This window comes from Paenibacillus elgii NBRC 100335, from assembly GCF_004000865.1.
In the GTDB taxonomy this organism is placed as follows: Bacteria; Bacillota; Bacilli; order Paenibacillales; family NBRC-103111; genus Paenibacillus_G; species Paenibacillus_G elgii.
In genome coordinates this window covers 1-57,671 of sequence record NZ_BIMB01000004.1, presented here as the reverse complement: position 1 = coordinate 57,671, position 57,671 = coordinate 1, and the positions used below count along the sequence as shown (strand labels likewise).

The 57,671-nt window shown below is 51.3% G+C and carries 53 protein-coding genes and 2 pseudogenes (1 of these 55 running past the window's edge); 33 read left to right on the top strand and 22 right to left on the bottom strand.

The window, feature by feature from the left end; translation table 11 throughout:
* The 3 genes from PEL01S_RS04170 to nfi form a co-directional block, all read left to right on the top strand.
* Positions 1–341 carry the final stretch of an OmpL47-type beta-barrel domain-containing protein gene (locus PEL01S_RS04170; protein ID WP_255320071.1) on the top strand. 5,305 nt of this gene lie to the left of the window's left edge, so the window shows 341 of its 5,646 coding nt (coding positions 5,306–5,646); the start codon falls outside the window, past its left edge; it ends in the stop codon at positions 339–341.
* Positions 342–1,051: 710 nt separating this feature from the next.
* Complete coding sequence (locus PEL01S_RS04165) at positions 1,052–1,402, top strand: DoxX family protein (protein WP_063188151.1); 351 nt, start codon at positions 1,052–1,054, stop codon at positions 1,400–1,402.
* Between the two features lie 373 nt (positions 1,403–1,775).
* Entirely contained in the window at positions 1,776–2,459 is a 684-nt protein-coding gene (nfi, locus tag PEL01S_RS04160) for a deoxyribonuclease V (RefSeq protein ID WP_127459389.1), read from the top strand.
* Between the two features lie 66 nt (positions 2,460–2,525).
* On the opposite strand, the gene PEL01S_RS04155 is transcribed toward nfi, so the two are convergent.
* From PEL01S_RS04155 to PEL01S_RS04145, 3 genes are read right to left on the bottom strand one after another with little or no spacing between them, the layout of a single operon-like run.
* A complete protein-coding gene (locus tag PEL01S_RS04155) occupies positions 2,526–2,798 on the bottom strand; it encodes a hypothetical protein (RefSeq protein WP_174806901.1) in 273 nt (90 codons plus the stop codon).
* A gap of 26 nt (positions 2,799–2,824) precedes the next feature.
* Positions 2,825–3,286: a DUF2269 family protein gene (locus PEL01S_RS04150; protein WP_127459388.1), complete on the bottom strand. Its 462-nt coding sequence runs from the start codon at positions 3,284–3,286 to the stop codon at positions 2,825–2,827.
* Between the two features lie 2 nt (positions 3,287–3,288).
* Positions 3,289–3,825: a PadR family transcriptional regulator gene (locus PEL01S_RS04145; RefSeq protein ID WP_163768265.1), complete on the bottom strand. Its 537-nt coding sequence runs from the start codon at positions 3,823–3,825 to the stop codon at positions 3,289–3,291.
* 215 nt (positions 3,826–4,040) lie between these two features.
* On the opposite strand from PEL01S_RS04145, the gene PEL01S_RS04140 reads away from it, so the two are divergent.
* Positions 4,041–4,598, top strand: a complete 558-nt coding sequence (locus tag PEL01S_RS04140) for an NADPH-dependent FMN reductase (protein WP_127459386.1) — start codon at positions 4,041–4,043, stop codon at positions 4,596–4,598.
* 31 nt (positions 4,599–4,629) lie between these two features.
* On the opposite strand, the gene PEL01S_RS04135 is transcribed toward PEL01S_RS04140, so the two are convergent.
* Both PEL01S_RS04135 and PEL01S_RS04130 read right to left on the bottom strand, forming a co-directional pair.
* Positions 4,630–5,193, bottom strand: a complete 564-nt coding sequence (locus tag PEL01S_RS04135; RefSeq protein ID WP_127459385.1) for a GNAT family N-acetyltransferase — start codon at positions 5,191–5,193, stop codon at positions 4,630–4,632.
* An 8-nt stretch (positions 5,194–5,201) separates the two neighbouring features.
* Positions 5,202–5,930: an alpha/beta fold hydrolase gene (locus tag PEL01S_RS04130; protein ID WP_204343660.1), complete on the bottom strand. Its 729-nt coding sequence runs from the start codon at positions 5,928–5,930 to the stop codon at positions 5,202–5,204.
* Between the two features lie 117 nt (positions 5,931–6,047).
* Between PEL01S_RS04130 and PEL01S_RS04125 the strand changes: the two genes are divergently transcribed.
* Positions 6,048–6,989: a helix-turn-helix transcriptional regulator gene (locus tag PEL01S_RS04125; protein WP_127459384.1), complete on the top strand. Its 942-nt coding sequence runs from the start codon at positions 6,048–6,050 to the stop codon at positions 6,987–6,989.
* Between the two features lie 203 nt (positions 6,990–7,192).
* Here PEL01S_RS04125 and PEL01S_RS04120 read toward each other — a convergent pair whose 3' ends face one another.
* A complete protein-coding gene (locus tag PEL01S_RS04120) occupies positions 7,193–8,203 on the bottom strand; it encodes a LacI family DNA-binding transcriptional regulator (RefSeq protein WP_127459383.1) in 1,011 nt (336 codons plus the stop codon).
* 274 nt (positions 8,204–8,477) lie between these two features.
* On the opposite strand from PEL01S_RS04120, the gene PEL01S_RS04115 reads away from it, so the two are divergent.
* The 4 genes from PEL01S_RS04115 to PEL01S_RS04100 all read left to right on the top strand — a co-directional run bounded on the left by PEL01S_RS04115 (position 8,478) and on the right by PEL01S_RS04100 (position 13,533).
* Complete coding sequence (locus tag PEL01S_RS04115; protein ID WP_127459382.1) at positions 8,478–9,392, top strand: ABC transporter permease; 915 nt, start codon at positions 8,478–8,480, stop codon at positions 9,390–9,392.
* 21 nt (positions 9,393–9,413) lie between these two features.
* Positions 9,414–10,301, top strand: a complete 888-nt coding sequence (locus PEL01S_RS04110) for a carbohydrate ABC transporter permease (protein ID WP_127459381.1) — start codon at positions 9,414–9,416, stop codon at positions 10,299–10,301.
* A 44-nt stretch (positions 10,302–10,345) separates the two neighbouring features.
* Positions 10,346–11,923 (top strand): extracellular solute-binding protein, encoded by a 1,578-nt coding sequence (locus tag PEL01S_RS04105; RefSeq protein WP_127459380.1) that lies wholly within the window; start codon positions 10,346–10,348, stop codon positions 11,921–11,923.
* A 74-nt stretch (positions 11,924–11,997) separates the two neighbouring features.
* Positions 11,998–13,533: a glycoside hydrolase family 30 protein gene (locus PEL01S_RS04100; RefSeq protein WP_127459379.1), complete on the top strand. Its 1,536-nt coding sequence runs from the start codon at positions 11,998–12,000 to the stop codon at positions 13,531–13,533.
* 107 nt (positions 13,534–13,640) lie between these two features.
* Here the strand turns inward: PEL01S_RS04100 and PEL01S_RS04095 are convergent, their stop codons facing one another.
* The 6 genes and pseudogenes from PEL01S_RS04095 to PEL01S_RS35110 form a co-directional block, all read right to left on the bottom strand.
* Positions 13,641–14,024, bottom strand: coding sequence for a MerR family transcriptional regulator (locus PEL01S_RS04095; protein ID WP_239551453.1), 384 nt, complete (start codon positions 14,022–14,024; stop codon positions 13,641–13,643).
* A gap of 45 nt (positions 14,025–14,069) precedes the next feature.
* Positions 14,070–14,810, bottom strand: a complete 741-nt coding sequence (locus tag PEL01S_RS04090; protein ID WP_127459378.1) for an SDR family oxidoreductase — start codon at positions 14,808–14,810, stop codon at positions 14,070–14,072.
* A 192-nt stretch (positions 14,811–15,002) separates the two neighbouring features.
* Positions 15,003–16,439, bottom strand: a pseudogene (locus PEL01S_RS04085) (MFS transporter).
* Between the two features lie 8 nt (positions 16,440–16,447).
* The gene (locus PEL01S_RS04080; RefSeq protein ID WP_127459377.1) at positions 16,448–17,512 is read right to left on the bottom strand and encodes a bifunctional transcriptional activator/DNA repair enzyme AdaA; all 1,065 of its coding nucleotides are present in this window, start codon (positions 17,510–17,512) and stop codon (positions 16,448–16,450) included.
* A gap of 247 nt (positions 17,513–17,759) precedes the next feature.
* Positions 17,760–18,005: a hypothetical protein gene (locus tag PEL01S_RS04075; protein WP_204343659.1), complete on the bottom strand. Its 246-nt coding sequence runs from the start codon at positions 18,003–18,005 to the stop codon at positions 17,760–17,762.
* Between the two features lie 28 nt (positions 18,006–18,033).
* A complete protein-coding gene (locus PEL01S_RS35110) occupies positions 18,034–18,168 on the bottom strand; it encodes a hypothetical protein (RefSeq protein ID WP_010500956.1) in 135 nt (44 codons plus the stop codon).
* Positions 18,169–18,325: 157 nt separating this feature from the next.
* Between PEL01S_RS35110 and PEL01S_RS04070 the strand changes: the two genes are divergently transcribed.
* The 4 genes from PEL01S_RS04070 (at position 18,326) to PEL01S_RS04055 (ending at position 23,070) form a co-directional block, all read left to right on the top strand.
* Positions 18,326–20,314, top strand: a complete 1,989-nt coding sequence (locus PEL01S_RS04070) for a 5'-nucleotidase C-terminal domain-containing protein (protein ID WP_127459376.1) — start codon at positions 18,326–18,328, stop codon at positions 20,312–20,314.
* A gap of 184 nt (positions 20,315–20,498) precedes the next feature.
* On the top strand, positions 20,499–21,251 hold the full coding sequence (locus PEL01S_RS04065) for a hypothetical protein (protein ID WP_127459375.1): 753 nt from the start codon (positions 20,499–20,501) through the stop codon (positions 21,249–21,251).
* A gap of 199 nt (positions 21,252–21,450) precedes the next feature.
* The gene (locus PEL01S_RS04060; RefSeq protein ID WP_127459374.1) at positions 21,451–21,921 is read left to right on the top strand and encodes a hypothetical protein; all 471 of its coding nucleotides are present in this window, start codon (positions 21,451–21,453) and stop codon (positions 21,919–21,921) included.
* A 135-nt stretch (positions 21,922–22,056) separates the two neighbouring features.
* Positions 22,057–23,070, top strand: coding sequence for a S66 family peptidase (locus PEL01S_RS04055; RefSeq protein ID WP_127459373.1), 1,014 nt, complete (start codon positions 22,057–22,059; stop codon positions 23,068–23,070).
* A gap of 285 nt (positions 23,071–23,355) precedes the next feature.
* On the opposite strand, the gene PEL01S_RS04050 is transcribed toward PEL01S_RS04055, so the two are convergent.
* Genes PEL01S_RS04050 through PEL01S_RS04030 form a run of 5 tightly spaced genes read right to left on the bottom strand, consistent with a single transcriptional unit; the run spans position 23,356 to position 27,528 of the window.
* On the bottom strand, positions 23,356–24,570 hold the full coding sequence (locus PEL01S_RS04050) for a M24 family metallopeptidase (protein ID WP_063188198.1): 1,215 nt from the start codon (positions 24,568–24,570) through the stop codon (positions 23,356–23,358).
* A gap of 27 nt (positions 24,571–24,597) precedes the next feature.
* Positions 24,598–25,356, bottom strand: a complete 759-nt coding sequence (locus PEL01S_RS04045) for an amino acid ABC transporter ATP-binding protein (RefSeq protein WP_127459372.1) — start codon at positions 25,354–25,356, stop codon at positions 24,598–24,600.
* Positions 25,357–25,371: 15 nt separating this feature from the next.
* Positions 25,372–26,016 carry an amino acid ABC transporter permease gene (locus PEL01S_RS04040; RefSeq protein WP_010500973.1) on the bottom strand — a complete coding sequence of 215 codons (645 nt, stop codon included), beginning with the start codon at positions 26,014–26,016 and terminating at the stop codon, positions 25,372–25,374.
* A 27-nt stretch (positions 26,017–26,043) separates the two neighbouring features.
* Positions 26,044–26,904 carry a transporter substrate-binding domain-containing protein gene (locus PEL01S_RS04035; protein ID WP_010500974.1) on the bottom strand — a complete coding sequence of 287 codons (861 nt, stop codon included), beginning with the start codon at positions 26,902–26,904 and terminating at the stop codon, positions 26,044–26,046.
* Between the two features lie 42 nt (positions 26,905–26,946).
* Entirely contained in the window at positions 26,947–27,528 is a 582-nt protein-coding gene (locus PEL01S_RS04030) for a TetR/AcrR family transcriptional regulator (RefSeq protein ID WP_063188204.1), read from the bottom strand.
* Between the two features lie 450 nt (positions 27,529–27,978).
* Here PEL01S_RS04030 and PEL01S_RS04025 point away from each other — a divergent pair, with 450 nt between their 5' ends.
* The 5 genes from PEL01S_RS04025 (at position 27,979) to PEL01S_RS04005 (ending at position 32,269) form a co-directional block, all read left to right on the top strand.
* A complete protein-coding gene (locus PEL01S_RS04025; RefSeq protein WP_127459371.1) occupies positions 27,979–28,194 on the top strand; it encodes a hypothetical protein in 216 nt (71 codons plus the stop codon).
* 237 nt (positions 28,195–28,431) lie between these two features.
* The gene (locus PEL01S_RS04020) at positions 28,432–28,695 is read left to right on the top strand and encodes a hypothetical protein (protein ID WP_063188208.1); all 264 of its coding nucleotides are present in this window, start codon (positions 28,432–28,434) and stop codon (positions 28,693–28,695) included.
* Between the two features lie 351 nt (positions 28,696–29,046).
* A complete protein-coding gene (locus PEL01S_RS35645) occupies positions 29,047–29,247 on the top strand; it encodes an Imm8 family immunity protein (protein ID WP_127459370.1) in 201 nt (66 codons plus the stop codon).
* 179 nt (positions 29,248–29,426) lie between these two features.
* Positions 29,427–31,202, top strand: a complete 1,776-nt coding sequence (locus PEL01S_RS04010; RefSeq protein WP_127459369.1) for a glycoside hydrolase family 35 protein — start codon at positions 29,427–29,429, stop codon at positions 31,200–31,202.
* A 164-nt stretch (positions 31,203–31,366) separates the two neighbouring features.
* The gene (locus PEL01S_RS04005) at positions 31,367–32,269 is read left to right on the top strand and encodes an AraC family transcriptional regulator (protein WP_127459368.1); all 903 of its coding nucleotides are present in this window, start codon (positions 31,367–31,369) and stop codon (positions 32,267–32,269) included.
* Between the two features lie 17 nt (positions 32,270–32,286).
* Here the strand turns inward: PEL01S_RS04005 and PEL01S_RS04000 are convergent, their stop codons facing one another.
* Positions 32,287–33,285 carry an NAD-dependent epimerase/dehydratase family protein gene (locus PEL01S_RS04000; protein WP_127459367.1) on the bottom strand — a complete coding sequence of 333 codons (999 nt, stop codon included), beginning with the start codon at positions 33,283–33,285 and terminating at the stop codon, positions 32,287–32,289.
* Positions 33,286–33,555: 270 nt separating this feature from the next.
* Here PEL01S_RS04000 and PEL01S_RS35105 point away from each other — a divergent pair.
* A pseudogene (locus tag PEL01S_RS35105) lies at positions 33,556–33,753 on the top strand (IS110 family transposase); the annotation flags it as partial.
* A gap of 34 nt (positions 33,754–33,787) precedes the next feature.
* Here PEL01S_RS35105 and PEL01S_RS03990 read toward each other — a convergent pair.
* Entirely contained in the window at positions 33,788–34,345 is a 558-nt protein-coding gene (locus tag PEL01S_RS03990) for a dihydrofolate reductase family protein (RefSeq protein WP_127459366.1), read from the bottom strand.
* 275 nt (positions 34,346–34,620) lie between these two features.
* On the opposite strand from PEL01S_RS03990, the gene PEL01S_RS03985 reads away from it, so the two are divergent.
* From PEL01S_RS03985 to PEL01S_RS03970, 4 genes are all read left to right on the top strand, one after another.
* On the top strand, positions 34,621–35,040 hold the full coding sequence (locus tag PEL01S_RS03985) for a BlaI/MecI/CopY family transcriptional regulator (RefSeq protein ID WP_063187166.1): 420 nt from the start codon (positions 34,621–34,623) through the stop codon (positions 35,038–35,040).
* A gap of 6 nt (positions 35,041–35,046) precedes the next feature.
* Positions 35,047–37,014: a M56 family metallopeptidase gene (locus PEL01S_RS03980; RefSeq protein ID WP_127459365.1), complete on the top strand. Its 1,968-nt coding sequence runs from the start codon at positions 35,047–35,049 to the stop codon at positions 37,012–37,014.
* A gap of 50 nt (positions 37,015–37,064) precedes the next feature.
* Positions 37,065–38,345, top strand: coding sequence for a DUF4179 domain-containing protein (locus PEL01S_RS03975; protein WP_163767835.1), 1,281 nt, complete (start codon positions 37,065–37,067; stop codon positions 38,343–38,345).
* A 278-nt stretch (positions 38,346–38,623) separates the two neighbouring features.
* Complete coding sequence (locus tag PEL01S_RS03970; protein WP_127459363.1) at positions 38,624–39,493, top strand: hypothetical protein; 870 nt, start codon at positions 38,624–38,626, stop codon at positions 39,491–39,493.
* Between the two features lie 62 nt (positions 39,494–39,555).
* Here PEL01S_RS03970 and PEL01S_RS03965 read toward each other — a convergent pair whose 3' ends face one another.
* Complete coding sequence (locus PEL01S_RS03965; RefSeq protein WP_063187173.1) at positions 39,556–39,957, bottom strand: hypothetical protein; 402 nt, start codon at positions 39,955–39,957, stop codon at positions 39,556–39,558.
* Positions 39,958–40,122: 165 nt separating this feature from the next.
* On the opposite strand from PEL01S_RS03965, the gene PEL01S_RS03960 reads away from it, so the two are divergent.
* From PEL01S_RS03960 to PEL01S_RS03915, 9 genes are all read left to right on the top strand, one after another.
* A complete protein-coding gene (locus PEL01S_RS03960) occupies positions 40,123–41,112 on the top strand; it encodes a Gfo/Idh/MocA family protein (RefSeq protein ID WP_127459362.1) in 990 nt (329 codons plus the stop codon).
* A 23-nt stretch (positions 41,113–41,135) separates the two neighbouring features.
* Positions 41,136–41,864: an NAD-dependent protein deacylase gene (locus PEL01S_RS03955; RefSeq protein ID WP_127459361.1), complete on the top strand. Its 729-nt coding sequence runs from the start codon at positions 41,136–41,138 to the stop codon at positions 41,862–41,864.
* A gap of 933 nt (positions 41,865–42,797) precedes the next feature.
* A complete protein-coding gene (locus tag PEL01S_RS03945) occupies positions 42,798–44,303 on the top strand; it encodes a class I adenylate-forming enzyme family protein (protein ID WP_127459360.1) in 1,506 nt (501 codons plus the stop codon).
* A gap of 40 nt (positions 44,304–44,343) precedes the next feature.
* Positions 44,344–47,556, top strand: a complete 3,213-nt coding sequence (locus PEL01S_RS03940; protein ID WP_127459359.1) for a BTAD domain-containing putative transcriptional regulator — start codon at positions 44,344–44,346, stop codon at positions 47,554–47,556.
* Positions 47,556–48,590, top strand: a complete 1,035-nt coding sequence (locus PEL01S_RS03935; RefSeq protein ID WP_127459577.1) for a 3-oxoacyl-ACP synthase — start codon at positions 47,556–47,558, stop codon at positions 48,588–48,590. Before PEL01S_RS03940 ends, PEL01S_RS03935 begins: the two co-directional genes overlap by 1 nt.
* Positions 48,577–49,503 (top strand): intracellular short-chain-length polyhydroxyalkanoate depolymerase, encoded by a 927-nt coding sequence (phaZ, locus tag PEL01S_RS03930; RefSeq protein WP_127459358.1) that lies wholly within the window; start codon positions 48,577–48,579, stop codon positions 49,501–49,503. The genes PEL01S_RS03935 and phaZ overlap by 14 nt, the downstream gene beginning before the upstream one ends.
* Positions 49,500–50,240 carry a 3-oxoacyl-ACP reductase FabG gene (fabG, locus tag PEL01S_RS03925; protein ID WP_127459357.1) on the top strand — a complete coding sequence of 247 codons (741 nt, stop codon included), beginning with the start codon at positions 49,500–49,502 and terminating at the stop codon, positions 50,238–50,240. Before phaZ ends, fabG begins: the two co-directional genes overlap by 4 nt.
* A 151-nt stretch (positions 50,241–50,391) precedes the next feature.
* Entirely contained in the window at positions 50,392–51,711 is a 1,320-nt protein-coding gene (locus PEL01S_RS03920) for an esterase/lipase family protein (protein ID WP_127459356.1), read from the top strand.
* Positions 51,712–51,732: 21 nt separating this feature from the next.
* Complete coding sequence (locus PEL01S_RS03915; protein WP_127459355.1) at positions 51,733–52,791, top strand: alpha/beta fold hydrolase; 1,059 nt, start codon at positions 51,733–51,735, stop codon at positions 52,789–52,791.
* A gap of 93 nt (positions 52,792–52,884) precedes the next feature.
* On the opposite strand, the gene PEL01S_RS03910 is transcribed toward PEL01S_RS03915, so the two are convergent.
* Both PEL01S_RS03910 and PEL01S_RS03905 read right to left on the bottom strand, forming a co-directional pair.
* Positions 52,885–54,879, bottom strand: coding sequence for a serine hydrolase domain-containing protein (locus PEL01S_RS03910; protein WP_127459354.1), 1,995 nt, complete (start codon positions 54,877–54,879; stop codon positions 52,885–52,887).
* 272 nt (positions 54,880–55,151) lie between these two features.
* A complete protein-coding gene (locus PEL01S_RS03905) occupies positions 55,152–56,951 on the bottom strand; it encodes a helix-turn-helix transcriptional regulator (RefSeq protein ID WP_164824240.1) in 1,800 nt (599 codons plus the stop codon).
* A 362-nt stretch (positions 56,952–57,313) separates the two neighbouring features.
* On the opposite strand from PEL01S_RS03905, the gene PEL01S_RS03900 reads away from it, so the two are divergent.
* The coding region (locus PEL01S_RS03900) for an RHS repeat domain-containing protein (RefSeq protein ID WP_164824239.1) at positions 57,314–57,671 on the top strand (358 nt) is incomplete at its 3' end.

The following is a 57,671-nucleotide window of genomic DNA, read 5'->3' as shown; positions in this document are numbered from 1 at the left end:
TTCCATCTTGGGCCGCCGAAGCTGTATCGATGGCCGCACAGCGCGGGATCGTGAACGGGTATGAGGACGGAAGCTTCCGTCCGGATGCGCACGTGACGCGGGCCGAGATGACCGCAATGACGGCTCGCGCCTCTAACTTGCAAGCGGGGCCCGAAGCGGAGCTCTCGATGTTTGTGGATGCGGCGGATATTCCCGACTGGGCCAAGGGCTATGTTGCTGCCGCCCGGCAGCACAGGTTCGTTCAAGGGCGGGAAAATGGGCGCTTTGCGCCGCAGGAGCATACGACGCGGGCGGAAGCGGCCGTGCTGTTGCTGCGGTGGGCCCGTTCGGCGGATCAATAAGCAGAAAGTAAAGAACGCAAACCTGGCAAGGTTGGAGTTGCCGGGTTTGCGTTTCTTTTTGTGGGTTGAGAGGTTCGTCGTTCAAATAGCTGGCATCTCGTAAAGAGGTCGTCTGCCACTGCTTCAATTGCCGTTGGCGCGGTGTTATTTCGTTGCCAGGCGTGTCCTGCTCGAAAGTCGCATTTTGGTCAGCCCATATTTTCGCAAATACGATGCGTCTCGCTTCATAAAACGGGCATTTGCCGTTGATCTGAATACCGTGTTCGGTCGGATACAATTTGTCCGGTATCGAAGCGTAGTCCACGGCGATTTCGTAAAGACCGGCCTGCGGCGCGTTAACCGTCACATGGTGCAACCTTGTCCCACGAAACGCCTGCCCGCCGTAACTGACTGCTTCGGTCAACAAATCCGGCCTTCCGGCCGCTGGAACGATCTGTTCGATGTTTTGCGTATCTTGGCGCCTTCCGCTTTCTATGTTTTCAACACTTCGGAATAGTTGCTTCCACTACTTTATTAATCGGCGAATCCGAAAATATTACTTGAAAGTAACGTTATTTTTGAGTAATATTTATAATTGATATTGGTTGTGCGTATTTTCTGTGTTTCACGAAACGAAAGTGAGCACGATTGTTACACGAGCTGGGTTGACTCAACCCGCCTTACACCTAATGTAGAAGCATGCACAACATTTTCATAAGGAGTGAAGTCAAATCATAGCTAAAGTCTTGCAAGTGATTCTGGCCGTTTTTATTTTTACAGGGGGCATTATAAAACTGTTACGTGTTCCGTTTCAGGTTGAGCATTGGCAGCACTACCAATACCCATTGTGGTTCATGTCAGTAACCGGATTTCTTGAACTGATTGGAGGTATAATGCTGATTGCCGGTATCCGGAACCGACGGTTGGCTATTGGGGTAGGCGCATTATTGGTAATTCTCTTGTTAGGAGCGATTCATGCCCATATTTTTCGGGCAAATCAACCGGTTGCAACCACCATTCCCGCATTGGTCTGTTTGATTTTGTCGATCATAGTCATTATCCGGAACCTGAAGAAAGTATAATTGGCACGATACAAGGACAGCTGCGAAAGCCTTGTGTCTTAACGATTCTTTTTCATAAACTTTCCGTCCGAATCACAGCCAATATGAACCCGAACAAAAAAGAGAACTTCGAGATGGCATCAATTTATCACGCAAAAGTTTTGCCTCTTCTGTAAAAGTTGAAAACTTCCAGTTCACCCGGGCGAACAGATTTGAGAAATCCTTCTCTAGAGCTTTTTCACTTATACCAAAGTGAATATCTACAGGCCTATTATCAACGTGAAGTACTAAAGCATTATCAGAGTTACCCGCCCCCCTGACGTCTAATCGGTTATAATAAAAGGAATATCTTGCTACAAACCGATTGAATTTTAATCTTCTTGGGGGCTCAATCATGGAACCAGTACTCAAGCATTCATGGAATTTATCTGAAATGGATGCAGTTAAACTGCAACAAGAGTTGTCTTTAAAAATCGTAAAGGAAGATCAACTTACAAAAATTAATCATGTTGCCGGAGTAGACGTGGCATATAGTGAACATAGCGACAAATTAATTGCAGCGATCGTTATTTTAGATGCAAGTTCGTTACATATCATAGAATCGGTTGTGGTGGAAGATACGGTTCATTTTCCTTATATCCCAGGGTTGTTTTCATTCAGGGAGATTCCGCCTCTGCTTAAGGCGTTCAAGCAAATAAAGACCCTTCCTCAGCTCATCGTCTGCGACGGTCAGGGAATGGCTCATCCCAGACGATTTGGATTAGCGAGTCACTTGGGAGTACTATTCGACATTCCTACCATTGGATGCGGAAAGACGAAGTTATTAGGGGAGTTCAGAGACCCCGAATTAAAAAGAGGCTCTTCTTCTCCATTAGTTGATCATGGCGAGGTGATCGGGGCCGTATTAAGAACTCAGGATAATGTTAAACCTATTTTCGTATCCATCGGTCATCGCATTTCCTTAGCCACGGCTTGTGAAAGGATCTTAAAGCTCTCCCCGAAATATCGTTTGCCAGAAACAACGCGACAAGCCGATCAACTTGTGAATAAAGTTTTAGCCGATCTTCAAAGAGAATAGGAATAAACGAAAGGGCGGATTTCCGTGTTTATTGCGTTTGGCGGGTCTTTGTACCGTTCAAAAGTTTCATAGTAAGTGAATTTTTGAACCTTTCTTTATCCTCTCAATGTCTACCCTTTCTCTAATATTTAACCCAATAAGAGGAAAATTGGCAATGGAGAAAGACACACTAACATCCTTAACCTCAAGTTCAAAGCTTGCTCCGTCCACATTGCTCACTGCTATCTTTGAACCGATCAAGTTTCTTAATTTTGTAATTTTATAAGGATCTGTTTCATCTACACTAATCTTTAGCACCAAACCGCGGTTTGGCACATCAATAACATCTTCTACCCTCATGGTCTCCAAAAGATCTACTTCCTCTCTCAGAACGGCTTAACCAGCATCAAATACAGTACGATCAGCGGGATGAGGATGACCAGCGTGCCGAACACATCCCAAGTGAGGGAAGCTTTCCGATACGCTGCGGTAAGCGCGCCTTCCGTTTCGGCAACGACGCTTTCCTTCATCATTTTCCGTTGGGCGGGAATGAGGAGAATGCCCCAGATCAAACCGCTGAGCACAAACAACGCTTCCGACGCCGTCATCCAGTTCAGCTCCGCGAGCGAATACCCGTTCAAGGCGGCCATGATGTGACCTGTCGCAAGCAGCAGGATGACGCCGGGCAGCGTAAACCAGTAATCGGCGTGCATAACATTGCGCGCCACCCGCCGGATATGGGCCAGATCCCGACCGCGTTCCGCCGATAGCTTCCAGAACGCCGCCGTAATGATGTTGCCGAGGAACAGCACAGCCCCAAGCACATGCAAAAAAATCAAAGCTCCCATGTTCACTTCTCCTCCTTATGATTGTCCAGCATCGCCGCGCATTCCAGCAGAGCATCGATTTTGGCCTGATGATACCGAATGCCGATGGTAAGGGAAAGCAGCTGATGCTTGGGCATCTGCTGATGGTACTGGTCATACATCCCTTGGAGGATGCTCAGCTTCGCTTCGTGCTGCTTGCGGCTTTGCCCGATCCAATCCAGCATTTCGCCCTCGTCCATTTTCCCGCCAAAAAACAGCCTCATGCACACATCGGAGCGCACGTTATCTTCCTCGACCGGCTGCTCGTAATATTGAGCCAGAACCACTCGGCCACTCTCCGTGATGGAATATTCGTTTTTGTTCGGACGGTCCTCCTGGATAATCGTGTGTTTCTCGATACAGCCTTCCTTCTCCAAGTTTTTGAGCGTCGGATAGACGCTGCCGTAGCTTCCTTCGAAGAAAAAGGAGATCGGCCCTTCAAAATTTTTTTTGATTTCGTACCCGGTCATCGGCCGCTTGCTTAATAGGGCAAGGGCCACATACTTGGCCTGCAGCTGCATCGGCGCAGCCTCCTTTGATAATATAATCATTATTGATATTCATAATGTTAATATAAATACGAGACAACGATTTGTCCAGTTTTTTCTTGCTGCATGAAAAAAGCTCCCGAGATCTTGATGATCGGGGAGCTAATGTTCGTTAATGGTCCTATTGACTATGACATTAATGGTAGGGTTTATAATGTTGATACCGAATGGAAAAGAGGGTGAACCGAATGAAACAACGAAGTCTAGTAGTGCTAGGGATATCCGGAAGTCTGCGCGAGCAATCGTCTAATACACGGCTGCTCTCGTTTATCGGAGGAATGATGCCCGCCGGTATAGAGTTTCGTATGTATCAAGGGCTCGCGAGTTTACCGCATTTCAGTCCGGACTTAGACGGGGACGAAGATCCATGGCACGAGGCGGTGCGCGAATGGCGGGAGGAGCTGCGAGCGGCGAATGCGGTCGTGATCTGTACGCCGGAATATGCGCGAGGCGTGCCGGGCACGCTCAAGAACGCGCTGGACTGGATCGTATCCTCGGGCGAGTTCGTGAACAAGCCGACGGCGGTCGTAAGCGCGTCTCCGCATCCGGATGGTGGCGCTACGGCACTGCAATCGCTGACACTAACTCTCAAGATGATGACCGCGGCGATCCCGGACGAAGCGTCGCTTGCCGTTCCGTTCGTGAGTAAAATAATCGGGCCGGATGGTAGCGTGACGGACACGAACACCTTGTCATCGCTGCTCAACCTGGTTCGGGTGCTGTCGCAGGCCATTCCGGAGAAATAATTTGTTATGGACTGACGTGGCAGTCGGTGTACTAATCCAGCATGAAACGCATCACATGACGCCGACTTCCCGCAGTACCCACCTCGACAAAGCCGAACTCTTTAAATTGCGGAACAAATCCCATAAAACGATAACTTGGGGAATCGGGGGCAACAGGGTAAGCTTCAACAACGGCTGCACCTCTTTGACGCGCATGTTCAACAGCCGCTTGAAGCAGTTGTTTCATGACCCCGTGTCCGCGAAACTCACGAGCAACATAGAAACAAACCAAAGACCAGACATGATCGGGATTCTCATTTGTTTCGTATATTCCCCCGAGGTCGCGATAAGTGGAACGCGGAGCGATGGAGCACCATGCTACAGGCTCGTCACCCGCATATCCCAAGATACCTATGGGAACATGTTCTTGAACCATGCTTCGGATCGCAGATTTTTTGGTTACCTTCGTTTTCCGATCTTCAGGTTTCCCGCGCCAAACCATACACCAGCAATTTTTTGGTCCGCCCCGACTTTCAAAAAGCTTCTCAAAATCCAGCCAACGACCTTGATCGACTTCAAAGAAATCTAGCTTTACAAAAGGATTGGAAGTTTCCATTACTATGATCACCTCGCATTTATCATGAATTCCTCCAAGATTGCTCTTAACCCATCCGGATCGCTAAGCATGGGCAGGTGCCCTGTGTTCAGACTTCGTACCCATTGGGGGGAAAGGTTCGAAATCATTTTATTTTGCAAAGAGGGGCTGAACTCTTTATCTTTGGTTAGCTTCACATATAACGTTGGAACCGCCGGTGGGGATACCTTGATTCGATCCGTATACACGCGTACGGCCTCCGGTGTGAACCCATTAATGATCTCCGCAGTTTGTTCTGCCGAAAGATCGCTGCACAATCCCGCACGAATTGCCGCTTCCGGCGGCTTTGTACCGATGATTCGCAAGATGGTTGAGATTAGAATTCTTTTGGGGAGTGGCAGAACGGACAAAAAGGAACCGCCATTTTTCGGAACCGCCGCCCCTACGGAGATATAGCCTGCTAATCGATCGTTCCGTTCGGATGCAAGCCGAAGGCCGATCACTCCCCCAAGCGAATGCGCCACGATAACGTACCTCCGAGGTCCCCATTCGTCTATTTGTCTTTTTACATGAGTAACATAATCGTCCAAAGAAAGCTTTTTCCGCGATTCCATCGAATCTTTTCTTCGAGGATAAGTGGCCATCAGATGAGGATACTCAAGCCCATCCACAACTTTGCTCCAGATATGGCTATCCAGTCCTGCTCCGCTAAGGAAAACCAAACCTATCTTTTCTTGTGTGCCTTCTTGAATGGGCATCTTCTTTTCCTCCATTGCCGGTTAAGATTGATTACAAGTTAAATGTAGCATTTAAATACGACAAATTATGGCTTATTTATGTGCTAAGATAAAAATAATACATGGAGGAGGGAAGGTATGCAGAAGTCACAGCGGCTAATCCAAATGATGATGAGAATCAACGCCAGCAAGTCATTTACCGTCCGGGAGTTGGCCGATGAATTCGGACTGTCCAGCCGCACGATTACTCGGGATTTGCAGGAGCTAAGCGAGCTCGGTGTTCCCATCTACTCCGTCCAAGGAAGAGGGGGAGGCTATAGACTGCTCCAAGAAAGGATCCTCCCGCCGATCAGTTTCTCCGAAGGCGAGGCCATTGCGATGTTTTTTGCATGCCAATCGATGGATTACTTCAGTTCACTGCCATTTGGCGAGGGAGCAGATTCAGCGCTTCGCAAGTTTCACCACTATTTACCTGCGGATGTAAAGGAGAAGATTGATCGTTTAAAGAACAGGATCATGTTCTGGAGTCCCTATCGATGGATGTCTCCGGAAATTCTCCAAACCTTGCTTCAAGCTATTATGATTCGCAGCGTAGTCACGATCGAGTACAAATCCAGCAGCGGTGTGTCGGAGCGGAATATTCAGCCCATCGGGCTCTATGCGAGTTCCGGCTTTTGGTATTGTCCCGCATTTTGTTTTCTTCGGGGAGAAATCCGGCAATTTCGAGCGGATCGGATTTTGTCTGCGTCGATCAATGAATCGATTCCTTGCCGGGAGGATATCACTCAGAAGACGCTAATGGATAAGCCCCGAAAAGACCAACAGGAACAAACGGTGCTCCGGTTGGAGCTGACGAAAAAAGGCGTATGGTTGCTGGAATCGAATTCACGGATTGCTCCCTATATCGTGCGCAACGAGGACGGAAGCGGGTATGCCGACATTCGGATCGCTGCAGAGGACTTGAGATTTTACGTGGACTTTATCTGGCAATTCGGGACTGATGTGAAAATAACGGGACCTAATGAAGCCATGACGTGCATGAAACAAAAAATCGAATCCATGCGGTTGCTGTATTGTTGAACAATGATGTACCACCCAATCGTTTACGATCTGCTGCAATATGCGCCATCAGGACTAAAAAGCATTCCATTATTCCAAAACGGAGCTGTTGCATTTGAGACTGGAAAAAAGCGTGATGACAAGCAAGCTGCACGCTGTACAGCTGTAGACAAAGGCAAAAACAAGGGGCCAGATATGTCATTCCAGTCCCCTTGCCTATTCCTTTACTCCCGCCGGAAATTCGACGATCCACGGACGATTAACTCCGAATCTACCTTAAACGTGCGCTTGTCGTGGAACTGATTTTCGTTCATCTGGTCGATCAGCTTCTCGACGAGCAGGGCGCCCATCGTGTACTTCGGCTGATTTACGGTGCTCAAGGTTGGCGTGATGTACTTGCTGATCCGATTGTTGTCGACGCCCACGACGGCGAGCTGGGACGGGATCGCGATGCCGCGCTCGGCACAGGCTTTGTACACGCCCAGGGCCATCTCGTCGTTAGCGGCAAAAACAGCCGTGAAATGCAGATTCTTGTCGAACAGCCGCTTCATCGCCTCGTAGCCGCCTCCTTCGTTGAAGTTGCCGTTCTCGATCAGCTCGGGACGAAACGGGATGTGATAGTCCCGAAGCGCCTTCAAGTAGCCCTCCAGTCTTTCGTAGCTGTCTATCGCTTCCGCGTAGCCGCTAAGGAACACGATATCCCGGTGTCCGTTTTCGACGAGATGCTGCACGACTTCTTTGGAAAACTTTACGTTGTCCGTATAAATACAAGGGATGCGATCGTGCTCGATATACCGCCCGACGACCGCGAGGGTGTACCCCTTCTCGGAAATCTGGCAAATTTCTTCGTCCGACATCAGCGGCGCGATCAGGATGGCGGCATCTACGGTCCGGTTCATCAGCAGCGTCAAATATTCCGCTTCCTTCTCCTTCTGATTCTCCGCGTCGCAGATGATGACTTTATATTTGCGGGCGTAAGCCACATTCTCGATCCCTTTAATAATCTCGGCGAAATACGAGGCGTTGATATCGGGTACGATGACTCCGATTGTCATCGATTTTTGCGAGCGCAAATTTTTGGCGACGGCGTTGGGGTGGTAGCCAAGCTCCTCGATCGCTTTCATGACTTTTGCTTTCGTCTTCGACGTGACGCTGCTGCTTTCGTTCAGCACCCGGGAGACGGTGGCCGGCGAGACGCCCGCCTTGGCGGCGACGTCGACGATTTTGATATCCATATGCATCAACCTTACTGGAAATTTATATTTGACAATGAAGGAATGGCTTTATTATAATTTATCCTGAAATCGATTTCAAATTATTTTTGTCGAATGGGCTGGAAATCCTTAAAAAGACCATTTATTTTACATGAAGGGGAGTTCGAATATAAAAATGATATCGATTTCATTAATTATGAGTTGAATAATGTCCGAATTTGCGGAAAAAGGCATTTTATTTTTACATCAAAAAGAAATCGATTTCATTTTTATAAGGAGGTGACGTGAGGCTATTATGATCACACTTTTGAAGGATTTCCGGGTCAATCGGGTGCTGTGGCTGATGATTCTGCCGGCGCTGCTCTTTTTCGCAGTGTTCAGCTATTTGCCGATGGTCGGGGTGTATTACGCGTTTACGAATTACCGGTTTGACGGAGGGCTGTTCGGAAGTCCGTTTGTGGGCATGCAGAACTTCAAGTTTTTGTTCGAGTCCGGCGTGTTGTACAACCTGACGAAAAATACGATTTTGTACAATCTGGCGTTCATCCTGTTCGGAAACGCGCTGCAGCTTCTGTGCGCCGTGTTCCTGAGCGAGCTTCCCGGCAAGCTGTTCAAGAAGACGACGCAGTCCGTCATGTTCCTGCCTTTTTTCATCTCGTTCGTGCTCGTCGGGGCGTTCGTCTTCAACCTGTTCAACTCCGACACGGGCGTGGTGAATACGGTGCTGAAGCAGCTCGACTTGCCGCCTTACGATTTTTACCTGAACACCGAGCCGTGGAAATATATTATCGTGTTTTTCCATGTGTGGAAGGGGCTCGGCTACGGCACGGTCATTTATTTGGCCGCGATTATGAGCATCAGCGACGAATACCATGAAGCGGCGAAAATCGACGGGGCGAATATTTTTCAGCGCATCCGCCATATTACGCTGCCGCTGCTTGTGCCGACGTTCATTTTGCTCATTCTGCTCAGTCTTGGGGGCATCCTGAAAGGGCAGTTCGACTTGTTCTACCAGATCATCGGGAATAACGGCATGCTTTTCGACTCGACGGATATTATCGATACATACGTTTATCGGTCTTTGACGGTTAATTTCGATATGGGCATGGGAACCGCGGCGGGGCTGTACCAGTCGTTCTTCGGATTTCTGCTGATCATGGTCGTCAATTATGGAATTAAAAAAGCCCGCAGCGATTATGCGCTGTTTTAAAAAAGGAGGGGAGGAACGGAAGTGAAGATCCGTACAGAAGCATCGACGGTCGTGTTCAACGGGATCGGGTATACAGTCATTACCGTGCTGGCGGCGGTGTGCCTGCTGCCGTTTTTGCTCATTATTTCCGGGTCGCTGTCCTCGGAGATGGACATTATTGCTGATGGCTTCAAGCTGATCCCGACCACGCTGTCTTGGGAGGCGTACCAAGCGGTGTTCAGCAATCCGATGCAGATGGTCAAGGCGTATCAGGTGACCGCCGGTTTGACGATCGTCGGCGCCGCGCTAGGGCTGTTTCTGACCTCCATGGCCGGTTACGTGCTGTCCCGCAAAGAATTTGCATACCGCAATTCGGTGTCGTTCCTCATCTACTTTACGACGCTGTTCAGCGGAGGGCTGATTCCGTGGTATATCGTCGTGGTCAATGTGCTGGGACTGAAGGACAGCTATTTGGCGATGCTGCTTCCGCCGATGCTCAGCGCGTGGAACATTATTTTAATGAAAAATTTCATGAAATCGATTCCAGACTCGATCACCGAATCGGCCAAAATCGACGGGGCCGGAGATTTCACGATTTACTGGAAGCTGATTCTGCCACTGTCGACGCCGGGATTGGCCACGATCGGACTGTTCCTCGCGCTGGCATACTGGAACGACTGGTTTCTGGCCAATATTTTCATCACGTCGGAGGATAAATACCCGCTGCAGTTTCTGCTATATAAAATACTGGCCAGCGCTGCGGTGCTCAAGACGAGCGTTGCCGGGAATTTGTCCGCGGATTTCAAGCCGCCCGCGGAGACGCTCAAGATGGCCGCAGCCGTCGTGGTGACGGGGCCGATCGTATTTCTGTATCCGTTCGTGCAGCGCTATTTTGTCAAAGGGCTGACGATTGGTGCGGTGAAGGGCTGAGGCCCGGCCATCTATTTTATTTTGAAACCATAGGGGGAAAGCGGATGAACCGAAAGGTGAAATCGGTAGGATCGGCGCTCATGGCGCTGACGTTAGCGGCAGGACTGCTGGGCGCGTGCTCGGAGAAGCAGGGGACGGCGGAGCCTGGCGCGAATCCGGCCAAGACGGAGTCCGGTAAGCCGGACACGTCGAAGAAGGTGCAGCTCGTCTGGTATCTGCTCGGCGACGCGCATAAGGATTCCCAGAAGGTCATCGACGAATGGAACAAAATGCTAGAGAAGGATTTGAACACGACGGTCAAGGTGAATTTTACGACGTGGAACGAATGGCAGACGAAGTACAATCTGCTGCTGGCCTCGGGCGAGAAGGTGGATATGATTTTCGCTTCCAGTTGGGCCGGCTTCTATAAATATACCAAGCAGGGAGCCTTTCTCGACTTGTCGAAGCTGCTGCCGGTCTACGCGCCGGAAACGTGGAAGACGGTGCCGAAGCAGGATTGGAACGATGTCTCCACCGGAGACAAAATTTATGCCGTGCCGAGCACGTTCTCAGAGTATACCCCCAATGGTATCGTGTACCGGGAGGATTGGCGCAAGGAGCTGAACCTGCCTGAGATCAAGGATCTGGCTGCGCTGGAAGCGTATTTGGACGGCGTGAAAAAGGCGAAGCCGAAGGTTACCCCGATTGGCGGCAAGGCGTGGAACGAGATCAACACGTTGTTCTTCGCCGTTCACGACTTTCAGGGGATCGGCGGCGACAGCGGCGTCATCGCGGCCCGGTCGTACGATAAGCCGAGGGAGATCGTGGCGTATCCGTTCACGCAAGAATTTGCGGACTGGGCGAAGAAGATGAAGAGCTGGGCGGACAAAGGCTACTGGTCTTCGAATACGCTTTCCTCCCAGACGGAGGCGGGCGACCTGATCAAGGCGGGCACGGGCGCGGTCTATTGGCGGAATCCGGCTGCGGCGGGCGGCTTCATCACCGATGTGAAAAAATCCAACCCGGACATCGAGCTGGCTTACTTCCCGTTCACCCGGTTTCACAAGTATGCGGTGCCGAATCTGTCGATCAACAACGGCATGGCGATTCCGAAAAACGCGCCTAACCCCGAACGGTCGCTGATGGTGCTGGATAAGCTGCGGAACGACCCGAAGTATTTTGACCTGATGACCTACGGGGTCGAGGGGCTTCATTACGATAAAAGCGCGGACGGCAAGCACATCGTCGTTCCGGCGAAAGGGCAGGACCCCAAGGCGGTCAAGAAGTATGACATTGCGAGCTGGGGCTGGCGCTACGAGCCGAACATGCGGAGCGAGGAAGGCGGCTGGGGATTCGATAAGCTGAACGAGGAATTCAAGTCCCAGAGCAAGCCGAATTTGTTCGCCCCGATCCTGATGGATTACGAACCGGTAAAATCGCAATTGGCGGCGGTCAACCAAGTGTTCCAGCAATACGGGCAGCCGCTGATGCTGGGGCTCGTCCCGGACGTGGATAAGGCGCTCGACACTTACCGAAGCAAGCTGAAAGCGGCCGGTGTGGACGCTGTGCTGGACTACGTGCAGAAGCAGGCGAACGCTTATTGGGCATCAAGTAGCGGGAGGCAGATGTTTGAAAGGAGGTGATCCGCCCGCCCGTACGGCTCGAAATGGGGAATTCCCCGAAAACAATCGGTAAATTCAAAGGAGGAAGAAATGGAATGAAAAGTAGCAAACGGTGGCTCTCTGTCGGTTTGGCGCTGACGCTCTTGGGCGTCTCGGCTCCGTCCGCGTATGCGGGTCCGGGCGGATCGGTCGACGCCTGGCTGACGACGGCGGATCAAACGAGTCTGCTCACGAAGCAAGCGCCGCTGCAATTCTCGAACGACAGCGGTTCGAATCCGACGACGATCGATATCAATCCCGGTCTTACTTACCAGACGATGGACGGCTTCGGCGCCGCCATCACCGGCTCCTCCGCTTACTTGATCAACAAGAAAATGTCACCGGGCCAGCGGGAGGCGCTTTTGAACGATCTGTTCACCGAGAGGGGAATCAACATCGGCTTTGTCCGCCACACGATCGGAGCGTCGGACTATTCGGTCGACGCCAACGGCAATGCCGGCAGCTACACGTATGACGATGTCGCCTCCGGGACCGATTACCCGCTGAATCATTTCTCTATTGCCAAAGACGCCGATGTGACGAGTGTGCTCCGGGCGATTTTGGATAAAAATCGCGGCCTCAAGGTACTGGGCTCCCCATGGACCGCACCGCCTTGGATGAAATCCGGCACGCCGACATACAATGGCGGATCGCTGAACGGCATCCCGAACGTGTACACCTCCTACGCCGATTATTTTGTGAAATACGTCAACGCTTACAAATATGCCGGCATCCCGATCTGGGGAATCACGGTGCAGAACGAACCGGAGCATTCGACGGGGAGCTACCCGAGCATGAGCATGGGAGCGGCGGAGCAGGCTTCTTTCATTAAAAATTACCTTGGTCCGGCATTCAAACGCAGCGGCTTATCGACGAAAATCATCGCGTTCGACCACAACTGGGATATCGGCGTGAACTATGCTTCTACCGTGCTCGGGGATAGCGGGGCAAGCGCTTATACGGACGGAACGGCGTTTCATTGCTACGGCGGGTCGCCAAGTGCCATGACGACGGTTCACAACGCTTTTCCGTCGAAAAACATTTACTTTACGGAATGCAGCGGCGGGGAATGGAGCACGGATTTCGGCAATAATTTGAGCTGGAACATGTCCAATCTGCTGATCGGCTCTCCCCGGAACTGGGCAAAAACGGTGCTGCTGTGGAACATGGCGCTCGACCCGAAGGGCGGTCCGACCAATGGCGGATGCACGAATTGCCGCGGCGTAGTAACCATCGATCCGAATAACGGAAAAGTGACGAAAAACGTGGAATATTACGTAATCGGGCATGCGAGCAAATTCGTTGCGCCGGGAGCGTCGCGGATCGATTCCACCAACTTCGGCGGCAGCGTCGAGAACGTCGCTTACCGGAATCCGGACGGTTCGCTCGTCTTGATTGCGGCTAATGTCGGCGCAGACTCCAAAACATTCAAGGTGCGTATGAATTCGCAGTCGTTCACTTATACGCTTCCGGCCAAGTCGGCGGTGACCTTCAAATGGAAGCCTTCCCCTGGCAGAGACGGGCGGAGCGGGCCCGGTCTCGATAGCGGTACGCCGACGGGCGCGGCTGAGAGCGGCGAAATAATCGAATAGAGGAGGAGCTATCCTCCGCTTGAACCGGCAGCATCCGTTTGACCTTCGGGTCAGGCGGATGTCCGGGAAGACGTAGGATTTGTACAGATAGTCAGTATTCGGCAGGGCTACGATGGCTGCCTCATCGCTTTATACAAATCGATCTTACGATGAATCATGGCTTGATACGACATCAGTCGATCGATTTGCGATTTTACGTTTTCTCCTTGCTTTTCAAGCAGGCAGATACGTTGGTCGATGGTCTTGTTCCCCTGTACAAATTCCTTGATATCCGAAATGGACATTCCCGTCGCCCGAAGACAACAAATAAATTCAAGCATTTCAATGTCTTTTCTTTCATACAGGCGTATGCCGCTTTCGTTGCGGTTCACGATTGGCATAATGCCTTCCTTCTCGTAATATCGCAAAGTATGAATGGATAAGCCGGTTTGCTCCGACACTTGACCGATCGTGTAGCTCATCATGAATCCCTCCTGTTGAAGCCTGTTCAAAATAAAGGCCCACCTGCAACAAGGTGAGCAATCGTAGTCATATCATTATAATTCCTGGTTCGTCGGCCTTACAATGATTTCGTTGACAGCCGTATGTTCCGGTTGGGAAATCGCATATAGAATCGAATGGGCGATGGCTTCGGCCGGCAATGAAATTTGCAAAGCATCGCTTATACTTTTTTTAATTTCTTCGTTCGAAATGGTATGTACCAACTCCGTTGATACGGCACCGGGACAAATAATCGTTGTGCGAATGTTATTTTCGGCTTCTTCTTGCCGCAAAGCATCGGTAATCGCCCGGACGGCAAATTTTGTTCCCGAATAGACGGCCCATGTTTTTCTTACGATATGTCCCGTCACGGACGAAACATTAATAATGTGCCCTTGTTTTCGTTGCCGCATATACGGAAGAACCGCAGCAATACCGTAAAGCACGCCTTTCATGTTTACATCAATCATGCGATCCCATTCGTCTACCTTCTTTTCGTGTAAAAAAGAAAGCGGCATGATCCCTGCGTTGTTAATCAGAACGTCAATTTGTCCAAAGGTATCGAAGGTAAACTGGGCAAGCTCTTCCATTTCCTGATGCGAAGCAACGTCAGTCGTTTTAAAGACGGCTGTGCCGCCTTGTTTTTCAAGGCTTGCTTTAAGATGCTGCAAGCGCTCCTCACGTCTGGCGGCAAGTACAACCTTGGCTCCGTTAGCGGCAAGCACTTTGGCCGTGGCTTCGCCGATGCCGCTCGAGGCTCCGGTTAAAATAACGACTTTTCCTTCCACGTTCAACATATCAGACCATCCCTCCAGGTTTCGAGATTTTTAAAGTATAGAACCTAGAGTGCTCTCGAGGTCAAGGCTTTAGCTTAAAATTTAAAACGACGATAATGCCGTACATTGGAAGCGGGCAATGGGGATGTGGCTGACCACCGCGTTTCGAAAACAGATTTTTGCAGCTACTTTCAATGAAACCCATTTCGCTCCTTATGCTCGTGACTCACTTGCGGTCTTCTTCTGCGGCCGCAGAAGAAATACTCCGAGCACGACCGCGAGTGCGAGAAAGACCGCGAAGAACCGGAAACCGATGTTCGAAGCATGGATCAGAGAGTCCTTTGATTGATGACCCAATTCTTCAACTCCCGCCCCGGATAACAGTCTCGAAGCGACATCGGACTGGGCGACCAACTGCACAACGGCCAGTGCAAGCGCCTGGCTGATTGCTCGGCACATGTTGTATACGGTCCAGAACATCCCGGATGCGGAACCTGCTTGCTCTTGTGGAGCGGCCGATAGTACGGCTTTCGCAAGCGATGGCCAGGAAAGTCCCGTAGCGGCGGAAATGATCATAAGCGGGATGATGACAGCCATGTTCGACAGTTGGGGACCGAGCTGCCCAAGCATCAGGAGCGCGAGGCCGATCAGTAACGACCCGAGTAGAATCATTCTTGCGGGGCCGAAACGGTCGGCCAGCCTGCCTCCGAATGGAGCTGTGAAAAGTTGGGGAACGGACAGCGGGATTAGCATGAGTCCTGATTCCAATGGACTGAGATTTTGAGCACCTTGCAAATACAGCGTCAGAAGAATGGTGACGGCGAAATAACCGATACAGTAGCTCATCGTGATCCCGAGCCCTATCGAATAGTTCCGGTAAGCAAGGAGGCTCAGATGAAACAACGGATACCGCGCCTTCATCTCAATGAATACGAACGAAATCCACAGGAACATCGCTGTTGCGAACAGCCCGAGTGTCTTTCCCGATGCCCATCCCCATGTCTGACCCTCAGACAAGGCGATAAGCAGGGCGGTCAGCCCAGGCCCGAACGTCAATAGGCCGGGCCAGTCAGTCTTGACCTTCTCACCCGTAAAAGTATCTCTAAGAAAGAGGATGCCGGCGGCTAGACCGATGACACCGATCGGAACGACCGAGTAGAACATGGAGCGCCATCCGAACTAGCCGATTAGTGCGCCCCCGAGAACTGGACCAATGAGCGAGCCGGTCACCCATGCGATGTTGTTGATGCCGAGAGCGACCCCGAGCTCATTGGGCGGAAATGTCCGTATCAAGATCGGAGTGGATGCCGCCATCGCCATAGCGGCGCCGGTACCTTGCAGCAGACGAGCAGCAATCAGCGCTTCGCCGGAGCTTGACATACCGCAAAGCGCGGTAGCAAGTGTAAACAAAGCGAACCCCCATAGAAAAATATGTTTCGTTCCGAGCATATCCGACCATCGGCCGGAAGGAAGCAGGAATACGGTGCTTGTGATGTAAAACGAAGTAATCGTCCACATCCCTGTTCCGATCGAAAGGTGCAAATTCTCCATTAGCGGCGGCAGACCCGTGATCACGATCGTCGCGTCGAGATTGGTAATAAATGATACAAGCGTGACCACAAATAAAACGGACCATTTGCCCGACTGCATGATTTTCATCATCTTGTTTGCTCCTCCGTGGACCATTTCTTCTCATGGCCTAGCAGCCATCGTTTTCGCAATATCCCTCCTCCATAACCGCCTAAGTCGCCATTCAAGTTGATAACGCGGTGACATGGAATCACAATCGCCAGTTGGTTAGCGCCATTCGCTTGGGCTACGGCGCGATAAGCGCCTGGCTTTCCAATCGCCACAGCAATGTCCGCATAGGAAGTCGTCTGACCCGGTGGAATCTCCCGCAGTTGTTCCCATACCCTCTTCTGAAAAGGCGATCCCAGTAGTCTCAACGGCGTGTTGAATTCCGTTAACTTGCCTTCGAAATAATCCTCCAGCTCACTCTCAATCGAACGAATTGGCGGTGCGCTGCCTGGAATAACCGCGGATTTTGTCCTTCTTCTCAGACGTTCAACCTCGCGTTCCAAGCCCCGGCGGTCTACGAATTCGAGCAAATAAAGTGCTTCATCGTCAGCGATTGCGATCATTGGGCCAAGCTGAGTATCCAACCACGATGCCTTCAAAATCGGTTGATTGCCCAACTGTCCAGGCGCTGCACCCATAATGCGCGAGAACGCGTCCCTGAAGCCGCTGCCGGATTCGTAACCGGCGGACAACTGGGCCTCGATGATCGCGCTGCCCGCCCGGATATGCTTCAGGGCGATTCCCATTCGACGGGCTCTCGCATATTCGACAAATGTCATGCCGAACCGCTTCTTGAACTGGCGGCGGGCCGTTGAAGCATCCACGGATAATTTCCGGAAGTCTTCTTCCGTCCAGCGTCGTTCCGGATTTTCTTCCACTGCGTTGACTAGCTTTTGAATAAGCTCCGAGACATGGCTGGGATGAGACAACGGACGGCAGCGCTGGCAGGGTCGGAATGATGCCAGAAGGGCTTCCTTTGCCGTCTCGTAAAATTCGCAGTTCTCAAATTTGGGTTTTCTTGCCGGACATGTTGGTCGGCAGAACACGCCGGTTGTCTTGACGCCGACATAGAAGATGCCTTCATATTCGGACTTTTTATCGATAAGCGCCCGGTAATACACGAGTTTTAGATCGGCCGGTATCATTCTGCTCCTCCTTTAAATCATGCAGTTTCGGATTCAATGGATGCCTTACGGAACCAATTATGATTATATCGCTTTCGAAAAAAAATACCGCCGAAAATCGGGCATTGATTTTTTTGCATATCAATTCATTGAGGGGGCTTATTTAGGGTCTTCTACTAAGTTATACTGAAAAACAACAACCAAAAAGCTTCATCTAACGATGCCGTGTTGGGCATGCCAGATGAAGCTTTTTGGTTTGCTTCGTCGCTTATTCCTCTTCCTCCGTCACCTCGTCCATCCCGACCGCCGCGTCGAAGACGGATTCTCCAGGGACGTTGGTGATGTCCTCCTTCGCCCGAACCTGCTGCTTGATGTTCTCATAAAAGCTCTGAAACGACTGGTCGAGCAGCGCTTCGCGGTTCGGATCGTTATTGACGTCGGAATCGACTTCCAGGCTTCGGATATCCGCTGCGTTTTCGTCTGCTGTTTTGTTGTTATCCGGGGTCACTGGCATTTCCCTTTCATTTCCTTTCGTCATGCGGTCACTTGTTGTTCAAGTTTCTCAGCACTTGGGCCGGCATTTCTTTGCGGTCTTCCTCGGCTTTCTTTTCTTTGGTCTTATCGTCCGGGTTCGCCGAATTGTACCGGGCTGCGTCCATCCCGTCCATAATATTCATGGGAAATCCCTCCTTTACCGATATCATGGCTTTTGACGGCCGATTTTATTCCGCGGGCTCGCGGGCCTTCATATAAACTTAACCTTGTCCCGGGCAGTTTTATACTATAATGGTTCAACGAGAGGCAGGCATAATCTTCTAAACAACGAGGTGGATCATGAACAAGACGGCACGTTCTTTCGGCATCGCACTGCTGGCGGTTGGTTTGGCATTTCCGGCATGGATTGGCAGTATCTCCAGCGTCCGGGCGGAAGCTTCCGGCAGTCCATCCGTATCCTTGCTGTATTTCAACGACGGGCACGAAATCAGTCCGGTGACCGACAAGCTCGGCACCCGCGGCGGCGTAGCCCGGGTGAAGACGCTGGTGGACAGCGTACCGGGTGAGAAAATCGTCGCTTTCGGCGGTGATCTGGGAGGCGGAACGTTATTCGGCGGCGTTTTCAAAGGGCATCCGATGGTAGAGGCCTTCAACCGGCTTCCGGTCGATGTCGCGAATTTCGGGCAGCACGACTTCGACGCAGGTGTTCCCAATACGCTGGAGCTGATCAAAAATTCGCGCTTTCAGTGGATTTCCTCCAACTTAATCGGAAGCGACGGGAAGCCGTTCGGTCAAGTGCCGGAGTATGTTGTCATGGAGAAGCAAGGCATCCGCATCGGCATCCTCGGCCTGACCAGCGCCATGGAAACGACGATGCGGGACGAGCGGGTCAAGAGCCTGAATGTCATCGAATCCGCGCAAAAAGCGATGGACAAGCTGAAACAGTCAAAAGTGGATCTGATCGTGGCGTTGACGCAGGAGCCGGTAGCGGACGATAAAGCACTGCTGGCGGCCGTCCCCGACATCCGGGCGGTCTTTACCGAAGAAGAAGCGGAAGAGAAATCGTTCGTCTACGAGGTCGACGGCGGTAGCCGGCTGATCTTCTCGCCCCAAGGCAATATGGGGTCGATTATTCGGCTCATCGTGAACAAAGAAACAGACGGGACGGTTCGCTTATCGCATGAGATTTTGAAAGTCGACGAAGCTGTTCAAGAGGACAAGCCGCTGGCCGAGCTGGCTGCCGGGTACCAGACCAAGCTGGATGCAGAGTTAGGCAAAAAGGTGGCCTCGTTGGCCGCAGATTTGCCTTACGGGGATAACCACGAATCCCGTTTCCGGGAAATGGCCATCGGCAACTGGATTGCTGACGCGTACCGCGATTATTACGGGACCGACATCGCTTTCGCGAACGGCGGCGGTATTCGGGCAAGCGCCAAAAAAGGCGATTTCACCTTAAAGGACGCCAAATCGATCTTGCCCTTCGGCAACAAGATCGTGAAGGTGGAAGCGACCGGAGAGATGGTGCTGGCCGCGCTCGAAAACGGAGTGTCGGGCGTGGAGAAGCTGGCAGGTGGCTTTTTGCAGGTTTCTGGCATTGCCTACGAATACGACGCGGACAAGCCTTCCGGTCAGCGGGTGCGGAACGTTCGAATCGGCGGACAGCCGATCGACAAAGACGCCGTCTATACGCTGGCTTTGTCCAACTATATGTTCACCGGTGGCGATAATTATACGATGTTTGCCAAAGCAAAGCCCCTTGTAGGCGCGGGGGAGGCGCTGACGGATTTCGAATTGCTGGCGGCATATGCTTCCAAGCAGAAGCAGATTCTTGTCCAACCGGAGGGACGGATCGTCGTCCAAGGCTTCGCGGATGTGCCGTCCGGTCATTGGGCGCATGCTGCGGTCAAAGGGTTGACCGGTACAGGCGTCATGAGCGGCGCGGGCGAAGGGCGATTCGCCCCCAACGCAGGCTTGTCCCGCCAAGAAGCAGGCGAAATGGTGTCCAAGGCGTTGTCCGGGGAAGCGAATGCCTCGGTATGGAACAAGCTGGGACTGGGCGGTGCGGATATGGCAGCCCCGGTTGTGCGGCAGGAACTGGCGCTCCTCGCCAAATGGCTGTACGAGAACAAAACAGGCAAAACGCTGCCCGTCGCAGCGAAGTCACCGTTTGCGGATGACGCGGCGATGCCGGACGGAATGAAAGCGGCGGCAGCCGGGCTGGCCCAGCTCGGGCTTGTCGAGGGGCGGCAGCCGAACCAGTTCGCCCCGAAGGAACCAGCGACGCGGGCGGAAGTGGCGCACTTGCTCTGGAACATCCTCCATAAATAAATTCAAAAACAAGCCGGTGCTTACCTACTGCGAGGTAACATCCGGCTTGTTTTCCATATTCAGCATTTATTCAGCTTACGCTCAACCAACGCTCAGCCCAAACTAAGGTTCCATTAATGTACAGCGCCTATACTTCAAAGTGTAAGTGAAACACACATTCGAAAACAAAAGGAGACAGGAAACCATGAAAACAATCGGAAAAAAATTGATGGCAGGAACTATTGCAGCAGGCTTTCTTCTCGGAGGAGCCGGATTATATTACACTCAAGCATATGCAGCAACAACGACTACGGAAAGCGGCACAACCGCAGATAGCGCGCAGCAGGGACATGGGCACGGGAAGTTCGGCAAGGGCGGCTTCGGCCGGGAAGAGCACGGCTTCCGCGGCGTGAACATTCTGAAAGAAACGGCCACGCTGCTTAACCTGGATGAGAAAACGTTAAAGGACGAGCTGAAGCAGAACAAAACGTTGGCGCAAATCGCGCAGGAAAAAGGGGGCTTGACGGAAGACGCCTTCATCCAAAAGCTGACCGACACCGAAACGAAGGCGATTGACGATGCGGTGAGCGCGGGCAAGATTACGCAGGATCAAGCGGACAAGCGTAAAGCCAATCTGGCAGATCACTTGAAGAAAGCCGTGACCGCGACGAAGCTGGAAGGTCATCACGGCGAAAAAGGCGAAAGAGGAGCTTTCGGGATGATGGGCAATCCCGAGAATCTGACGAAGATTTTGGGTATTACCCAGCAGGAGCTCACCGACGCGATGAAAGCGGGCAAATCGCTGGCCGAAATCGCGCAGGACAAAGGCATTAGCCGTGACCAGCTCATCAGCCAAATCAAATCGAACCTGGACGATACGATCGGCAAATTCGTAGACCGCAAGCCGGGACAGCACAAGGATGCGGCTTCCGCAGACGCGACTAACAGCCAAGGATAAGAAGAATAAAGTCTGTTTGAGCTTATGACGGCTCAAGCAGGCTTTTTCTAGTTCATTCATTGCGGTTGTTCTATATCACAACATACTTCGACATTTTTTTTGCAAGATAATGCTTGTTTTCAGTGAGATAATCGAAATCTTACGAAAAGAAGGAAGAATAATATATTTTATAATTATCAAATAGAAAGGAGCATCATTAATGAAGAAAATAGCTATTACACTGGCAGCAATCGTAGCAATTGTAGGAGCAATTCCCGTTGGAGCATCGGCGCAAATCACAACTGTCGATCGAAACGCTATATCACAAGATGGAATTGAAGCTCTTGCGCCTGGGGATTATTTACTCGAAGTCGAAGACGAATGGTTATCTTCAAGTGGTACCGACACTTGGAATTATGACTATGCGGCAAGCGACGGTAAAAGCGTTCGGGTAGGTTACACATCTTCAACGAAAAAACCTGTGACAGTCGTCATTTATTACTATCCGGATAAGAATGACTCGGATAACTATGAGGAAGTTTTTCGAGCTGATGCAAACTCGTCCAATAATTATCGATTTACAAAGTATATAGATTCTAAAAACTTGCGCCATGGTTATCATGAAGTAATCGTCACAAACGACGGTTCAAAAGAAGATATTAAATATACGCTTCGAGTAAAAGGAATTTAATATATTCAGTTATTTAATAAATCAGACACTCCAGTTTGGGGTGTCTAGTTTGTTTTTTATACAGCTGTCCGATTATGGTTGCTCCAAAAAGCTAGTTTTGGTAATATCGTGTAAATTGGGAGAGGGGGACTTACGATGAACTACCCGGTATTCAAAGAAGGAGCAACGATTGGCGTAACCGCCCCGTCCTCCGGGGTACCCTCGGAATTACATGATTTGGTCAAGCTCTCGTGCAGCCGCATGCAGAGCAGAGGCTTTGGCGTCGTTTGCGGAGAAACGGTGTGGACGCAAGAGAAGGCCAAGTCCTCGCCGGCTCAAGTCCGCGCGAACGAATTTAACACCATGATGAACAATGACGCGATCGATATGATCATTCCGCCTTGGGGCGGGGAGCTACTGATCGAGATTCTCGAGTACATCGAGTTTGAACAGTTGCCGAGCAAGTGGATTTTGGGCTATTCGGATGTCAGCGCATTGCTGTTGGCAGTCACTTTAAAAACCGGGCTGGCGACGGCTCACGGAACGAATCTGGTCGATTTGCGAGGCGAATATTCCGACGAGACCACCGCCATGTGGCAAGCGGTCTTATCGACGAAAACAGGCGAGTCCGTCCTCCAGCATTCCTCGCCGAAGTATCAGAAGGAATGGACACACGCCGACCCTTCGCCGTGTATCTACCATTTAACGGAGCCTACGTATTGGAAAACGGTGTCCGGGGCAAAGACAAACATCCAAGGCCGTTTGCTTGGCGGCTGTATTGATATCATCCGGCATTTAGTCGGTACTCCGTTCGGCGATGTGCGGCATTTCCAGAAGCATTTTATTCATGAGGACCCTATCGTCTGGTATTTGGAAAACTGCGAGCTGCCCACAACCGATTTGCGCAGGTCGTTAGTGCAAATGAAGCTGGCCGGCTGGTTTGAGCATTGTTCCGGCATCCTGTTTGGCCGCAGCAGCGCCAATCGTCCGGTGGAAGGCTACACGGCCGAAGACGTTTATCAAGAGCTGGCCGAAGAGCTGCAGATCTCGATTGTTTACGATATCGATTGCGGCCATGTCCCGCCGCAGATAACGCTCATCAACGGAGCGTACGCCGAAATCGAGGTCGACGACGGTAAAGGGACCGTTAAGCAAGTTTTTAAGCCATAGCCCATAGCCCAAGCAAAAAAGGTCAAAAAGACAGTGTGTACGTATCTGAGGCTTGTTGAGAAAGGGTTTTTAACTGAAATAGAGAACATACGGAGGTGGGGTATCTGCTGTAGGAGCGATAGCGTTCGCCTTTGTCTGCGGGAAATGTCCGCTGAAAAGCGGCTTCCAATCAAATTTCCTGCAGACAAGAGCGACCGGAAGTAGATACCCCACCCCCTCGTACAGTTGATCTCTTTCCCTACAAGCTCAGAACAACGTAAACGCGTCTTTTTGACCTTTTTTCATCTACAACGAAATCAAATCCCGCGACAGCTTATTCAGCCGCTCGCAGCCGTTATCCGTTACCAGCACCATATCCTCGATCATGATCGAGCCGACGCCGTAGCCGTAGTACGGCGTTTCGAGGCAGATAACCATGCCCGGGCGGAAGACGGTTTCCTCCGACGGGCTAAGGAATGGGGCTTCCTCGGCGGCCAAGCTCAGTCCTGCGCTGTGCCCCAGATGGCCCCGGTTGTAATTCGGGAGGCCCGAGCGGCGGATCAGCGGCATCACATCGTCAAAAGCGCGCTTCATCGGCATCCCCGGCTCGATCAGCTCCAGCAGCCGATCGTGTCCGGCGCGCAGCGCGCCGTAGATGCGCTTCACCGTATCGGATGGGGCGCCGAGCACGAATGTGCGCGCAATGTCCGAGCCGTAGCCGGCCACGTCAACGCCGACGTCGAATTTGATCAGATCGCCCGGCTGTCCCGGACGCGTATCGAAAATATGCGCAGGCGCAAAATGCGCCCCGACCGAAATCATATGGAAGCGGGAGGACGAGCCGTCGGCATGGGTTAGCAGTGCGAGCCGGAAAGCGTCGGCAATCTCGGCGGCCGAGCTGCCGGCCCGGATTCCCTTGATCGTCTCGGCGATGCCGATTTCGGCGTATTCGCAGCTTTTGCGCAGCTGTGCGATTTCCCAAGGCGTCTTGAGCGCACGCAGCTCGGTCAGGATCGCTCCGGCTTCCGTGAATTCCAAGCCCGGCACGGCTTCGCGCAGCGCATTCACGGCAGGGTATCGCATGGAGTTCAGCTCCACGGCCACCCTGCCGCCGTGTATTCCGTGTTCGGCCAGCACCTGCCCGAGCAGCCCGAACATTTCCTGCACTTGATGGTTTACGGGCCGCCGACCTTCGTAATTGCCGCCGCGCAGCCCGAGCGGATCGTCGACGTCGACCCAGGTCGGGTACGTGCGTAGCTCGCACTGGGGCAAATCCTCCGGAACGCCTGCGGCTTCAAATTCATTCATGATGATGACCGTACGGCGGCTCGGGTCGCGGAACATCACGGCCAGCGCGACTTCGTTCATACGCAGTGTATACATGAACGTGCTGGGGTGGCCGGACAGGTAGTAGAAGTTTTCACAGCTTGACGCCACGAGTGCTTCCACATTTTCCTTCTCCATAATCGCCCGCGCCCGCTCCGCGACGTTCTTCAAATGCTCTGCTTTGCTCGGAACCACAATGTCCACTCCTTCGAATCTTACTTGTTACTCCGTCTCCGGCGCGCCTTCGATTTGCCGCAAAAACTTGCGGGCCCGCTCCGTCTGCGGCTGGACGAAAAACTGCTCCGGCGCGCCCTCTTCCTGAATTTTGCCGTCGCTCATAAAAATAACCCGGTTCGCCGCTTCCCGCGCAAACTTCATCTCGTGGGTGACGACGATCATCGTCATGCCTTCCGCGGCAAGCTGCTTCATGACGGCCAGCACCTCACCCGTCAATTCGGGGTCCAGCGCCGACGTCGGCTCGTCGAACAGCATCATCTGCGGCTGCATGGCAAGGGCCCGGGCAATCGCGACCCGCTGCTGCTGACCGCCGGACAACCGGGAAGGATATTCGTTCTTTTTATTGAGCAATCCCACCTTGGCGAGCAGCGATTCTCCGATTTCGACAGCCTGCTTCTGGTTCATCTTTTTAACAATCGTGGGAGCCATAATGACGTTCTCCAAGGCGGTCATATGGGGAAACAAATTGAACGACTGGAACACCATACCGGTTAATGTACGGATGTGCCGGATCGCCTGCTTCTTGCTTGCCGCGTCCATGGAGGCGTCCCATGCCGCATCGCCCACCCGGATCGAGCCCGCGTCAGGCTCCTCCAGCCCGTTCAGGCAGCGCAGCAGCGTGCTTTTGCCGGAGCCGCTCGGGCCGACCAGGACCACGATTTCGCGGGAGCGGATATGTAGATTGATGTCGCGGAAAACGACCAGATCGCCGAAGCTTTTGCCGAGTTGGTTTACCTCGATCATGCAGATCACACGCCCTTAATAAGCTTTTGACAAACGAGATTCGATGCGGTCTAAAATGTACGAAAAGAACATGCTCATTACCCAATACATAATAGCAATGGCGATATAAAAAGGCATCGCGACATAATACTGCGCAATCAGCAGTTGGGCGGAGCGCAGCAGCTCGGTCACGGTAACGACGGACACGAGCGACGTCTCCTTCAGCATCCCGATGAACGTGTTGCCCATCGGCGGGATCGCCACGCGGGCCGCCTGCGGCAGCACCACCCGCCGCATCGTCTGCCAAGGCGTCAAGCCCAGTGACAGAGCGGCTTCCGTCTGCCCTTTGGGCACGGACAGAATCGCGCCGCGGAACGTCTCGGACAAGTAGGCGCCGATATTGATACTAAGTGAAATAAAGGCCGCTGTGAGCGGCCCGAGCGTAATCCCGTAGTCGGGTAGTCCGTAATAGATAATGAAGATCTGTACCAGAATCGGGGTTCCGCGAATGATGGACACGTAACCTTTGGCCAGATTACTTATGAGCCAATTTCCTTTGAGTCGGGCGATGGCGACGACCATCCCGATGATGAGTCCGAAGAACATCGAGACGATCGTGATCAGCAGCGTATAATACGCGCCCGTCAATAGAAATTGGAAGTTCTGTAAAACCAGTTCCATGCCGTGCATCCTCCCGGTTCGCGCTGATTAGAAGTTCGGGTCTACGCCAAACCATTTTTGGAAAATCTCTTTGAACGTGCCGTCCGTTTTCATCTCGGCCAGCGCTTTATTGATCGCGTCCAGCAGCTCCGGGTTGTTCTTGCGGATGGCGATGCCGGCAAAATCCTCTTTAATCGGATCGCCGACCGCTTTGACCTTGAACTGGTTTTTCTCGATCAGCGGCTTGATGGCGAATACGTTATTGATCGTTGCGTCGATGCGGCCGACATTCAAGTCCTTCAGCGACGTAATGACATCGTTATACGTGGCGATTTCAAATGTACCGACCTTCGGCATCGCGACGTCGCGCAAATATTTCTCGTCGTTCGTGCCGAGCCCGACGCCGATCTTTTTGCCTTTGAAGTCTTCGAGCTTCTGGATCGTCGTGTTGTCACTTTTGACGATGACGTTCACGGCGTTTTTCACATAAGGCGTCGAGAAGTCCATCGTTTTCTTGCGGTCTTCGGTGATCGTGACTTGGCTTACGAGCGCGTCGTATTTGTCCTTTTGCAGCCCTTCGATCAGTCCGGAAAATTCGCCGGTGATGAATTCGACTTGAACGCCCAGACGTTTGGCTACCGCCTTGGCAACGTCCGCATCGAAGCCGTCGATCTCGTGTTTGTCGTTCAGGAAGTTGTAAGGAGCATAGGTGCCCATGAGCCCGACACGGATTTTGCCGGCTTTCTTGATTTGCTCAAGCGAGTTAGCCGCGGTTGTCGTCTCGGCCGGTTTCTTACCGGCGTTCGCATCCGGTGCCGGGGCAGGCTTGCTTCCGCAGCCCGCGAGCGCGATCGCAAGAACGCTTAGCAGCGAAACGGATTTTACAAATTTGCTTAGTTTGATAGACATAACAGTTGCCTCCTTGTGGGTCTTCGTAGATGGGTTTATAGGTTATCCGAGCAAGCCCCGGAATTCGAACTTGGCGGTTTCTTCGGCGATTTGCGCCGGTGAATACGTGGATTGGAAATCGACGTCGTGCATCGGTCCGAACAGCCATTTGGACAGCACGCCGGTAATTAAACAGACGAGAATGTTGGCCCGCAGCGACAAATCGCTTGTCCGCGGCAGCATCCCGAGTTCGATGGCGCGCTCAATGTTGCTTTTGAACGCTTCCTCGAACGCGATCCAGGTCTGCGAGACGGCTTCCCGCACCGGCGGATCGGCGCCTTGGCCTTTCATAAGCAGCAGAGCCATCAGATCGCGGTTCCGATCGGCGAATGCGTACAGATCCGTAAGCAGCCGCGCGGACGAATTCACCATGTCGTCTACCGTACCCGCGTGCTTGCGGTAGCCTTGCTCGATGACTTGGATCAGCTTTTCTTTGCCACCTTCGATTAACTCCAGCGCGAGCTGTTCTTTGCTTTGAAAATGCCAGTAGAACGTGCCTTGCGACACCCCCGAGGCTTTGACCACGTCGGAAATTTTGGTGCCGTGATATCCCTTGCGGGCAAATAAGTCGAGAGCCGCGGCCATCAGCTGCTGACGGCGGTCCTGATCTTGTTCTTGTTCCGGTAAAGCAGGCAGCTTCCATCGCCCCTCTCCACTTAACTGACGAGTCAGTTAAGGTTAATTCCGATGGGTTTACTATATTTTAAACACGCCCCCATGTCAAGCCCTAATACGCGAATCTTGTCGAAATTTGGAGGTGATCGTTTATAGAATATCCTAAGGAAATAAAAGTTATCCAGATATTGGGGATAGATTGTGGACATTTTTTTACAATAGGGAAGGTAAAAAGGTGATAAAGTTTACATTCGCCATGGAAAAAATAGGCGATTCGTAGCATTTGGAATTTCGACATGGATGTTAATATAATACTGGCCGCCTACGGTGAGACTTAGAGTAATTACTTATAAGAGTATAAGTTCTTTAAGCGAAAATGCGGGGTTGGTTATACATGTTATCGTTAAGGGAGCGGGGCATGTGGCAAGAAGATCACGGGAAGAAATATTAAAAGAGGTCGAACGAATACAAGAGATTAGGGAGAAAGTTGTGGCCGGTGAAGAAGTCAAATGCCCGAACTGTGGCCAAACATTAATGTTTTTCGAAAAAGATAGTGGCAGACATTCTGGTATTTATTGTCCTAACGATGATTTCGAAGTGCTTATCGAATATGACCGTTTATCGAAAGAAGACTAGTTTCTTTTAGAGCGCAAAGGTAAGCAGTCTGTATCCTATTGAGAAAGTAAACAGTAGATCCATCATGGTAAAGACGTTAGTACTTTACGGTTTTGATGTATTGAGCCTTCAGGATTGTCTTTGTGGAGGTTTCTCCGACCATTTGATGAGGTCTTTGCTGCTAAGGGTGTAATATGGATATGGGATTAGAGCGATCCCTGTTGCGAGCGTTGGAAAAATAAAATAGGATGCGCAGAAATGTCATCTTTCATGAAATTTATTCAAACAGGTCTGCTCGGAGAGGTTTCGTTAGGTCTGAAAAGAGATATTGTGGAACGCGTACTAGGTGAGCCCCAAGATATTTCTGTCGCCTCAACACCGTACATTTTAAAATATGGCAGTTTTCCTTTTCCAGCAATGATCCTCACGCCACTCTTTAATCCATTCATCTGTATTTTGATGAAATCATCGAATTTCCACACGGATTGCAGCTTGAAGGCTGGTTACCCAATAAATCAATAAGCGCAGAGGAGTTTCTTATCTGCCAAGCATTTCAATGCAGGAGGAGGATGAACAGCTATACCTTTAAAAATCTGCAGTCAGGGTTTAAGTCTAAAGCGGACGTTATTGTGGTATTTATGATCGAAGAAGAGAGCGCCAAGCTTTATTGCATACATTTGGGCAAGCGGTCACGCTAACAAATAAAAAATGAACTATGCTAATCCATAAAAAGGAGGATTATATTTTGATTATACCTTCTTTAAAATTTCTCGGGGTAGTATTTCCTCCTGATTCAGATGATGATTTCTGGGTAGTACTTAGTGCAGAGATAGGAGAGGAGGGGAGCAAAGGCGTAGATGTGTTTACTTTAACTTGACCACTCCTAAAAGATTAATGTACGTTCTACAGAACCAAAAGGCAGTTTTTAAGAGAGGTTTAATCATAGTTGATAAATATGACTACGAAACAGCGAAAAAAATAATACAAGATATAATACTGGAATGCAAGGGCGAGACTTGGCATGAAGTACGAAGTAATATAATGAAATATTGCATGTCTGAGTATGGTGATTAATTTTAAAATCCTATTGCCGAATGAACCGGAAGGATATGTGTTTTACCCCATAATCATCTGTTACTACATACCCAACCAACGGAAAAAAAGGTCAAATAATCGGACGCTTTGGCTATTCGGTATTGTCCGCGGACGTTCTAAGATAAAGGGAGAATACCGAATGCAGAAAGGGTGCTCTTATGGCAACGTTCGATGTGCAAAACGGGCAATTTTGTCTGGACGGGGAACCGATCCGTCTTGTTTCCGGTGCGATTCATTATTTCCGGGTGGTGCCCGAGTATTGGCGGGATCGCCTGCTTAAGCTGAAAGCCTGCGGCTTCAATACCGTAGAAACGTATATTCCTTGGAATCTTCACGAGCCGAAGCCGGGCCAGTTCCGTTTTGACGGGCTGGCGGACGTGGTTCGCTTTGTTGAGATCGCTGGCGAGGTCGGTCTGCATGTAATCGTGCGGCCGAGCCCGTACATTTGTGCGGAGTGGGAGTTTGGCGGGCTGCCGGCTTGGCTGCTTGCGGATCCGGGTATGCGGGTGCGCTGCATGCACCGGCCGTATCTTGACCGCGTCGATGCGTACTATGACGTGCTGCTTCCGCTGCTGAAGCCGCTGCTGTGCACGAACGGCGGGCCGATTATCGCGATGCAGATCGAGAACGAGTACGGCAGCTACGGGAACGACCGAGCGTACCTAGTTTATTTGAAGGATGCGATGCTGCAGCGTGGCATGGACGTGCTGCTGTTTACCTCCGACGGACCGGAGCATTTCATGCTGCAGGGCGGCATGATTCCCGGCGTGCTGGAAACGGTGAACTTCGGGTCCCGGGCGGAGGAAGCGTTCGAGATGCTGCGGAAATACCAGCCGGACGGACCGATCATGTGCATGGAATATTGGAACGGCTGGTTCGACCATTGGGGCGAGGATCATCATACACGGGACGCAAAGGATGTAGCGAACGTATTCGACGATATGCTCCGTCTCGGCGCTTCGGTCAACTTTTACATGTTCCACGGCGGAACGAACTTCGGCTATATGAGCGGGGCGAACTGTCCGCAGCGCGATCATTACGAACCGACGATTACGAGCTACGATTACGACGTTCCGCTGAACGAATCCGGCGAGCCGACGGATAAGTTTTACGTGGTGCGGGAAACGCTATCCCGCTACATGGAGCTGCCGCCGCTGGAACTGCCGCAGCCGATTCCGAAGGCTGCCTATGGAAGTGTGCCAGTTCGTGAAGCGGCCTCGCTGTTCGGGCAGCTGGACAGCCTGTCGGAGCCGGTTCGACACACGTGCCCGGAGCCGATGGAAGCGGTCGGACAAAACGACGGATTTATCCTGTACGAAACGTTCATTTCCGGGCCACGAGAGGAACGGGAGCTTGTGCTGCAGGATTGCCGCGACCGGGCGTTGGTTTATGTAAACGACGAGTTTCTGGGTGTGATCGAGCGCTGGGACCCGAGCCAGAAGGTATCGTTCGCCGTGCCGGAGGGCGGAGCGACGCTGCGCATTTTGGTGGAAAATATGGGCCGTATCAACTACGGACCGTTCATGCTCGACCGCAAAGGCATCACGGAAGGCATACGCCATGGCAACCAGTTCCTGTTCGGCTGGAACATCTATCCGCTGCCGCTGGAGGATGTAACCCCGGTCAGCTTTGACGGGAAGGAAGCGGAGCCGGGATACCCGGGCTTTTACCGCGCGGTGCTGCCGATTGAGGGACAGCCGGCGGATACGTTCCTGCGCCTCGACGGCTGGAACAAGGGCATCGTGTACGTCAACGGCTTCCATCTGGGCCGCTACTGGAAGCGCGGGCCGCAGCAGACGCTGTATATCCCTGCGCCGCTGCTGCGGCAGGGCGACAACGAGATCGTCGTGTTCGAGCTTCATGGAACGGAGAAGCGGGAGTTGACGTTTACGGACCGGCCGGAGCTCGGACCGGTATCGCAAGTAACGGTATAATAAGGTAACGATGAATGAGGCCGGTGCCGACCTATCAAGGGTTGGCGCCGGTTTTTTGCGCTTTGTGGGAATCTTTGCAAAACCGCTTCGAGATGACATCAGCCTGCGAAACATGTTACATTGAGGGAAAGCGTGGATTTGGCCAGAAGGGAGCCGTCACCGGCATGGACCGTTTATTCCATTTTCCTAATATGACACAGACGCTGCAGGTGACCGGTTGTCACTTCGGCATCAAGCCGCCGAGTTGGCGGTACCCGCGGCATCATCATCATTTGTATGAATTGATCTGCTGCCTGGAGGGCGAATCGGTGCATGACATTAACCGGACCTCTTTGACGCTTCGTCCAGGGGACTGGCTGCTGATCAAATCGGGCATCCGTCACGAATCCGCGGCAGCCGAAAGCTCGCATTACCGGTTTTTCAACGTGCATTTCGACTTGGACGACGCGGAGGTACGGAGCGAGCTCGGGATTGCGCCTTACTCCCATATTCCGTCGGGATCTGCAAGCCGCGGGAAGCTTCCGTTCTACGTTCAGGAATTGGAAGAAATGATGCGGCGATACGCCGCTCCCGATACGCATGGAGACGTGTCTTGGCGCGAGGAGCTGAACCCCCGGTTCGAGGACCGGCTGCTGCTGCAATCGTATACGTTACTCATCGTTCGGGATGTGCTTGCGTTAATCCGGGAGCGGGATACTTACGCCGGACAAGCCTCGTCCAAGGAGGCCACTTTATTGGCCATCGATGTGGCTCATGCGATCGAAGAGCGGCTGGCCGGCAGCTTTCATGAAGAGGCGACGATTTCCGCCGTGGCGGAGGAGCTTCACCTGAGCCGCAGCCAATGCTCGAAGCTGTTCTCCAAGGTGTACGGCTTGTCGCCCAAGCAATACGTCAGCCGAAGAAGACTGAGTCTGGCGAAGGAGCTGCTGGTGACGACGAACCTGCCCATGACGGAGATCGCCGAGCGGCTCGGGTTCCAATCCGCGAGCCATTTCTCCCGGCAATTCCGCCGATGGACCGGCCAAGCCCCAAGCGATTACAAGCCGAAGCACGACGGCTGCTCGTAGCCCCGCGGCCGCGGAAGTCAAGGATGAGGAGTGGCGGCATCCCAGCTATGCCACAGGTAGAGCAGCTCCGCCTCACGGGCCGGGTCCAGTCCGGCTTTGCGCTTCTCCTCCGGCGGGCGGCTTCGATCCCATGCGAGGGTGTCGCGAACCGTGTCGATTAACGGCCTGGTCATCAGCCCGGAAGCAAAAGCCTTCGTATTGTCGATGGCGAACAAGCCGATCAAGCTGTCGCTTTGCAGCCAGAGAGGGAGCTCGATCCATTCCCCGACCTGCTGCTCTCTCAAAAACGGCTCGGTGACCCAGGTGAACTTGGTGGGACGGCTGCTCAACAGGGCGCAAACATCGACGAGCTGCTCCATCGTATAATCGCTGCCGCTGGCATGAAACGTGCCGACTGTCTGCTTTTCGACCAAGTCGATAATCCACGCGGCGAGGTCCCTCACATCGATCACCTGAACACGCCCGTCTTTCGGCGGCACAAGCACTTCTCCCCCTTGGGCGATCCGATGGGGCCAGTACGTAAAGCGGTCCGAATAATCGTGCGGGCCGACAATCAGACCGGGCCGGATGTGCAGCGCTCTGTCGGGCATGGCGGCTTCGAGCGTTTTCTCGCATAGCGCTTTGAGCGCGCCGTAATGCTGCGTCACATCCTCGGTGCTCTCGTCGGAGAGGATTGCGACAGGGGCGTCTTCCTTTACTTGTAAGCGCTTTAGATCTTCGTATACGGATACGGACGAGATGAACGTATAATGTCCCACCCTGTCCTTCAGCAGTTCGACGGAGGCACGTACGACGCGAGGAACGAAGCCGCACGTATCGATCACCGCGTCCCATGTTCTGCCCTGCAGCAGCTCAAGCTCATTTTCCCGGTCCCCTACGATGTGCTCCGCTTCGGGAAACGCATCTTGACTGTGCTGCCCACGGTGAAAGAGCGTCAATGTATGCCCCCGATCAAGCGCCGCCTCCGCCAAAGCCTTCCCTAAAAACCGGGTACCGCCCAAGATTAACAGGTTCATAGAAGCCACCGCCTTTTTAAAATTTTATATTTACGTAAAAATATTTTATTACGTTGTATATGAGTTGTCAATGAATGTGAAATGGTCGTCGTTCGTTACGTAGGTATGCGGTATAATTTACTTACGGCTGGCGAAGGCAGGTCGGCAGTCAATGGTGCTTCAAGCCCGAGTCTTAGACTGACCCTAACGACCAGGTGCACTACAGAGTGTTGCTCCGAATGTGGAAGCACGCAGGATAGAATAACCATATGTGGTTGTTGCACCAGCCCGAAGTTGAGAAGCAAAAAAGCGGATTTGAAGCGAGCATTGAATGGCTTAATGGGACCTCATCAAAAACTAATGCTGGGAGCTCAGCTCCGTCATGTCGATTATTTGGACGAGGAGATTGGTAGGTCGGATGAGGAAATTAAAAAGCGCATGCTCCCTTTTGAGGAAGACCTGGAACTGCTCGACGCAATCCCAGGTGTTCTACATAACGATTTTATCATTGGAATGTGCAATATTATTTGTTCGCATCAAAATGATAAATTAGTTGTACAACGCCTGAGGAGAACGTTCTGGTATTAACCATTTTTAAATTCAACCTCTGTTTTATATCCACAAACAGCGGTTTCCCTTCTCCCAAAACAACAGGGTGAACAGATAATCTAAATTCATCAACAAGTCCTAAATTGATAAAAGTTGTAATCAGACTTGCTCCACCATATAGCCAGATGTCTTTACCAGGCTTATTCTTTATTTTATTTACTTCTTCGAGAATATTATCATTTATGAATACTGCTTTATTATCAGTCCCCTTTTGCGTCCTGGAAAACACATATTTCTCTTTACTATGAACCAATTCCCAAAATTCTTTTTCAGAATCCGTAGGTTCGATTTCCGGAGTAAATTGTCCCCATAAATCATAGCTTTTTCTTCCATAGAAAATGGCATCAATTTGATTTAAAAAATGATTAAACCCCATCTCAGAGTCCATAATGCACCAATCAACTTCACCATTTTTCCCTTCAATAAAACCATCTAAAGTAACCGCTAAATCTAAAATAATTCTTCGTTTCATGATTTATTACTCCTTTCGTTAATCTACCACCCATTATAGACCTCAAATATGTCACCTTATGTCATATTAATAAAAGAGAGGATATCTTCTAACAATGCTCTATTACGGGGCGACCCCATGATTATATATGTAGATGGTCTTTCCACGCATAAATAAGTGTGACCTCGAATTATGACCACAAGGGATATATTGACAATTAACTGTTACAAGTGTAATATTAAATCCGCAAGGAAAAATTACAATCGTAATAGTTCGATCGGGAGGAGAGAAGAAGCATGAGCAACGTTCCGAAAATATCGGAAGCCGAATGGGAAATTATGAGGGTTATATGGAAGCAAAGCCCATTGACCGCGGAGCAAATCGTACTCCAACTGCCCGGCGAGATTGAGTGGAGCGATCAGACGGTACGGACGTTCATTAACAGGCTTTTGAAAAAAAAGGCGATCGGGTTTGAAAAATCGGGAAGAAGCTATTTGTATTTTCCTTTATTGTCCGAGAAGGAATGCATTCGGGCCGAAAGTCAATCGTTTCTCAAAAGGGTGTTTAACGGTGCGGCCGATATTATGGTGACGAACTTTTTGGAGGAAACCGACTTGTCGCAGCAAGAGATCGATAAGCTTCATAAGTTTTTGACGGAGAAAAAAGAGAGAAAGACCAAGGAACGAGGATCAGATGAAGATCAGATCAAGAGGTAATCGCACATGACTATGGTGAGCGGCATTTTTTTATGGTTTTGTTACGCGACATTGGCGGCAAGCGTCGTCGGGCTGCTGGTTATGGCGATTCAAGCATTGTTCCGCCGGCATATGAGCCCGCGAATGCGGCATGCGTTGTGGCTGATTGTGCTGATGCGGCTGCTTCTGCCCGATTTTCCCAACAGTCCTGTAAGCTTGTTTAATGCTTTGCCATTTGCGTCAAGCACAGAAAAGGCGGCTTCGGAAACGCAAAATTTGGAAGAAATTGTACCGCCCACATGGTTATCTCAACAACACCGGGAGAAACAGCTTCCTGTTCAGAATGAGAACAACTTGCCGCTGCAGAGCCATGCTCCGTTTCCGATAGCTCCATTACCTCAAGAAACTGAAACCGCGGCACCCTCTTCCGTAAATAAATACCCGCCGGCTTTACAAATCATTTCGGTCGTATGGCTTGCGGGAGCGATCTCGATCCTTCTTTACTTGTTGTTTTATATGTGGAAGCTTAGAAGCAAACGCAAGGCGTTCCAGATGGTAACAGATCCTCGTATCCTGTCCGTTATGAACGATTGCAGGAGAAAATTCGGCATTAAACAGCCAATTCCGCTGTATTCGGGATACGAAATGAAAAGCCCTTATATTTCCGGAATCATTGCTCCATGGATTTATATTCCCGAAGCGCTGGGGAGCCAACTGAACGATGCCCAGCTTTACCATCTTTTCTCGCATGAACTGGCTCATTACAAAAGAAAAGATATCGCCTGGAATACGATCGGCAGCTTCGTTTTGGCGATTCACTGGATGAATCCTTTCATCTGGATATTCATCACGAAAATGAAAGCAGACAGAGAGCTGGCCTGCGACGCCTATGCATTGGAGGTTCTTGGAGAAGACGAGGCCATACCGTACGGGATGACGATTGTTGAGTTTTTGAAGCTCTATTCCGCGAACCGCGATCAGCCGAGCCTGCTTTATTTCAGCGGATCAAACAATCGGAATCTGGTGATAAGGAGAATTACGATGATCAAATCGTTCAAGAAAGGGACGTATAAGTTTTCAACCATTGCCGTTTTATGCGTCGCCGTCATGAGCGTTATGTCGCTAACGAATGCGGCAGAGCCGGAAGCACCATATGCCGAAGGCGTGGGTGGAACCTTCCAAGAAGGCAATGCCGCTCCATCGCCGGATTTGACCGACAACCGGGAAAATGCGGTGGAGGCTGCAGACGCCATGGAATGGAAGATCCCTGAAGCTATGCCTGCGGAACGCCGTCGTGAAGAGGTTAAGGCTCATGAGGAAGGGAAGCTGACCGAAGCCGGTCCGCATGCCGGAAGCGCGGCAGAAGCCGTTAAGGAAGGAAATGCCGTTCCATCGCCAAGCTTGCCCGACAACCCGGAACAACCGGAACCACATGCAGAAAGTGTAGCGGCAACCGTCAAAGAAGAACAAGCCGCTCCTCCACCCGATCCGAAGGCAAACCATTTGGAGAAAGCAGTTAAAGACGCCGGCTTCCAATTTAAAGTTCCGGATGAAATGCCTGCAGGGTATCGCTTTGAGCAGGTCAATGTTAATACGAAAGAAGTTAATGGAAGCAAGCGTACCGAAGCGGTAATACGCTTCGTTCAGCGCAAAGGAGAGACCGTTTCCGGAAATTTGGAGTTTTTCGCCATTCATGGCGGCGACGACTTGAAAACGGTATACAAACATATTGAACAATCAGCGAATAAAAGTGGCGAATGGTCGGTTGGCTTAACGTCACTGCGGATGAAGGAACAGTATGCGATGAAGGTGACTGAAGCTGTCTCGGGTCAAAGCGAAAAGCGGTACTATATTTGGGAAGATCAAGGAATCCAGTATCAATTTCAAGTAACGGGTGGCGTAACGGATCAAGAAATCATAACGATAGTATCCTTTATGAAACAGCCGAATGCAGATATGTATAAACGATATGCAGACGATAAACATTCCGCTTAAATAAACCCATCGGGAAAGGATTGTTGTAAATGATACCTGCATTCAATGTGATGAAAAATAAAGTATGCCGTTTGGTCGCAATTTCTGCGGCTGCACTGATCGCTTTTACCTCATTTGGGGTCTCGTCCGTTACGCCCACAGCCGTGGCAGCACAAGCTTCCGCCTCGGTGTATCCGTTTCAGTGTTTCTTCGAACGTGAGCAGGATCTTCGTGGCGAGAATGGGAAGGTGTCTCCCTTTCATCATTCCATGAACTGCGAGCTGAAACAAGCCGTCAAAAATGGGACGGTGTCCCAGATCAATCAAAGCGTTACGAAAAACGGCGTTAAGATTACCGTGAAGGAAATCTTGTTCGATGATGCGCGACTGTCTGTCGGTTATGTGGAGCATCACGGTCAAGAACCTTCTGCAACAAACCCGATGATAATGCTCGACGGCAAGGAAATCGGAAATCCTATTCGCCACTGGTCCGAGCCGATTGACAAACAAACCACGATGCATAGCGTAACCTTCGCCAATGTCGGCCGGTTTCCCGATGAGTTTGAGATGAGGTTCCAGGATTACCGTTCTCTGTACCAAACTTCGCCGGGCAGTACGCCGGAGCCGTGGGAACTGACGATTCCCGTCAAGAAATCCGTTTATAAAGAAACCAGGGTGCTTAAGCCGATGACAACAAAGAAGTCGGGCGAATTGACGTACACGGTCAAGGAGATAGCGATGACCCCGAACATGACGGCGGTCAGGTATGAGATTAGCTTTCCGAAGCATTTGGATAGCGGTTTTTATCAAAATCACATGAGAATAGAAGATGAGAAAGGAACGAAGTACCTGCCGGGAGGCGGAGGCTTGGTCAAGTTCGAACCTACAAAAACCGGATATTCCTTAGAATCTATTGATTCATTCAGTTCTTTCCAGACGGTTCCCGAATCGATCAAGATTGACTTTACCCGAGAAGAGTCGGAATATAATTTACCCGTGTTTCACAAGGCGAAAGTAGAGTATAAACCGACAGCCGAGAAGCCCATTGTATTGAAAAGAAGTACGTCGGGATGGGTGAAAATTACGGATATCCGCTATGGCAGCGATAAAACCGAGGTTCGTTTTCAAACGGAAGGTCCTCACCCATATTATTTGGATTTATTTATTGAAGACGAGGCTGGACAGAAACTGTATGGGCAAAGAAGACTGGTTGATAGGAAAACCAACTCGTATGTTGCGGAGTATCCTGTCATCGATCCTCAATCGGATATAACGTTCGTAACAACCTTCTCCGAAAGCACCGAGCCGAAGTATGACCCGGAGCTGCAAATAACACTCCCTCTCAAGCCTTAATCCATTGGCTGTCCCGCTTGCGGGGCAGCTTACTTTTTGTATGCAAGGAGATTCGGCTGTTGCGGCTGCTGCTCTTCCAGCGCTGTTTCAATCCGCTCACGCAGCGGATTTTTTTAATGCTCAAATAAAAGTGAATATTTACAAAATTTTAATTAGAACCTATAATTAGCTATAACTCAAATAAGTAATATTATGTAAAATATTAAATATATTTCTATAAAATAAAGGGGGGGAATGACATCCAAGTCAAGGAGTATGTCGTCCATTGGGAGGACACGATGCGGCTGCCGGACAGCGATATGGATGAGAAAATCAAAGGCTTGTCCGTCGCAACGCAGCTTGGCGCCCGTGTTCCGACAGGGCTCATTGTCGTTCCGGAAGCTTATTGCGCTTTTGTTGAGGAGGGGGACCTTCCGAAGGGGCTTGGCGCTGCATTGGCCTCGCATCTGTCGGACATCGAGCGCCGAATCGAGCAAAAAATCGGCGTTTTCGAATCGGACAAGCCTCCTTTGCTGTTTTCTCTGCGATGCGGGGACAAGAACGGCGTCGTACGCCTGCCGGAGTTCATGGTCAATATCGGACTGGCTCAAGCCGAGGGACAAGCGAAGCCATCCGATGCGTTTGCCGGCATACTTCAAGAAGAGTACACCATGCAGGCGTGGCGATTTCAAGGCAGTCTTCTTGCCGGGGCAGCGGCCCGGAACCCGTCGAACGGTCCGTTCGGGAGTGCGGTTGACGAACTGCTTTACTACATTGAACGGATCTATGCGCATTTTCAAGAGATGGAGCAAGCGGGACAGCACCATTTTAACCGCTGGTTGATCGTTCAGCAAATGGTGTACGCCAACTGGAACGCGCAGTCCTGCAGCGGAAGGGCTTATACCCGGAACCCGCGCACGGGACAGGCGGACGATTTCGGCAAATACTTGATGCAGCGGTCGGGGGCGTATTTGAATCTGACCCCGCTAGAGCAGAAAAAAGATTTACGGGAATTACGCGACGATATCCCCGAAGCGTACGATCAGCTTAAGGCATTTTTCACGGAGCTGGAGAGTTATTACCGGACGCCAAGATATGTGGAGTTTGTCGTTGAGGATCGCAGGCTGTACATTCTGCAAAATACGAGGGGGAGCTATGCGGCGAGATAAACCGCTCTAAGGGCGAATAAAGGGCACTCCCGGACAGGAGAGGCCCTTTTTCCTTTTTTTGCTCAATGCATCTGCCCTTGTCCTTGGGATTGATTCTGTTTGGACACGAAGTCGATGGTCCAATCGATCATGCCGTTCATCATGTTGATGATCAGATTGATGACATCCTCGTCCGTTAATTGCGAGCCGCGGGTTTGTTGGGAAGCATATTCCTGCATCTTGGTCTGCAGGTCACTCGTCAGCTTTTTGAGCTTGATGAAATCGTTGGCCATATTGAACAACGCATCGGAGCCGTTGTTACTTTTCTCTTCGCCTTGGTTGCCCTTGCCTTGATTCGAGCCTTGGTCTTGGTTGTTGGACTGGCTTTCAAGCAAGCTTTTGATCTGCTGCAGCTCGTCGCTTAGAAACTGGTTCTGCTCGGTCAATTCTTCGATTTGTCCCTTCAGTTCGCGATTGCTGATCATAGCGGCTCCTTAACTTAAGATTTTATGGATATTTTACCCTAATATTGTTCATTTATCCCTTTAATCCGTCTATTTGGAAAAATAAGTTGGCCTCTCGCGCTATCCTCCTATACAATAGAAGGATAGGCATGACGACAGATTACACACAACGAGGGGAAATGACACATGATACGATTTGCAGTCATCGGAACGAACTGGATTACGGAAGAGTTTATTCGCGCGGCGCGGGAGTGCGAGGCGTTTGCTTTAACGGCGGTTTATTCGCGGACGGAAGAGAAGGCGGAAGCCTTTGCGGCTAAATTCGACATCCCGCACAAGTTCACGGATCTGGAGACGATGGCGCGGAGCGATGCGTTCGATGCCGTCTATATCGCCAGTCCGAATGCTTTCCACGCGAAGCAGGCCGTGCTGCTGATGAATCACGGGAAGCATGTGCTCTGCGAGAAGCCGCTGGCTTCCAACCGGGCGGAAGTGCTGGAGATGATCGCGGCGGCAAAGGCGAACCGGGTGCTGCTGATGGAGGCGTTAAAATCGACGCTGATGCCGAATTTCCGCGCAGTGCAGGAGCATTTGCCCAAAATCGGTCCGGTCCGCCGCTATGCGGCAAGCTACGGTCAATACTCCTCCCGTTACGATGCCTATAAGCAGGGGACGGTGCTCAATGCGTTTAATCCCGCCTTGTCCAACGGGTCGCTGATGGATCTGGGCGTGTACTGCATTTATCCGATGGTCGTGCTGTTCGGTCAGCCGGACCGCGTGCTGGCGAACGGTCTGCTGCTTGACTCCGGCGCGGACGGGCAGGGAAGCCTGCTGCTAAGCTATGGGGAAATGGAAGCGGTGCTGACGTATTCCAAGATTGTCAATTCGTACGCGCCGACGGAAATTCAAGGCGAGCACGGTACTCTCGTCATCGACAAAATCAATCAGCCGGGGCAGGTGGAAATCCGTTACCGCGACGGTTCGGTCGAGGTATTGACCCGTCCGCAGAGCGACAAGTCGATGTACTACGAAGTCCAGGAATTTATTGATGTATTGCAAACCGGAAGGCTGGAGTCTGCAACGAATTCGCACGCCAATTCGCTCGCTGCGATCTCGATCATGGACGAGGCCCGCAAGCAGATCGGGCTCCATTTTCCGGCGGATGGAGCGGTGTGAATCAGTATCAAGGAGGACTGGAAATGGCGGTTGAAGAGATCAAATCATGGATTGCGGACAGCCGGAACATTGTCTTTTTCGGGGGAGCGGGGACTTCAACGGAGAGCCAGATCCCCGATTTTCGTTCGGCAACGGGGCTGTACCAGACGGGCTCCAAGCACGCTTTTCCGCCGGAGGTCATGCTGAGCCGCAGTTTTTTTATGGAGCGTACGGCGGAGTTTTTCGACTTTTACCGGGCTTGCATGGTCCATAGGGGGGCCAAGCCGAACGCGGCTCACGAGGTGCTGGCGCAGTTGGAGCAAACGGGGAAGCTTCGGGCCGTCGTCACCCAGAACATCGACGGACTGCATCAGATGGCGGGGAGCGAGCATGTGCTGGAGCTTCACGGGTCGGTGCACCGGAATTACTGCATGGGCTGCGGCAAGTTTTTTGACCTCGATCACGTGACGAGCGACGAGACGATGGTTCCCCGCTGCGATGCCTGCGGAGGGATTGTAAAGCCCGACGTGGTGCTGTACGAGGAGAGCCTCGATTGGGACATCCTGTCGAAGGCCAGAAAGCATATTGCGGAAGCGGACGTATTGATCGTCGGCGGCACGTCGCTGACCGTCAACCCGGCTGCCGCACTGGTTGGAGAATATGGCGGCAACAAGCTGATTTTGATCAACCAGTCTTCAACGCCGTATGACGGCCGGGCGACTCACGTCATCCGCGATTCGATCGGGAAAGTGCTGAAGGCTCTGGTGTCTTAAAGGAAGCGGTCATCGCTTGTGGCTTCCAACGATGTTTTTAAAGGATATGCTAAGCAGTTATTAGATTGGATCGGAGATAGATATAACAAAATTTTCATTATTTCACATGATGGTACAATAACGAATTATCGAATATTGCTTGGAGAAAAAGGATTGACAAGAAAGGATTTTTTCGGAGAGGCAGGGGTATACAAGTTGATTTTGTAGACTTCTCTTCGAGTAAGCCCTAAAGTTAAATTAACCGCCTTTTAGTGGGCGGTTTTAATTTGTCCGAAAATCAACATTATGATTTAACATAGCCGATTATTCAAAGGCTTGGTTTTGGGTGTAGGGCGCATAGCTATTTTGGTCACGCGGAGGGGTTAGGAATCGGACGATTGATGGTCATCATCGATTAAGTTCGATATATCTCATAAGGGTTACATTAATCTTAATTTTTATGTAGGAGGGAACTTTCAATGAACGTCATCGGTTATGCGGTGGAAGACATTGTTTCGAGCCTTCACCGAGTGACTATTGAATTGCAAACGGAATTACTTCATTTAAGGCTAGAAAAGGCACTATGCCAACTATTGAAACACTGAAACTGGGGCATAAACGGAGAGCAGGTTATTGCTGGCGTATCTGAGCGTTGGCGGTATATTTAATATGAAAGAATTAAGTTGATTTCTTAAGGTCCCCTATATACATAAATCATCTTGTGAAGGTATAATTTTACAGGTAAAATATTCTTGAATACATCCTCAAACAGTAAATGCACAATCTCCTCGTCCATCAATACTTTTATTCATTCGGGTTTCATTCAGTAAAACGATCATTACTTTTATAACGTAGCGCACTTCAAGCCGCTCATTGCCGCAAATTTGTAACTGCTTTGTAACCTATCTATAGTACAAACAAATGGACAGATCATGGACTATAGGGGTCGAGCATATGGGAAAGGATTCAATAGATTGGCTGGCAGCCAGAAGCGCCTTAACTCCACATCGAACAGCGGCAATAAACGCAGAGACGGGAGAAGCGTGGAGCTACGCTCAAATGAACGAACGAGCCTGCGGTCTGGCGGGCTATTTGGAAGCGGCAGGCGTAGCGCCCGGGGATCGTGTCGCTGTGCTTGCGCAGAATGATCTTTGCTGCTGGGATGCGCTGTTTGCGTGCATCAAGCTGCGCGCCGTATTCGTACCGCTGAACTGGCGTCTATCCGGCAGCGAATTAAATGCTATTGTAAGCGATTGCAAACCGAAAGCTTTGCTGTACCATAGTGAACTGGTGCCGTTGGCGCGCGGCCTGTCTGCTCCAATCACGCTGCAAGCAGGCGGAGTGGAATACGAGGGCATCATCAGCGCTGCAATTCCGCTGAGACAGCTGGAAGCGGAACGCGGCGATGAAGCGGCAGAAAGCTGCATGATGATCTATTCCGGCGGAACGACCGGAAAACCTAAGGGTGTCGTGCTGTCGCATCAATCGGTGCTGTGGAACATGTTGAATACGATCGTGAGTTGGAATTTGACGACAAGCGATGTTACCGTGACGTCGCTGCCATTGTTCCACACGGGAGGAATAAATGCGCTTTGCCTGCCGATTTTGTACGCCGGCGGCACCGTGGTGGTAAGCAAAGAATCCCGGGCGGAGCCGCTAATGGAACTGATTCAGCGCTATGCATGCACGATCGTGCTGATGGTGCCGACGATGTACCGGATGATGATCGATTTGCCTGCATTTGCCCATGCGCAATTTCCGCATGTGCATACGTTTCTTTCCGGCGGCGCTCCATGCCCGATTGCAATCTACGATGCCTTCGAGAGCAAGGGTCTGACGTTCAAGGAAGGCTACGGTTTAACGGAGGCGGGGCCGAACAATTTTTATATGGACCCGCGCGCTGTCGTCCATAAGCGAGGATCGGTCGGGAAGCCGATGATGCTGGTGCAGGTGAAAATTGTGTCAGATAACGGCTGCGAAGCGGCGGTTGGAGACGTGGGCGAAATATGGTTGCGCGGCAAGCATGTGTTCCAATGCTATTGGAATCAGCCGGAGACGACGCAATCCGCCTTTGTTGACGGTTGGCTGCGGACAGGCGATCTGGGCCGTCGGGATCAGGATGGCTTCTACTACATCGTAGGCCGTAAAACAGACATGATCATCACAGGCGGAGAAAATGTGTATCCCGTCGAGGTGGAGCAGCTCATGCTGGAGCACCCCGCGGTTAAAGAAGCGGCAGTCGTCGGCATTCCCGATCCCAAATGGGGGGAATCTGTCGTCGCGGCCGTTGCCTTGCACCCGGATCATGGGCTTACCGATGAGGAGTTGAGGAATTACTGCAAAGGGAAAATCGGAAAGTATAAGATTCCTAAAAGGTTTTTGTTTCTGCAGGAGCTGCCCAAAACACATGTAGGCAAAGTGGATAAGAAACGGATCTGCCAAATGTACCAAGAAATGTAATGAAGATATATTCGGTTGTAAAAGGCGGTTGATCGAAGCGATGACTGCGGCAATTGTCCAAACGAAGCTGATACCTCCCCCGCTCAAAAAAACGATACTGCTGCGGCCGACTCTTAACAAAAAGCTAAAGCGCTGCGAGCACTATCCGTTAACGCTTGTTTACGCCGGTGCGGGATACGGAAAAAGCACAGCGCTCTCTGCTTTTTTTCAAGTCGAAGCCACAGCCTGCTGTTGGTACAGCGTAGGCGCGGAAGACAGGCAGCTGGTCACGTTTGTCTTCTATTTGATCCATGCCGTTCGGACAAATCATCCGCATTTTGCGGACGATTGGATGAATAGGGTAGACGAACGGATGTGCGATTGCGAATCGCAAGAGAGTGTCCGCTTGCTTTGCTCTTTGTTCGTGAATGAGCTTTTGGCGCTGTCTCAGGAAGTGATCCTTGTGATCGATGATTACCACCATGTGGCCAATCATCCGCTAATCGATGATTGGATGCAAATGTTTATGCAGTACGCGCCGCATCATGTCCATGTCCTATTGTCGAGCAGAATCCATCCGTCTTGGGATATGCTTGCGACGTTGAAAGTGAAAGGAAATCTGCTGGAAATCGGGGAGCATGACCTTGCTTTCAGCATGGAAGAGATCGAAACCTTGTTTGCCGATGCTTATGAATTTTTGCTGCATGAGGGCGATATTCAGGAAATTTATCGGCAAACGGAAGGCTGGATTACGGCTGTCCATTCGATGTGGCAGCAGATGTCTGCCGCCAGAAATACGTCGGCCGATATGCATCGATTTCTGATGCTGGAAGTGTGGCGGCACCAGAATGATGCGGTTCGCGGGTTTGTTGAACAAACCTGCGTGCTGGAAGCGTTTGCGCCTGCTCTTTGCGATGAATTGCTAGGCTTGCAGCCTCTTCATTCCCAGCACATGATCGAGCGAATCGAGCGTTTGGGGCTGTTTTTGCAGGCCTATGCCGATACCGGCTATCGCTATCATCCGATGTTCCGCGAGTTTGTCAGGCAGCAGCTTCAGGCCAAGCCGCAGCAGTATGCGCTTGCTCATCAGCGTGCCGCCGATTACTTCGAGAGCAAACAAAAATGGCTGGAAATGATCGATCACCTGTGCGCTCTGGAGCAGTACGAGAAAGTCGCACAAGCGATTCATCAACACGGCCATAAGCTGCTTAGGCTCGGCCAGCTTGAACATTTGCTTGCGATCATCGCCTGCCTTCCCAAGCCTTTGAAAGACCGCTACTACATGGTGTGGATGTATGAGGGGGACGTGCATCGGTACCGCTATTCGTATGACCGCGCCATTTTTTGTTACACGAAGGGCGAGCAGTTGGCTATGCAAGCGGGCTATTCCTCTGCCTCCAATCTGGCTCTTGAGCGGAAAGCCCATCTTTTCCTCGATACGATCGAGCCGGGGAAGGCGGAGCAGCTTTTGCAGCAGGCGCTTGTCGTGATGGAAGCGGACGGAGTGTCAGAGCAAGGCAGCGTTCGTCTGTATAGCTTAATCTGCGAAAATCTCGTCAATGCCGGACGATTAAAGGAAGCGGAGGTGTGGTACCGAAGATGCAAGGCGCTGCAAGCCGATTTTCAGGACCATGTGCTGGAGGCGCGGCTTCATTTGCGTTCCGGCCGTCTGCAGGAGGCGCGCCAAGCGCTGGAGCGGCGATTGCGCTGCGAAGATGCGACAGCAGACGGACACTTGCCGAAATCGCACCGTGAAACATCGGTTTTGTTGTCTTTTATCGAAGCTTTGGCCGGTAACTCGGAAAGCTCCAAGAAATGGGCGGAGCGCGGCATCATGCAAGGGGTATCCGGAAAAGCGCCTTACATGGAGGCTTGCGGATGGATGCGCATGGGAAATGCTGCGCTCCTCCTGCCCCGTTATGAGCTGGGGCTGCCTCTTTCTTGCTATCGCACAGCGCTTGAGATGATGGAAGGGCTTCAAGTGTCCAGAGGCAAAGCGGAGCCTTGGATGGGGTTATGCTTGCTGTACGGTCGTGAAGGAGCGACAGAGCTTGCTCTGGAGTACGGGGCGCAGGCACTATTGGAAACGGAAAAAGCGCACGATCTCTGGCTGTCGGCATGGATTCGGCTCGGTATGGCCATTGCTGCCGTCTGCGGCAGCAGGTGGGAAGATGCAGCGGAAAGGCTTGCCCTTTGCGAATCGGACTTTCAGGCGTGCGGCGACGGGTACGGGATAACCGTTGCGATGCTGTGGCAATGCTTGCTTGCGCACCATACGAAGAGGGAGCCTTTGCGGGATCGCTGCGCCTCGCGTTTTCTAAAGCTCATGAGAGAAGGCGGCTACGAGTTTTTACTGCACAAGCGTACGCTATTCGGGCCTCGCGATCTGAGGCAGCTTGTTCCGATCCTGCTGGAAGCGCACAAAAAGAAGCTGGACATCAGCTACACCTCCGTGCTGTTGTCCGATCTGGGAATCGAACAGCTGACGTACCATCCTGGCTATACGCTGCGGATTCAGACGTTAGGCGGTTTTAAAGTGCTGCTTGGGGATAGAGAAGTAACGGAAAAAGATTGGCAGCGCGGCAAAGCGAAAGAGCTTTTTCAACTATTCGTCACAAGAAGAAAGCACATGCTGCCCAAAGAGGAAGTGATGGCGCTTTTGTGGGGCGATCTGGACGATAAGGCGGCCTATCGCGATTTTAAAGTGGCGCTAAATGCGCTCAACACGGCATTGGAGCCTGAGCGGCAGGCTAGAACCGCCCCATTTTTCGTAGAGCGCAGCGGCACCTTGTACGGGCTGAGCCTTGCCTCCGGCTTGGAGCTTGACGCCGCCGCCTTTGAGGATGGAGTCAGGCATGGTCTGGATGCAAAAGATCGTCAGGAAGCCATAGACATGCTGCAAAAAGGATTAAGCTTATATGCCGGAGAGTATATCCCCGAGAGAAGATACGAAGACTGGTGCGCACAGGAGCGGGAACGGTTGAAAGCGCTGTTCCTGAGGGGGGCACAGCGTTTGGCGGAGCTTCATGCGGCTCAGGGTGACTTCGATAAGGCCATCTGCTGGTGCGAGCGGATTATTGAGAAAGATCCGTGCTGGGAAGAAGCGTATCGCTTGGGGATGAAGTGCCACTATAGTAACAATAACCGCCACCAAGCGCTTAAATGGTATGCCCGATGCAGCAAGGCGCTGGAGTTGGAGCTTGGGGTGGAGCCGATGCCGGCGACAAAACAGCTATATGCCAAAATGACACATCAGAAGTGGGGCGAACCATGATGACGAATGCAGTACCCATAGGTATCGTAAGTACGGGCATGTACATCCCGGAGACGTTCCAGACAAGCAAGGAAATTAGCGAGCTGTCCGGCGTGCCGCAGGACGTGGTCGAGAATAAGTTCGGCATTCTCCGCAAGCCTGTGCCGGGAGCCGATGACCACAGCTGCGGGATGGGAATTCGTGCGGCAAGGCTGGCCATTGCCAAAGCTCAGCTTGATCCGGCAGACATCGATCTGGTCATCTACATCGGTGAAGAACACAAGGAGTATCCGGTTTGGACAGCAGCTATGAAGCTTCAGCAGGAAGTAGGGGCGATCCGCGCTTGGGCGTTTGACGTCGGTATGCGCTGCAGCACGACGGTGATGGCTTTAAAGGTGGCGCAGAGCATGATGATCGCCGATCGTTCGATTCGCACCGTACTCTTGGCTGGCGGTTACCGCAATGGCGATTTGATTGACTACGGCAATCGGCATACGTCATTTATGTTTAACCTGGGAGCGGGCGGAGGGGCGATCCTGCTGCAGCGCGACTATGGGCGCAATCGTGTGCTGGCAAGCCATTTGATCACGGACGGCTCATTTAGCGAAGATGTGATCGTACCGGCCGGCGGCACGAAGCATCCGCTTACGCTCGAAGCGATAGAGGAGAGAAAGCATTTTTTCCACGTTCCGAATCCGCAGCGGATGAAAGAGCGCCTTGAAGAAAAGTCCATGGGCTACTTTTTGGAGGCGGTCCGGCAATCGCTTGCGAAGAGCGGGTATACCGAAAAGGACATCGCCTATGCGGCGATGCTGCACATGAAGAAATCCGCTCATGATTATGTGCTTCGCCAGTTGGGATTATCCGACGACCAATCCATTTACTTGAACGAATTCGGCCATATCGGACAGTTCGATCAAATTTTATCTTTAGAGTTAGCTGCAAGCAGTGGAAAGCTAAAAGATGGAGATGTGGTTGTTCTGATTAGCGCCGGCATCGGCTATGCATGGGGGGCGACGACGATCCGATGGGGGGAAGCCGATGCTGGAAATTGAGTTCAAATCGTTACAGCTCTCGAATGGCGAAACGATGGCCTACCGTTTGCGCAGAGGCACCGGAACGGCGAACGGCCGGACGCTGCTGCTCGTACACGGTAATATGACTTCATCCGTGCATTGGGATCTGTTTATGGAAAGTTTCGACCCGTCTCATACGCTGATTGCTGTTGATTTACGAGGCTTTGGCGCTTCTACGTATCATGTACCGGTCCGCAGTATAGCTGATTTTTCGGAGGATCTTCGGTTGTTTGTGGACGGGCTGAGCCTTACTTCATTCACGCTGATGGGCTGGTCGATGGGCGGCGGAGTCGCCATGCAATTCGCAGCTTCGTATCCGCAGTACGTAGAGGCGTTAATTTTACTGGCGTCCATGTCAACAAGAGGCTATCCGTGTTACCACGCGGAAGAGAAGGATGAGCAGTCTGGGCAAGTACAGGCGAGAAGGCTTCGCACCCGAGCGGAAATTGCCGAAATGGACAAAACGAAGCTGGTGCAGCGAGCCTATGATCACCGGGACAAAGCATTTTTGCGCAATTTGTGGAATCGACAAGTGTATGTCATCCAGGAGCCGGATGAAGTCCGGTACGAGACGTATCTGAACGACATGCTGACGCAAAAAAATTTGCTGGATGTCTACGATGCCATGAATCGCTTCAATATGAGCGCCAAGGATCATGAAGCAGGGGACGGCAGCAGCGATGCGGCACGCCTTTCGATGCCAACGCTTGTTTTATGGGGGAACCAAGATAAAGTCGTCACCCGTCAAATGACGGAGGAATTGGTAGAGGATTTGGGCGGGCATGTGGTTTACAGGGAATTGGATCATACGGGCCATTCGCCTATGGTGGACAATCTGGCGCTGCTCTGCCGGGTTGTAGCTGAATTTATGGAACGGAGGAGATTAGCATGAGACTGCAAGGGAAAACAGCGCTTATTACGGGTGGAGCCGCCGGCATCGGGCGAGAGACAGCGACGCTTTTTGCACAGGAGGGAGCGCGCGTCATTATAGCCGATTACAACAAACAACAGGGGGAGGAAGCAATTCAGGCATTGCTGCAAAAGGGAGCGGATGCGCATTTTATCGAAGTGGACGTGTCCGACAGCGGCAGTGTCACCAAAATGGCGGCAGAAGCGCTGGCGCGATACGGTGCGGTCGATGTCTTGATCAATAACGCGGGAATTACGCAGGATCGTACACTGGCCAAAATGACCGAAGAGGAGTGGCACCGGGTCATTCAAGTGAATTTGAACGGCGTTTTCTATTGTACCAAGGCGCTGGTCCATTCGATGATCGAACGCGGAAGCGGGAAAATTATCAGTACGGCATCGATTGTAGGCGTGCATGGCAACATCGGGCAAACCAATTATGCCGCGACCAAAGCGGGAATTATAGGAATGACGAAAACGTGGGCGAAGGAGCTTGGTCCGAAAGGCATTCAGGCCAATGCGGTTGCCCCTGGCTTTATTGAGACGGGGATGGTGGCGAACATGCCGGAGAAAGTGGTTCAGCAGATGCTGGAGAAAATTCCGCTCCGCCGCCTCGGGCGGCCGATGGATGTCGCGAATGCGTATTTATTTCTTGCTTCCTCCGAATCGGATTACGTCAATGGCACGGTACTGGAAGTAAACGGAGGTTTAGTCATCTAAGCAGCCAAAACAAGCGCTCGCCGTCTTCTGCAACTGAAATGCAACCGCTTCCAATTATGATGAAACCATGCGTTTAGGGACGCATAAAAACACGATGCGGCTGTGACTTTTGGATATGCGCGAACAGTCGCCATGAAGGGAGATTGGATACATGTACAAAAGATGGTTGCCATCGGTAACAACGGCACTGTTGCTCGTCTGCGCGCTGCTCGTACCGATTGCCGGAGTGAGCGGAGCAGAGGCAGCAGGAGGTGCGGGAGCTGCGGAGGTTGTAGGAGGAACTGCAGAGGCGGCAGCATCCAATTTGGTGCTGGAGCAGACGTTTACAACGGTTAGCAATGGATGGAGCAAGGTGGAACGTTGGAAGGACAACAATCCGATGTTCGCTGCCGAGGACTACCCCCAAGATGGGCGAGGCGATCAGGACGGACAACGCCTGACGTTTTTCGGAGGGGTGAAAAAGCCGCATTCCAGCCGCTTCTTGCTTTACTACGCTCCGAAGTACGACACCAATCCGGTAAAAACGCCGGTTCTGCTCGTGCACGGCGCTAACGATAACGCGGATCGCGCTTGGGCGAATCCGAATGAGCTTGGCTCCTACGGCTGCGGCGCAATATCTTGCCCCGGCACCGGCATGATGCAGGACTTGGTCGGCAAAGGCTACAAAGTGTTTGCGATTAATTTTCCGCATAAGCAAGGGGACAATTATTACAGCGCCGAACAAATTCACGATGCGATTACGATTATCCGAAACGTAACAGGTGAAAGCAAAGTCGATGTTATCGGCTGGAGCAAAGGCGCTTTCTCTTCACGGATGTATGCTTCCTCTGTCAAAAAAGCGGGGGGCACAAGCTACAGCCAAGATATTCGCAAGCTGGTGTTGGTCGGCAATCCGAACAAAGGCTTTGATTACATCTTCCGCCATGGCTGGTCGCATAATCTTAGCATTTTCCCTGAATGCGGCGGTGTTGTCAACGCGCCTTCTCCGCACACGCAAATGGTTTGCTGGGGGATATCGAGGAACCATCCCGAGTTGTCGATTTACAATACAGCGTCAGGAAATTTTTTCCCAGGGCAAAAGCAAATGCTTGGCAAATGGGTAGACGAATATCCGCTTCCCGCGCTTGAGCAGGATTGGTACACAACTTACTACGGCGGTCAGGGCTTCTTTACGAATAGCAACGGGATCGACGCTGCGATTCAGCAGGGATCGTTAGTTGAACCCATTTTGAATGCGGGAATTCCAGCCAGTATTCAGACCTATTTACTGTCGGGAGATAAAAATGACATTCCGGCGATTCATAGCGAACACACGGGCCCGAGCGATGGCGTCGTCTTCATTGCAAGCGCGGCAGCGGTGCAAGGAATCGGCAATGTCGCCGGTAACGTAACGGTGCAGCATAATCATTTGCAGCTTGGCTGGGCGGCTGCTTCAGCGAAACAGATTGATCAGTGGCTCAAACAAAACTAACGATCTATGGGAGGTATCTGCATGACCCTAACGACTTTACAGCCTGAATCGATCCAAACCGACCGCTTGCATGTTTCCTATTTATCCGCGGGCAGCGCTGAAAATCCGCCGCTTCTTCTTATTCATGGCAACGTTTCTGCGAATTTATTCTGGGACGACACCCTTCGTGCATTGTCCGAGGAGTACTGGGTGCTTGCTCCGGATTTGCGCGGATACGGTCAAACGGAAGCGCTCCCTATCAATGCAACGCGGGGGCTTCGCGATTGGTCCGACGATTTGAAGTCGTTTTTGGATGCTCTCGGCATGAATCAACCCGTACATGTGCTGGGCTGGTCGCTGGGAGCAGGAATTGCCATGCAGCTTGCCATCGATCATCCTGCGGCTGTTCGTTCGCTCGTTTTGATGTCCCCGCTTTCGCCATACGGCTTTGGCGGCACCAAGGATGAGTGGGGGACGCCTTGTTACGACAATTACGCCGGTTCGGGCGGGGGAACGGCAAACCCGCAGTTTGTCGCCTGCCTCAGCGGCAAAGACCGCAGCGAGGGAGAGCCGAACAGCCCGCGCAATATCCTGAATCAGTTTTATTTTAGATCGCCGTTTCGCGTTAGCGGCGAGCGGGAGGAGCGTTACCTGGACGCGATGCTGTCCACCCGCATTGGCGACGCTCATTACCCTGGCGCCTTTGAGACTTGCGAGCATTGGCCCGGCATAGCTCCGGGAGCGGAGGGGATCAACAATGCGATGTCGCCCAAGTATGGCAATCTTTCGCCGATTATACATATCGAACCTAAACGGCCGATCCTATGGATCCGGGGCGCAGACGACGCAATCGTGTCAGACAGCTCATGGTTCGATTTTGGGTATTTAGGAAAGCTTGGCTACGTTGAAGGCTGGCCCGGCGAAGAGGTGTATCCGCCGCAGCCCATGGTTTCCCAGATGCGCTGCGTTCTTAAACAGTATGAGGAAGCCGGCGGCAGTTTCGAGGAGTTTGTTGTTGGGGACGCAGGGCATGCCCCGCACATTGAGCAGCCTGAATTTGTATTCGCGAAGCTGAGGTCATTCCTGTCTTTAATCGAATAGAGGGACGAAGCCGCTGCCGGCGGGGCACGCAATAATCAATGGATGGATTATGACGGACCCCGCTTGCAAACCTACCGGCATGGCTGTGACGCTTTATTTTATGGGGAGCGGTAAAGCATAATGGCCAAACGCTTTATCCAACAGTGCGGCTGCCTCCTGCCGAAGCAAAGGCTGGCTGGAACGGAAATCGACGCTGCCATCCGCCTGTACGGTTGTATCCGGATCGATAACGCCCTGCGAAACCAGTGCAGTAACGGCCTCAACCGCCGACGCATCCGTTTGACCGCTCAATTGAACTTTGGACGCAGGCTTGAGTTCTTTCAGGTTTTGAATCATGACCGCTGCCGTCTGCCTTGTAATGATCGCATTCGGATCAAAGGAAGGGAGACCGGTTAGCATTTGCCTCTTCGTGCTATCGATGGTCCAGGGAACCCCATACCATCCATGGGCACGAAGCAGCGCGTCGGCAAACTCGCTTTGCGTCATGGATGCCTGCGGCTCAAAGCGGGTGCCTGATTTCGCACCCATGATATCCAGGGCGTGCAAAACGTCAATAAAGCTTTTATATTTGCTTCCCTCCGCTACATCCGAAAACGGCTGCTTCCCATGGATTTTTTGCGAATCCGAGACAAAGTGATTCCCCTCCATACTATTGTAATAAAAATATTCAATCGATCCGCGATGGTCTTTTTTAAACGCCAGCTTGTTGCCTGATTCGTCTTCAAACAGCAGTGGAGTAATCATCTTGAATGTGTGCTTGCCCATTCCTGTCTCCATCAGCAATTTCCCGTCGGCGTACGAAAATTTCGATTTCAAGAAGAAAAAGCGCGTATTCTGATACAGTCCTACGTACTTTTCCGCATCCTTTTCATCCAAATGGACATAAACAGGTTTCTCGAGTGTTTTTGTTTCGGGAAAATAATGGTCCATAAACGCCTCATACACGTCCATACTCATCATCACTGTTTCGTTGTTGTACGACATAGAAAATGCCGTATTCTTCTCGGGTATTACTACGATCAAGGATTGATGGCCCGTTACATTCCCGCCTTTTATAACGACACGCTGGCCATTCGCCAGTTCGTTGCGGTAGCCTTCGAATCCCCCTACGGTGGTCTGCGGAATGCTTTTATCGGCGACCACCTGGTACGTGAGCATCTGCTCGGCCGTCTTTTCGCTTACCAACTGTTTGTCTCCGTATTTTCCTTTTTGCAGCAGCATAGTCAAGTACTTGGCCATATCTTCGCCAGTCGATATGATGCTCCCCTGCGGCCCGTCGGTTGGGGCATTCCAGTCCATTGGAACGAGTTCACCAGCCAGACCATAGTGAGCGGCCATGCGATTGTTAAGCTCCGGGGTTAGGCGTACGCTAGTCGAATTCATGCCGAGCGGCTTGAACACATTTTTGTCCATATACTGATGAAACGGCATGCCGCTTACATTCTCTATCGCATATCCTGCCAGCAAGAAACCAAAGTTGTCGTACGTATAAGCTTCACCGGGGGGCCGGACCACTGTCGGCATATGATCCAGGATGAACTGCTTCATCGGCATGTCTTTATTTGCAAACTCGGGTGAATAATAAGAAGCAATATCCGGAAAATCAAACCCGGGCGTGTACGTGAGCAGATCAAACATGGTCAGTTTTTTTTCGGTCTTGTTTGGAATCTTCATTCCTCCCAAATACGTTTGGATGTCCTCATGAAGGTTAATTTTCCCTTGATCGGCAAGCTGATTTGCGGCTAGCCCGGTGAATGTCTTCGTGACGGAACCGATTTGGAAGACGGTATTTTTATCGACAGGAGTTTTCTTTTCCTTATCGGCATAGCCGTATCCCTTATTTACCAATACTTTTCCATCCTTGACCACAACGAAATTCGAACCATTAACATTGTGTTTTTTCATTACTTCTGCAAATAAAGAATCGGCAAACGCCTCTATTTCCTTGGCATCCTGTGGGCCATTCAGGTTCGTTTTTTCCACCGCTTGTGCCGATTCCGGCTTTCCATCGGATGGTGTGCATGCCGTCATCAGGGTCGCACATAAGAATAGTGCCGCCATATTCAACTTGGGTTTCATCTTGCTCATCGTTAGTTCTCCCTCTCCTTGTTTTCCTAAAACTTAGGTTCGGTACTGCCCTTCCTCCTTCTCTTGGGTTTAAGTATGGCAAACAACGTGTCATAGGAGAGAGTTATTTTCTGTCACCGTTTTTTATCCCGCGACCCGCAAGCGAACTCCCCGCCGAGATGACAAAATGTCATATGACGCTCATGCTGGGCAAATGCACCGGATAAAATAAAAAAAGCACGGGCCTGTTCCTTCTTTCAAAGGTACAGACCCGTGCTGTCTTCCCAAACCATTTATCCTTGATTCCCGAAAACTTTTTGTACGGCCTCTTCTCGATTGCGAACGCCCAGTTTGGTATAAATCGTGGAAGCATAATTTCGGACGGTTCCTTCGGACAAATACAATTTGGCCGCGATCGTTTTATAGCGAAGCCCCTTGGATAAACATTGCAAAATATCCATCTCCCGCGGGGTCAACCCCGAAGGAGGAGGAAGCGGCCTGTCCGGCTCTGCCGGTTGCTCCCGAAGGGCTCCTCCCCCATAGTTTTGAATCAACTGGTTGGTGACATCTTGGGCGATCATCATCACCCCGCGATGTACGAGACGTATCGTTTCGGAAAGCTCCTGAGGCTCCGAAGACTTTAATAAATACCCGTCCGCCCCGCTCCGCAAAGCTTCAACCGCTTTTTCGGTCTCTTGAAACGTAGTCATGATCAGCACGCGGATACCCGGATGCTTTTGCTTCACCCGTTTGGCCGCTTCCACACCGTCCATGCGGGGCATATGTAAATCCATGAGAACGACATGAGGGCGAAGCCGCTCGCATTGTTCCAGCGCCTGCTCCCCGTCCTCTGTAAGTCCCACGACTTCGAAATCTTTTTCTCTCGCCAACATCATTTGAAGGCTTTCCCGGATGGATGGCTGACCGTCAACCAACAGCAGCCGGATCGCTTCCTCCTGCTGCTCCGCCTGCCTGGGCAATGTACAGGTCACGACCGTTCCTTCGCCCGGCTTCGAGTGGATGTGCACCTGTCCCTGCAAATCGGATGCTCGCTCCTTCATCGCCGTTAAATCAAAACCCGCTTGAAGTTCTTCGGTGCCAAGCCCGTTGTCTTGCACTTCCAGCCGAAGCTGCTTCTCCTCGAAATGCAGGCTGACCGCAATTTCACCCGCCTGCCCATGACGTACGGCATTGGTCAGCGATTCCTGCAGACACCGATGCAGGGTCATCTTGACCTGTTGGGATACCTGAACCTCCTCGCCCAAGGTCCTTAGTCGAACCGTCACTTTAGTCAAGGCCTGAAATTCGGCCGTCAATGCCTGCAACGACTCTACAAGGGTACGCGAATCTTGCGCAGCCCCAACCTGATGCACACATTGGCGGACCTCATCCAGGCTGCCGCGGGTTAGTTGTAACAAGGAATCGAGCTTCCGCTCCCCTTCCGGGGTGTTCACTTCCGAACGTAACGTCTCAAGCCCCACCATAATGGAGGTAAAGGAATGTCCCATCGTATCATGAAGGTCTTTCGAGAGCCGGTTTCGCTCTTCCGCCAATGTCAGGCGCTCCACTTGCGATGAATATTGTTCCAGCACGGCATATTGATCACGAATCATTTCACTTTGCCGATGGTTCACCACCAGCAATTGAAAGGCAAACCCTACAGCGTAAATGGGGCCGAATTGGATGATCATCGTCATCAGGTCGCTTGGTTCAGACAATTCCGCGAATAAGGCCGGGATGACAAAGATGGTCATCGGGGCTGACCAACGGTATGACTTTTGAGCACTATTGCTGGCAATCATAAAGGTCGGACCTAAAAAAGCCACGTAGGCTTCGGGGAACAGGGAGACCGCGTATAAGCATAATCCCCCGGATATGACCATTTCCGAGATCAGGTAATACGTATAGTGCTTTTGCAAACAAAGCCAAGGAATGGAAAAAGCTGTGATCCCCCACAGAGCCCCTAACCAGAAAGGAATGGTCAATTGTTTGGAGAAATGTTCCAAAGTAAAAAGAAGAGAAACGAAAAGGATGGTCCGAATGACGAACATCATCCAGTCATACCAAAACCAACGCTTTATAAAGTCCAGCAATGAATCACCCTCAGTGCGCTTAATTATCTGTATTTTTATCCTACTAACAGAGGGGCTTTTATGCAAGGGAAAAGGGGGGGCCTTGGCCAAGTGCAATCGGTTGTATTTTCCAACGCGGCTAAAGAGGTCGCTAATTTTTAAAAATGTTTTTGTGCGTTCTTTTGGTACTTACCCGTGCATTAGGGTGTAGTTCAGTATGTGGTTTCCCCCTTCCGTCACTACATCGCAACACGAAAAATCACTCGGAGCGTCCTTTTATAAAAGCCGTTATATACAGACATCATCTTCCAAAGGTATAATTTAGCAGGGAAAATAAGAGTATTAATGGTTTGTGATAATTTCAATGTGTGGAGGAAGAACAAGTGAAGTCTAAAAATGTGAAGCAGTTTCTTTCTATCATTTGTGTCTGCAGTTTTTTCATCTCACTTCCATGGACGGAACTTGCGTGGGGCGAAAATAAAGATGCAGATCCTCAAATGCTGACATTCAATAATAAGGAACAATTCAAGATTAAGAATGCTTCCGTCACAGCTAACAGCAATATTTCGTTTAATGGTAGGTCGTATTACACCTATACCAGCGAAGGAAAACTAATGAATATCGTTTTACCAAATGGTGATATGGAAGAGTTCAAATATGATGCTAATGGAAATTTAATTACAAGAGCTAGAAATAAATTTTCCAATCTAAATGGCAGATGGTCAGAATCAGGCGGGACTT

Coding starts and splice junctions, on each gene's coding strand:
- nfi (WP_127459389.1), top strand. CDS start 1,776: ATGGAACCAGTACTCAAGCATTCATGGAATTTATCTGAAATGGATGCA.
- PEL01S_RS04155 (WP_174806901.1), bottom strand. CDS start 2,798: ATGAGGGTAGAAGATGTTATTGATGTGCCAAACCGCGGTTTGGTGCTA.
- PEL01S_RS04150 (WP_127459388.1), bottom strand. CDS start 3,286: ATGGGAGCTTTGATTTTTTTGCATGTGCTTGGGGCTGTGCTGTTCCTC.
- PEL01S_RS04145 (WP_163768265.1), bottom strand. CDS start 3,825: ATGCAGCTGCAGGCCAAGTATGTGGCCCTTGCCCTATTAAGCAAGCGG.
- PEL01S_RS04140 (WP_127459386.1), top strand. CDS start 4,041: ATGAAACAACGAAGTCTAGTAGTGCTAGGGATATCCGGAAGTCTGCGC.
- PEL01S_RS04135 (WP_127459385.1), bottom strand. CDS start 5,193: ATGGAAACTTCCAATCCTTTTGTAAAGCTAGATTTCTTTGAAGTCGAT.
- PEL01S_RS04130 (WP_204343660.1), bottom strand. CDS start 5,930: ATGCCCATTCAAGAAGGCACACAAGAAAAGATAGGTTTGGTTTTCCTT.
- PEL01S_RS04125 (WP_127459384.1), top strand. CDS start 6,048: ATGCAGAAGTCACAGCGGCTAATCCAAATGATGATGAGAATCAACGCC.
- PEL01S_RS04120 (WP_127459383.1), bottom strand. CDS start 8,203: ATGGATATCAAAATCGTCGACGTCGCCGCCAAGGCGGGCGTCTCGCCG.
- PEL01S_RS04115 (WP_127459382.1), top strand. CDS start 8,478: ATGATCACACTTTTGAAGGATTTCCGGGTCAATCGGGTGCTGTGGCTG.
- PEL01S_RS04105 (WP_127459380.1), top strand. CDS start 10,346: ATGAACCGAAAGGTGAAATCGGTAGGATCGGCGCTCATGGCGCTGACG.
- PEL01S_RS04100 (WP_127459379.1), top strand. CDS start 11,998: ATGAAAAGTAGCAAACGGTGGCTCTCTGTCGGTTTGGCGCTGACGCTC.
- PEL01S_RS04090 (WP_127459378.1), bottom strand. CDS start 14,810: ATGTTGAACGTGGAAGGAAAAGTCGTTATTTTAACCGGAGCCTCGAGC.
- PEL01S_RS04080 (WP_127459377.1), bottom strand. CDS start 17,512: ATGATACCGGCCGATCTAAAACTCGTGTATTACCGGGCGCTTATCGAT.
- PEL01S_RS04075 (WP_204343659.1), bottom strand. CDS start 18,005: ATGCCAGTGACCCCGGATAACAACAAAACAGCAGACGAAAACGCAGCG.
- PEL01S_RS35110 (WP_010500956.1), bottom strand. CDS start 18,168: ATGAATATTATGGACGGGATGGACGCAGCCCGGTACAATTCGGCGAAC.
- PEL01S_RS04070 (WP_127459376.1), top strand. CDS start 18,326: ATGAACAAGACGGCACGTTCTTTCGGCATCGCACTGCTGGCGGTTGGT.
- PEL01S_RS04065 (WP_127459375.1), top strand. CDS start 20,499: ATGAAAACAATCGGAAAAAAATTGATGGCAGGAACTATTGCAGCAGGC.
- PEL01S_RS04060 (WP_127459374.1), top strand. CDS start 21,451: ATGAAGAAAATAGCTATTACACTGGCAGCAATCGTAGCAATTGTAGGA.
- PEL01S_RS04055 (WP_127459373.1), top strand. CDS start 22,057: ATGAACTACCCGGTATTCAAAGAAGGAGCAACGATTGGCGTAACCGCC.
- PEL01S_RS04045 (WP_127459372.1), bottom strand. CDS start 25,356: ATGATCGAGGTAAACCAACTCGGCAAAAGCTTCGGCGATCTGGTCGTT.
- PEL01S_RS04040 (WP_010500973.1), bottom strand. CDS start 26,016: ATGGAACTGGTTTTACAGAACTTCCAATTTCTATTGACGGGCGCGTAT.
- PEL01S_RS04035 (WP_010500974.1), bottom strand. CDS start 26,904: ATGTCTATCAAACTAAGCAAATTTGTAAAATCCGTTTCGCTGCTAAGC.
- PEL01S_RS04030 (WP_063188204.1), bottom strand. CDS start 27,528: ATGGCCGCGGCTCTCGACTTATTTGCCCGCAAGGGATATCACGGCACC.
- PEL01S_RS04020 (WP_063188208.1), top strand. CDS start 28,432: ATGTCATCTTTCATGAAATTTATTCAAACAGGTCTGCTCGGAGAGGTT.
- PEL01S_RS04010 (WP_127459369.1), top strand. CDS start 29,427: ATGGCAACGTTCGATGTGCAAAACGGGCAATTTTGTCTGGACGGGGAA.
- PEL01S_RS04005 (WP_127459368.1), top strand. CDS start 31,367: ATGGACCGTTTATTCCATTTTCCTAATATGACACAGACGCTGCAGGTG.
- PEL01S_RS04000 (WP_127459367.1), bottom strand. CDS start 33,285: ATGAACCTGTTAATCTTGGGCGGTACCCGGTTTTTAGGGAAGGCTTTG.
- PEL01S_RS03990 (WP_127459366.1), bottom strand. CDS start 34,345: ATGAAACGAAGAATTATTTTAGATTTAGCGGTTACTTTAGATGGTTTT.
- PEL01S_RS03985 (WP_063187166.1), top strand. CDS start 34,621: ATGAGCAACGTTCCGAAAATATCGGAAGCCGAATGGGAAATTATGAGG.
- PEL01S_RS03980 (WP_127459365.1), top strand. CDS start 35,047: ATGACTATGGTGAGCGGCATTTTTTTATGGTTTTGTTACGCGACATTG.
- PEL01S_RS03975 (WP_163767835.1), top strand. CDS start 37,065: ATGAAAAATAAAGTATGCCGTTTGGTCGCAATTTCTGCGGCTGCACTG.
- PEL01S_RS03970 (WP_127459363.1), top strand. CDS start 38,624: ATGCGGCTGCCGGACAGCGATATGGATGAGAAAATCAAAGGCTTGTCC.
- PEL01S_RS03965 (WP_063187173.1), bottom strand. CDS start 39,957: ATGATCAGCAATCGCGAACTGAAGGGACAAATCGAAGAATTGACCGAG.
- PEL01S_RS03960 (WP_127459362.1), top strand. CDS start 40,123: ATGATACGATTTGCAGTCATCGGAACGAACTGGATTACGGAAGAGTTT.
- PEL01S_RS03955 (WP_127459361.1), top strand. CDS start 41,136: ATGGCGGTTGAAGAGATCAAATCATGGATTGCGGACAGCCGGAACATT.
- PEL01S_RS03945 (WP_127459360.1), top strand. CDS start 42,798: ATGGGAAAGGATTCAATAGATTGGCTGGCAGCCAGAAGCGCCTTAACT.
- PEL01S_RS03940 (WP_127459359.1), top strand. CDS start 44,344: ATGACTGCGGCAATTGTCCAAACGAAGCTGATACCTCCCCCGCTCAAA.
- PEL01S_RS03935 (WP_127459577.1), top strand. CDS start 47,556: ATGACGAATGCAGTACCCATAGGTATCGTAAGTACGGGCATGTACATC.
- phaZ (WP_127459358.1), top strand. CDS start 48,577: ATGCTGGAAATTGAGTTCAAATCGTTACAGCTCTCGAATGGCGAAACG.
- fabG (WP_127459357.1), top strand. CDS start 49,500: ATGAGACTGCAAGGGAAAACAGCGCTTATTACGGGTGGAGCCGCCGGC.
- PEL01S_RS03920 (WP_127459356.1), top strand. CDS start 50,392: ATGTACAAAAGATGGTTGCCATCGGTAACAACGGCACTGTTGCTCGTC.
- PEL01S_RS03915 (WP_127459355.1), top strand. CDS start 51,733: ATGACCCTAACGACTTTACAGCCTGAATCGATCCAAACCGACCGCTTG.
- PEL01S_RS03910 (WP_127459354.1), bottom strand. CDS start 54,879: ATGAGCAAGATGAAACCCAAGTTGAATATGGCGGCACTATTCTTATGT.